Below are 54773 nucleotides of genomic sequence, written 5' to 3' on the forward strand. Positions count from 1 at the left end.
GCGCGCCGGGCCCCCCCCCCCCGACCACTCGACATTCCGTCCTCACTCGGCCGTCTCCGGAACGTAGCCGTGAAGAAACGGCAGTTTCGTCTTCGTGACCTGCTCGACGAAATCGACGACGACCCTGTCCTCGGGTTGGAGACACCCCATCGCGGAGACGGCGACGAGTGTACCCACGGCGGTGACGACAAGTGCGACGGGAAGCGTAATCATGGAGAGCGAGACCATCTGCGAGACGACTACTGCCGGAGGAAACAGGAGCAGCGGCACGCGCGTCATCGTTCGGACGGTCCATTTGGAGAACGGCGAGATTCCGAACTTCAGCCACAGCACGGCAAACATGAAGACATTGAGCGTAACGTTTGCGACGGCGGACGCGACCGCCGCGCCGACGATTCCGTATGCCGGAATCAGTACGAGGTTCAAAGCGAGGTTAAGACCGAACGCGAGCGCGTTGCCCGTGAGTATCATCCCGGTGTGGCCGAGGGCCGAAAGCGTCTCGCGGTTTCGACCACCGGCGGCGTTGGTGAAAAACCCGAGCGAAAGGATGACCAGCGCCAACGCGCCGCCCGCGTACCGCTCGCCGAAGAAGACGGTCAGGATGTCCGCCGGGAAGGTGAAGAACAGGAGAAACGCCGGAAAGGTCACGACGAAAATCCACTTCGTCGTGAGTTGGTAAATCGATGTTATCTCGTCCCGTTCGCCGTTCGCGTCGAGTCGAGAAGCGAGCGGCAGATACAGGAATCCGAACGACGAGAGCGCGATGAGCAAGCTGTTGGCGAGCGGGTAGGCCGCGGCGTACAGTCCGACTTGATGCGAGGTTTTGAAAAACCCGAGCATGACAGTGTCGGTGCGGGTGAGGAGGTCGGCGAGAACCGACGAAACTACGAGCGGTGCGGAAAACAGCGCCATCTCCCGCGTGTGGAGTCGAAACTCGCCGACGAGCGGTAACAGACGATTCAGCAAATAGTGGGCGGCGACGAACGCGACGGCGGCACTGATGAGATACGCGTATCCCGCCGCCACCGAACCGACCCCGAGGGATAGCAACCCGACTAGGAGGAGTATTCGTCCGAAGGGGTACAGCAGGTCGCCAACGTACGTCTTGTAAATGGTGTTCTCGAACCCGCGAATACCGCCGACGCCGACCTGATAGCCGACGACGAGTGGAATTGCGAGAACGAACACGGGGACGAGGTCGCTCGAATCACCCTTGTCGAAGAGGTTCGCGGTGATGAAGTCGGCTTCGAGATACAGAACACTCGCCACTGCGACTGCGACCACGCCGGCGAACAGCAGGCCGGTCAACCACGCACCTCGCACGTCTCGTTCGTCTTCGAACCGGGACATGTAGCGCGGGATTCCCTGCCCGAAGCCGACGAGTGCGAACGTAACCCCCAACGACATCGTCGTGAGCGCGATGTTCACTTCGCCGAACGCGGCCGTCGTGAGACTTCGCCCGAGGACGATTCGTTCGAGGAGCTTCGCCACGGAGGCGATGGCGGCACCGACGAACACGAGACTCGCACTCGAAAGGAGGTTCCGAAGTTCTCGTTGGTCACCCATGGATTTACAGATAGCCGAGGTCTTCGAGTCTCGATTCGACTGCTCCCTCGTCGCCGATGCGTCCGCCAGTTCCGAACTCCACGTCGGAGTATGCGTTCGTTTCCACCGGGTCGGGTAGCAACCCATCCGGAACGGTTCCGGTCATCCGTTCCGGGACGGGAAGACCTGCCGCCGCCATGGCGATAGGTGCCACATCCGAGAGTGAGAGTCCGGCGAGGGTTGCGGTTCCGTCGAAAGCGGGGCCCGCGCCGATGAACACGCCATCCGGCTTGTGGTTGTACTCTTCGACTGCGAGGAATCGTTCGCCGACAAGGCTTGGCAGGACGAGGTGGTTCATCTCGTTCGGCATGAACACGACATCCGGGCCGCTCTTCGGGTCGGTGCCGGAGGACACGTCTTCGGCTCGCTTTACGAACTCGAACGCCGGACGGCCGTCCGGCGTTCTGAGCGCCGAGAGGATATCGATGAGCTCCGACCGAACCGCCTCGTACTCCGATTCGGGAACGACGCCCTCGGGGTCGCGCCCCTCGAGATTGATGCGGACGCCGAGTTCGCCCAACGCACGACAGTAGGCTTTCGAGCGCCGCCAATCGACGGTCTGATCTGCGGCCGCGAGCACGTTCGCCGGAACTGCTCGCTTCAGCGCCGACCCTAGTCCGAACCATCGTGCGGTCGTGTACACCTTGCCCGGCGTGATGCCGACCGTGTTGAGTCCGGCCACACCTTTCGCCAGCGCGGATTGTGTGAGAGTTCGGTTCGATTCCGACTCATCACCTTCCGATGGTTCGACGAGTGAATTCTTCACCGTCGCCAACCCGGTTCCGTGATCGTCGCCGTTCGTGGCGGCCTCGACGAACCCGTGTCGCCGAAGCACCTCGTTGACGAAAATTTTGTAGCCATCCGTGGGCCCCATGCCGTGGTCCGAGCAGACGACGACGTTCGCGTCTTGGGTGACTTTCAGGATGGTTCCGACGAGTTCGTCGGCCGCTCGATAGACGCGCCGGAACGCCGTGCTGTCCTCGAAATTGTGGAAGACCGCGTCGGTTTTTTGTACTTGAATGATGGCCACACGCCACTCCCAGTTTTCGAGGAGATACTTCGCCGCACGCGCGCGTAACCCGATTGCGTGGACGTATCCATCGAGCTTTTCCCCTTTGTCGCTCGACATCTCCCCTTTGGAGTAGATGTTGTACTCCTCGCCGAGCGCCTCCGACAGTTCGTTTCTGATGGTTTTCGGATAGCCCTCAGCGTCCTCGGGCGCGAGATAGCCCGGAACGAGCGCTCCCGTGAGCGGTTCTGCGGGATGCGTCACGGGTACGTTGAGCACGATTGCGGGTTCGTTTATCGCCGTCAGATAGTTCCAGAGGGCAGGTGCGGCAACGTCGTTGCGGGTGATGATGCTCGCTTCGTCGGGATAGGAGTCAGTGTAATCGAAGAACCCGAACGCGTTGTGCTGGGTCGGATCGGTTCCCGTGTACATCGACGGCCACGCGCTTCCAGTCCACGGCGGATGGGTCGAGCGAAGCGGTGCGGCGACACCTTCGGAGCGAAGTCGGGAGAAGTTCGGTAACTCCGATTCGAACTCGTCCAAGTACTCGAAATCGAGTGCATCGAACCCGAGGACGACGGTACGTGATGCGTCTGAACTCATCGACCGTTCCCCGAACACGAATCGACGGTCGCTGATTTCCCCCCACTGCGCTCCGTGACACCGAGCGTCTGCGTTTCGACACCGAAATCTGTTCCGGGTCGACTGCCAGTTGTCCCGTCTTTCATTCCGATTGCAACGCCCTCTCGGAGATACTTTGTTATACTCCGTCGTTGGAACTCGGTAGGACTTCCTTACCGAGGGTCGTCTTCCCCTGATATGATCGAAATGACTCGCTAGTTCGTGGTTTCTATCCAGGGTGGCCGAGAGCTTCAGTGACGTGGTCTCCGTGGCCGGGTAACGACGGCTAACCTCGGAGTGATGGGCCGTTATTGTGACGTTATACCACGCCACAAACCGTCTTCTTCGTGAACTCTCAAAACTCCCGATTTCGCAACCCTCGCCGCTAATGCTGGACGTATTTATAAATTAGTAGCCGCCCATTGAATGGAGATCGCTACGCTTATAAGTTGCCAACCGTTCGTTGAACCTGCATGGCACGCGACTACGAGAACGACAAGACACACAACGAATCGTTACTCAACCGACGTTCGTATCTGAAGATGGCTGGCTCCGCGATTGCCGCGACCGGTGCCGCGGGCGTGAGCACTGTTGCAGGCGCGAAGGAGTACGAGACGATTACCGTCTCGGCTGGCGAGCACAAGGCGATCTCCGTCGGCGATGGGCAGACGTACGAGAACAAACTCATCGACGTAACTGCCGAGGGTGCCGGTGTTGCCTTCACGACGAGTGGAAGTGGCTGGACAATTCGAAACGTCGGTATCAAGGGACAGCACAGCGGTGAGAGCTTCATCATGATGCCCGGCGTCGAGTCCAAAGACGGTGAGGGGCTCATCGAGAACGTCTACATGGGCGACGGAATCAAGGCGAAAGAAAGCGGTGGCGGTGTCTGGGTTAACGCCAACCTGCCCCACCAGGGTGTCATCAACATCAAGGGAATGCACCTCGCCAACGCGGTCAACAATGGTCTGTACGCCTCCGGCCCCGGAAGTCAGGGTGCCTACGGTATCACGAACGTGGATGACTCGTACTTCCGTTCGAACAACATCGCAAACATCCGGACGAACGCGAAGGGCGACCGAACTCCGTACGTCAAGAACACCGTGGTGGAAGTCGACGACAGTACGCCACCATGCGGTGAGAACTGTTCGAGTCCCGGCGCCGTCAACAACCGCGGCGTCTGGTCGTGGTACGGTACGACGGAAGTCATCAACTCCGACATCCAGGGTGGATTCGCTACCACGAAGGGTGGCGAAGTCAAGACGAAGAACACCCGAACCGGAGACAAGGCGAAGATGAAGCCTCCGAAGGCCGTTCCGATGTCCGCCGAAGAGGCTGCGAAGGGCGGAAAGCGGTAACTGATTCGGTTTGTGTAGTCTGTTTCTGGCCTCCCTCTTTTCGTTTTCATCTCTTTTGACGACGCGACCGATTCCGCTGATTCGTGAGTGCACTGTATTATTGGTCTCACTCGAGACGTCGCTCGAACGACCGACGATATTTCGACAGTGACTCGTTTTGGATGTCCAGTTCGACGGCGGAAATCCCTCATTTCCCCACGGTAATCCGTCGTTGACCGGCTACATCGACGTAATCGATGAGTGACGCACTGATTTGAAACGTGGCAATCCCGCTGTTTTCAACCCGCTGTGACACATGCTATCGTATGTATCCGACTCTATTTCGATGTCGACTACCGCCCACATATATCATATTTCGCTATATCAATTCCCTCTGTGCAGTGCCAGTCATTATTCAGGAGACACGAAAATTCTACCCTGTCCATCGATGTCGAGTATCTACCGCGGTTCCTAACGCAGTCGACGTAGCAAATAAATTATTATCGTCGTACCTGTTTGTCGTTGGAAGGATTTCAGAATGTCTTCCCCGGATGTCTCAATCGTTACTGCCGCGTACAACTCGGCGGACTACATCAAGCAGGCCCTCGAAAGCTTGCGGCAACAGACGATCGATGATTCTCGTATCGAACATCTCGTCGTGGATGACTGTTCGACCGACGAGACGGCGGCAATTGTCGAATCGGTCGAGACATCATATCTGCGCCTCATCCAAAAACAGGAAAACAGCGGAAACGGGACGATTGCCTGGAACCACGGAATCGAACATGCACGCGGTGAGTACGTAGTCATCCTCGATTCGGACGACGAGTTTTTTCCATCCTTGGTCGAGCGGTCATCGGACGTTCTCGTGCAGAACGATGACGTCGATTTCGTCTATACCGACTACTACGAGCGATTTCCCGATGGAACTTGGGAAATCGTCGAAACTGACGCGGCCATTTTGAACACCGTAACAGTCGGCGTGATGCACCGAACCGACCACCTCCGGCAGTTTGGGCTGTTCGACCCGGAAATGATTTTCGCGGAGTACGACCTCTTGCTGCGGTATCTCGATGCTGGTTTCGATGGACAACACATCGCAGACCCACTTTTCGTGTATCATCGACGGAGGGATAGTCAGACGGCGGATAGCGACCGAGTCGATGCCGGAAAAGAGGAATTGCGAAACAAGTTCGGCGACGATGCCCGAATACGTGAGTATCGGGTCTGACGAACGAGCAAACGAGAGGTAGGTGCGGGCCGACTACAGAAGATTCGCTTGAATCGATTCTGCTACTTCGTCCATCGCTTCGTCAGCGGTGGAAACCGCGTCGGTGACACTCAAAAAGCCGTGTGCCATCTCGGGGTAGTGATTGTGCCAAACCGGCACATCAGCCTCGGCGAGTCGGTCGGCGTAGGCGATTCCTTCGTCACGAAGCGGGTCGTAGCCACAGGTGACGACGGTTGTTGGTGGAAGCCCCGAGAGGTCGCTTGCGCGAAGTGGCGACGCGAAGGGGTTCGCTCCATCGACCGGACTTCGGAGGTACTGATTCCAGAACCATTCCATGTCCGATCGACTGAGAAGCGGGCCGTCGCCGTTTTCGACGTAGGAGTCGGTGTCGAAATCGTGGTTCGTGACGGGATACAGCAGACACTGGTGTGAGAGCGTCGGACCGTCGAACTCGCGCGCTCGAAGTGCGGTGACTGCCGCGAGATTTCCACCCGCACTCGTGCCCGCGACGCCCAGTTTACTCGGGTCACCGCCGACCGAATCGGCGTGATTTTCGACCCACTCCAGCGCGGCAAACGCATCGTCCACGCCTGCGGGAAACGGTTGTTCCGGTGCGAGTCGGTAATCGACCGAGACGACGACACACTCCGCCCGTTTCGCCAACTCCCGGCAGACGCCGTCGATGGAATTGAGCGTTCCGAGCACCCACCCGCCACCGTGATAGAAAACGACGACGGGAGCGTCCTGCACGTCGGGTCGGTACACGCGAATCGGGATTTCGCCTCGCGGGCCCGGAATCGCAAGGTTGCGGACGAAATGAATCTCCTCCTGCTCGTCCGCGGTGAACACGTCGTCTTCGATTCTGCGGGCACTTTCGACGGACATCGCGTGCCACGGTGGAACGCCCATCGCTTCGATTTCCTCGATGACGGCAGCCATTTCGTCGTCCATACAAACCCCTTGATGGCCGGCGTGTTATACTTTCAGCAAGGCGTGGTGACGTGTGAAGGAGCAGACCGCCTTCGAGACATCGTCACCGCGAACGCTAGTCGTTTGGCACCGTGATGATGGGGTCACGTAGCCATAGCACGTATGACCCCTGATGGCTTCTTGGTTCATATGAGTACTATCGCAGAAATGGAACTCCCGGCACAGGAGTTCGCGCTGAGAACGACGTTGGAACACGTTCCGGACGCCGAGTTCGACGTAGTTCGTGTCGCCGCTCATGACTCGAAGCACGTATTACCATATATTTGGGCAACTGCGGACGATTTCGAAGAGTTGGACGATGCGCTTCGTGACGACCCGAGCGTCGATGACCTCAGCTTGCTCGAAGACCTCGGTGACGAGCGTCTCTATCGAATGAACTGGGTCGACCAGATTCGCGTCGTCATTCACATTCTCATCGAGGAGGAAGCGACGATACTGAACCTCCGCGGGAAAGAAAGCCGCTGGCGGCTTCGTATTCTCTTTCCGAACCGTGACGCACTGTCTACGACCTACGAGTTCTGCGAGGAGTCGGGACTCTCGCTCGACGTGCGTAACATCTACGAGATGAGTGACACGCGCCACGGACTGTTCGGACTGACAGAAGAACAACACGAAACGCTGATGATGGCGCTCGAATCGGGATACTACGACGTTCCACGGGATGCGACGGCGGACGACCTCGCCGACAGCTTGCATATTTCACACCAGGCGATTTCGGAGCGCCTCCGACGTGGGCATCGCAGTCTCGTCAAAAACGCGCTCGCAGTCGGCCCCGGTGATGGGCGGGACTAACGGTCGTTCATTCGGACGCTCGTTTGCGCACCGCAGATAGCACACGTGGTGACCCGATAGGGTTCCCGTGAAAACGCACTGTGCTCGGCCTGCTCGTTTTCGGTTCGAATTTCAATACCCACGGCGTGTGGCGTCTCGCTCCGACAGCTATCGCAGTGTTCCCGCTGTTCCGTGTTCTGTAGCTTCGATTTCATGATTGTACTCCCTGTGGAGGTGTTCCCTTCGCCCCAGCGATGCGGCCGCTCTGGGCGGTTTGTTTGGACTGACTGAATCGGCGGTAATCGAACGCGACGAAGTCGAGTCGGAACAGTTCGAAGTCATCCAGCGACGTGCTCGTTTCGTGCTGTGCCGTTCCGTACAGCGTCTCGTCGGGGTCTTCGTCGGCTGTGACGTCGTGCTGTGGTTCGCCGTACAGATGGCGGCCGTCGTCTGGGTCGCGTTCCGAATCGGACACCGAATGTGACGTCATAGCTTGATTCCTCGTATGGTACCAAGCGTATCCGGGGTCAGGTCGCTCGTGCCTGCCACCGCAAGCGAATAAAAAGGGGTTCGCTACCGTCGAAGCCGAGACGTCAGTTTCCGCCGAAAACGGAGCCGAGTTGGTCGCGCCATTCGCGGAACTCTTCCATTTCGCCTTCGATCTCCGAGATATCCGATTGCAGGGAATCGATTTCGTTCAAGTCGCTCTCGACATCGCTGATATCCGACCGGAGCGTGTTGATTTTCGTCTTCAGCTGCGACTCGGTTTCAGACACCGAATCGGAGAGTTCGGAGACGGTTTCCGAGAGCGCCTCGATTTCAGAAAGATTCTCCGAAAGGCTCTCGACTTCCTCTTCGAGATCTCTCACGCTATCGAAGTCGTCTCGGAGGTCCTCGATTTCGTCGTCCAGCGCGGACGCCTCCTGCGTGTTCGTGGCGACGAGGTCTTCCAGGTCGTTGAGTTGCGTTTCGAGCGTGTCGAGGTTGTCATCGAGGTCGTTCACGCCATCGAGCTTTTCGTCGAGGTTGCTTAGATCGGATTCGAGATCCGCCACGCGTGCGCGCGCCTGCGCGCTCTCCTCTTTTGCGTTCTCGATGTCGTCGTGCATCGTCCCGAGTTCGTCGCGAAGGGATTCCACTTCGCCCTCGAATCCGTCGATGATCGACTGGGCTGTTCCGTTTTCGTCGATGAACTCTTCGAGTGCTTCGGTGTATGCCGAGAGGTCGTCCACGCGGGATTGGAGGTGACGAATCCGGACGTTCGTGCTTTCGGGCGTGTCGAGGTCGAGTTCCTGCTGAATGAGTTTGAGGTCGGCGTCGTTCACTTCACCGGCGCGAATCTCGTCCGCGAGCGCGGCAGCGACGCTTCCGGGTCGCGGCGGTGATGGGGACTGTGTGACATCAACGATGTCGTCTTCTTCGGGGGGTTCGAGGATGCCGTCGTCCGATTCGTCGAGCACGTCGTCGGTCGATTCGGTGGCCTCCTCCTCATCCAGAATTTCGCCCGCCGAATCGGCGGGCGATTCGTCCGACGCTACATCCGTCTCGCTCGTTCCGGATTCCGAAAGTGGGTCGTTCGAGACTTCGGTAGTCGATTCGTCGGTCGCCTCTGCCATCGGGTCGTTCGCGTCCGCGAGCGGGTCGGCTGTTTCTCCATTGCCACCCAGTCCCGGCAGGCCGCTGTCACCAGCGATCACGTCGCGGACGACCTGACTGCTTTCCTCGGAGACGATGTCAGTGATGGTGTGTTCTTCCATCCGACCTTCTGCCTCGTCACCGGCACTGCTGGCGACCGGCGCAACCTCTTCGAGAGAGGGTTCAATAAGGAACGATTCCGCTTCCTGCCAGTCCGAGAGACGGATTCCGTAGACAGTCGTCAGCTCCTCGTCGGGTTCGAGCGTTCGCTCGAACTGGACACGGTGGTCTTTGTACGCCGTCCAGTTCTCGTTCTCGTATTCGGGATGGAAGCCGACGTTGTCCATCGGGAAATTCTCGGGAATTCGGTCGGTGACTCGCACGGTCACTGCTTCGTCACAGTTGGAATGGATTTCGAATCGAATCGCCGGAACGGCGAACTGCTCGCCATCGAACAATTTCTCGATCGTGATGCCGTGTTCGGAACTCGTTATTATTTCATTTCCGCTACTGAAATCACTCATACAGTTCACATCCGAGAAGGGATAAATAAAACATGCGCCGATGTCCTCGTCGAGAAGTTATTAATTTTTTGAACAATATGGGTGGAGAAATAGTTGCTGGACGCAGTATCGCCAGCGAATACGGATTGTGTTCACGAATTCACTCGGTACCCACACCGGTGGTTTCGAAAATTTATCATATGTCACTCATCACTACGAAAACGAACGGCGATTTCGTCCGGGTCGGTCACTTCGAACCCACGTTCAGTCGGAGTCACTGTGACTCCACGTTCGGCAAATCGCTCCCGAATCGCTTCGAGCGCGTCATGGTCTGGGACGACGAGTTCGAACCACTCCAAACCACGTCCGTTTCCTGATTCACTTCGGTTGTTCCAGACGTTTAGACCGATGTGATGGTGGTAGTCGTCGGACGCAAGGAATAGCGCCGCCGACCCGTACTGCTGTCGGACGGTCATCCCGAGCACGTCCGCGTAAAATTCTCGTGCGGTGGCTATCGACGAGACTTCGAGATGAACGTGACCGACGACCGTTTCCGCCGGAATCGTTTTGCTTGCCGTTCCCTGCCCGCGGAGTTCGTCGATATCGAGTGCCAACGTGTCCATTTGAACGTGTCCGTTCTCACCGACTGGCCACGTTTCGCGCGGCCGGTCACAGTACACTTCGATGCCGTTTCCTTCCGGGTCGGAGAGGTACAGTGCATCACTTACGAGGTGGTCGGACGCGCCGCTCAACTCCCACTTCTCCTCGATACGCACCAACGCATCCGTCAGTGCGCTCCGCGATGGAACGAGAAACGCCGTGTGGAAAAGGCCCGTCTCGTCTCGTTCGCGTTTCGAAGCGTCTCCATCGCCGATCAATTCGAGTAACCGCTCGTCTCCCGCGCCGAGGGTCGCTTCTTGCTCGTTTTTCGCTTGCAGTTCGAGGCCCACCACGCCCTCGTAGAACGCACTGACTCGGTCGATATCGTTCACACGAAGGGCGACACGATCGACAGTTGTCCCTGGCAGAAAAGTTGCGTTCGTCTCCGTCATTGTCCGTTCGAACAACCGCTTCGAGCAACCCTGTACTTTGTTCTACAGGGAGAATCGGCTTCTATCGTCTCCAGTTTCCAACTCGTTTGTCTCTGAACTATTCCGAGTCGTCTTCGTCATCTCCACCCGCGTCGTCTTGCTTCCCTCCTTCGTCACGCGCCTCGTCCACTCCCTCATCCCTTGCAACGTCGTCCGAAATATCCTCCACTTCGATGCTGACGGGTTCCGTCTCGGATTCTTCGTCGTTCAAGTGGCTGTCGAGGTTGAACACAGTGTTGAGTTCCCCCTGTACCTGGTCGACGATACTGCCGACGAGTTCGCTCGGCGCGATTGCGGTGTACTCGTAGGGGTTGTTTCCGGCCCCGGCACTCTCGCGTTTCTCGCGGATGACTTTCTCTTCCTCGTGAAGTTCGGCGAGGGATTCGCGCACCGTACTCGGGTACAGGCCGGTTCCTTCGGCGATTTCCTCGCTCGTACATCCCGGTTGCTTGCGGAGGTAGACGTAAATCCGCGCCCGTGTCTCGGTGTCGAGCACCCACGAAAGCAGATCGACGATTCCCTGGTCGAAGCCTTCGACTGCCTTGTCCGCCTCCTCTTCGAGGCGTTTTCGCCCGCGTGACAGTGGTTTTTCGTCGTCCGTTTCCCCTGCCGCACCCGTCTCGACGGGTACCTCCTCACCAGCGTCTTCGGCATCATTTCGGTCGTTGTCGATGTCATCCCCGGACATGTTGTTCCCAGAAGGACAAAAGCCGGTGTCGGGTAAAAAACTTGCTTACAGGAGCAGCGACTCGCAAAGCGCCTCGAATCCGTCTTCCTCTCGAACGCGTCGCTGATGTTCGGCACCGCTCTCGCCATCGAAAATATCGCCGATGCCGGAGACACCGAGTCGGTCACATTCGCGCTCGACGACTTCCCCGAGCGAGATTTCGCCGTCACGGTCGCGGCGAATGAACGATGCCTCGTGACCGTAGCGCATCGCGCGCCATTTGTTCTCGTCCAGCAGTTCCCGGCGATGGCGGTAGCCCGTTTCGCCATCCTCGTATCGCTCGACGAGGTCGGTGATAAGCGCGTGCGTGTATTCGACGAATGCCAGCACACGCTCCGGGTCAGCCTGTCCGTCCGGGCTTCTAACTTCGACAGTTCCGTGTCCGGAGTGCGGCCGCACGTCGTACCAGAGTTCGCCGCGGTCGTTAATCGACCCGCATTCGACCATCATGCGTTCGAACTCGGAAAACTCCTCGAACGAGTCGAAATCGGTCGGCATTCCGGTGTTCGGAAGCCCCTCGAAAATTTTGGCCCGTGCGGACTCCAAACCGGTGTCGTATCCGTCCCAGTACGGTGAGTTGGCAGAAAGCGCCAGCATGACCGGGAGATACCAGCGAATTTCGTTCGCCACCCACACCGCGGCGTCCGCGTCGTCGACGCCGACGTGAACGTGAAGTCCTGCCGTGGTGTTGCGGTGCTGTGGGTACTGAATACGTTCGAGTTGCGCGCGGTAGCGCTCCTTCTCGGCGTGTTTCAACTCCCGCCATTTCGCACCCGGGTGGAGACCTGCCGCCGCGATACCGAATCCCTGTGACCCCGCGTGTTCAACGAGCGCTTCGCGGACGGCGCGAACATCCTCTTCAACGTCGGAAACCGTCGTCTTCGGGGTTTGTGTTTCGATGACGCATTTGAACAACTCGTGGTCGAGACGGTCATCGAGGATTTTCGGGGGGGCGGTCTCGTAGACGAGTTCGTCAGTGCCCGCGGTTGGGACGCCTCGCTCATCGACGACGAAGAACTCCTCTTCGACGCCGAGGGTACCCATTTCCGTGAAATTCTCGGCCGAACCCAAATCCATTTTTCGGAAATTAGCAACCGGACACGTAAATACTTCCGGAGACGGCGACCACTACCGGGGAACTGCGACGACGCCGAGGTGGTCGGTGTGGAACGGTTCGAGTCGCCGAGTTTCCACGAGTTCGTACTCCTCCCGGAGGGATTCCCGTGCGTGGTCGAACACGGATTCCGGGTCGCTCGCCACGTCCTCGCTTCTGGCCTTGATGGCGAGGAGAAGTCGGCCATCATCCTTGAGGAACTGGCGATTCTCGCACGCCACCCGTGCCTGCCCACGAGTTGCCACGTCTTGGATGATGACATCGACGTTTGATTCGACGACCTGTGCGTAGGTCGCCGGTTTTCGGGCGTCCTTCAGGAGGGGAAAGAGGGTGTCACGGGACTCGGCCACATCGAGCAGGTCGCGGGTCGGTCGTGGTGCGAACTCGACCGCGTAGGTCGCGCCCGAAAAATCGGCGACGTGGCTCACGGTCGTCCCGCTGGCCGCGCCGAGGTAAAGCACCGTCTCGTCGCCCTGAAGGCCAGTATCCATTTCGTGCTCCAACATCGCTGCCAGCTTGGAGCGCCGGGCGTCCCAGCATCGCCAGTCTCCGTCGGTCGGTTCGCCGTAAACTGGCGATCCTTGCGTCGCCAGTCGGCTCTCACCACCGAATTGTCTGCGTTCGACACCTGCCGGAAGGCTTGAATCGCTCATTCGTCCGCACCTCGTGACCGGATCGTCGCCATCCGACGGTCGAGTTCCTCCTTTAGTTCGGAGTTGTGCTCGCCCGAGTAGTGGTCGATTCGCGCGGCGATGACGAGTTTGCCGGAGAGGGTACGGGCCGCCGACCCGCGTTGGTCGTGGGCAGTGCTCCGGACGTATTCGTGAGTGTAGATTATTCCGTGCTTCGGCGATGATGCGTGCCCGCGGAGATGTGCAAACAGGGCGTTTTCCGCACCGAGCACCTGTACTGTTCCGCCGGGCATCTTCGCCAGCGAATCCAGTCCACCCGCCAGCGCGATGAGTCGCGCGGCGAGCACCGGCCCTGCGAGGTTGGAAAGGTTCGGCGCAACTGCGGGAGCCTGTTGCTCGACGAACGTTCGCAACTCGTCACGTTCGTCTGCGAGGGCCGCGACGCGACGGGCAAGCGAGATTACCCGATTTTCGACCGGCGTTTCCGGGTCGATGTCCGCGAGTTTCGTCGCGTACTCGACGCCGGTTCCCGCGTCGGGATAGAGCGTCCCGGCCCACTCCGCGACTCGTTCGGCGAGTTCGTTCGCCTCGGATTCGCAGTCGTCCATCGCCCGAACCGCGTGAACGAGCTGCTGGTCGTCAGCGCGTTCACGCTCCGTAACGGCCTCGCGGGTTGCCTGGATGCTGGCCGCCCGGAGTTTCGCGTAGTAATCCGACTCGTCCTCGGCAAACCCGGATTCGACGGCTTCGACGGGCCAGTCCGTCGGGGCGTCCGCGCTCCCCTCTCGGATGGCTTGCGCGCCTGCGTCCACGTCATCCGGCGAGACGCCTGCGAACCACCCGTCGGCGTCTGATTCGGTCATGTCCGTGGGTTGTTCGGCTTCTCGTTTAAACCTACGTTTACTCGTCGAGGCGGGGAGTGTTGGGAAAATCAGCCTGTTTGTGGTCGATTTGGTCGTTCGAGCGGTTTTTTTTGATGACGTTTTCCGCTTGTTTTCTCGACCTGTGACGTGCGTCAGTATGCTGTCTGCAAATCACGACTCCAATTATACCGCCTCCGAAACCGCGTGCTCGAAGTCTCGCCAGCGCGCGCCACCTCTCTTGACTGACCAGCCGCATGGGTGAGCCCTTGACTGACAGCGCGTTCGCACGAATGCTGAACGCCAGTGAGGCATGGGTACAACTTCCGCGCTGGCGGGGAGGGGTGGAGGAGACTGCGCTGGCGGTGTGGCGGCGGTTTCCTACATAGCGACACTGTAACAAGCAAGTATTAGAACGAAAAGACACAGTCAGAGTCTGTTGAACTCTTCACGTCGTGCCGACCCCGTATCAAAATCCAATCTCCTCCGAGCCAAAACGAACACAACAAAATGTCTCATCCAACCGCCCCTACCGCGATGAAAGTTGTTAAGACCCGTCCCCAGAGTTGGCATCTATGGCCGGTGTCTACGCGCATCCTGACTACTACGAAATCGCCTTCGATTTTCGCGATGTGTCTGCCGAAGTAGATTTCTTCGAAACCTGTATCGACCGATTCGGCGATGGAGTGACCGACGCGGACTCGGTTCTCGAAATCGCTTGCGGTCCGTCGCCCTACCTCCTCGAATTCGACGCTCGCGGATACGATTTCACGGGGCTCGACAATTCGTCGGAGATGATTTCGCACTCCATCGAGAAGGCCCGCGAGCACAACATCGAGGCGACGTATCTCCGGCGAGATATGGCGGATTTCTATCTCCCCGAGCGAGTCGATTTCGCCTTCTGTGCGCTCGGCTCGCTCTATCTCGATTCGAACGACGCCCTCCGGTCGCATCTCGATTCGGTCGGGGATGCACTGACGCCCGGGTCACTCTACTGTATCGACGGTTCCATCGATTTCCCGGGCGGCACGTCGTCGAAACACGAGTGGGAGACGACACGCGGCGACACGACAGTCGAGTTCTGTATCGAACAGCAACCGACGAACGTGGCGGAGCAGTTGACTCACCAGACGATTACGACGACCGTAACCGACGAGGAGGGAACGCACACGTTCAGCGAGGAGTACGAAATTAAGACATTTGCACCCCAAGAGTTCCGCATGGTAGCCGAAGACAGCGATTTCGAACATGTCGGATGGTTCGACAGCTTCGACTTGGGAAAACCGGTCGCGGAGTGTGAACCGGGAGCACTTCACCGTCCGGTAACGGTTCTTCGGAGGCAGTGATGCACACCGAACTCTGGGGTTGGGATGTCGAAATCGACGAATCGCTCGTTGCAGCGTCGTCCGACGAAATCCATGAACAGATCGACGAATATGCAACGGGCGACCGCGACGAGTTCGACCTCGAGGTCGAATTTCCGGAGTCGTTTACCGGGCGGGTCATGTCCGCGATGGCGGACGTTCCGCGTGGTGAGACGCGAACCTACGGTGATATTGCCGAAACGCTCGATACCGCCGCAATCGCGGTGGGACAGGCCTGTGGACGAAATCCGGTGCCGGTCGTTATCCCCTGCCATCGCATCGTCGCGGCGGATGGACTCGGTGGCTACTCCGGTGGTACGGGTGACCGTCTGACGCTCAAAAAACGGCTACTCGACCTCGAATCACGGTAACTACTCCGCGATAGCAATCGCGGAAATTACTCCGCGACGACGCTCGATACTCGACCGGTGATGCCCGACTCTAGTTCGACTTTGACACCGCCGGGTTCGGTCTCCTCTTCGGAGAGGATTTTGGCGATATCTCCTCGAAGCGGTTCGGCTTCGTCCGCGTTTTCCGCGTTCGTCTGCTCGATTTCCACGGCCATTCCTCGACGCAGTTCGTCACGTGTTGGTCGCTCTGCGGACATACGTAGCGGTACATCCCTCCGGATAAAGAGAATAGTGACTTATTTCAAATACATCCAAAACAAAAATATCGATATCACTATTGGTTATCCGTGTGGTTTGTCCGATAGTATCATGCCCTCCGAACGCAGACGAACGATTCTCGCAGCGGTCGGTTCCATGTTTTTCACGGGTTGTCTCTCGGAAATCGCCTCGAAGACGAACGGACGGGAAGGACTTCTCGAAGCCGTTCCATACGGAGAAAAACCACTCAACGCGATAACGACGGCGTACGATAGGGTAGAAAATCCCTACTATCGAAAGGCGGTCGCTCGTGCCTGTGCGACCAACAGCAGTGCACACATCACTATCCCACCGGACGATATTGAAGAAGCTAAAAGTACGTGAAGGTGATGTTGCAACTCCTGAACTGAACCCCGTCCTGGAATAACTGACTTCTGTTCCGAATTGGGAATCCCATTTGGAGAGGCCGTAACTACACGGGCTGTCGTAACTCTTCTAGCCATGGCAAGTTATAGCTTGACAATAAATTTAATTCGTAGACAAAATAGATATAACAAAGTGGCTCATAGACAAAAATGCGGCGCCATCATCCCCCCTTCTCCCTGACACTGCCCACTGAGCGACGCTATTCGAACTTTTCAAACGGCTGTTCACAGCCATTACAGAAGTGCATCGAGCGACAGAGCGATGGCCCTTTCGGGTGTTCGCGGTGCGTGTCGGTCGAACCGCAGTAGGGACATTCTGCACCCTTGTCTTCGCCGCTCGTCGTCACGCTGGGGTCGAGTCGTCTCATATGCTCAATCCGAACTCCCGTAGGTCATCTTTACCCTGTTCGGTCACCATCTCGATGGACCACGGTGGACTCCAAACGAGTTCGAGGTCGGCACTCTCGACGCCCTCAACATCGGCGACGGCCTCTTCGATTTCCTCGGTCAGCATCTTCCGCGCCGGACACCCGGTGTAGGTGAGGGTCATGATGACCGTCACCGAATCGCCCTCCATTTGGACGCCGTAAATCAGTCCCAAATCAACGATGCTGATGGGCATCTCTGGATCTTCGATGTCGTAGAGGGCGTCCCAGACTCGCTCTTCGAGTCCGGTCGCTCCCTCTCCAGTGGCGGGCAGTTCGTCTGGGGAGTGCCCCCGCTCCGAGTAGTCGGTGTAGGCGCAGGCTGTGGGTTCCGACTCGATGTCGTACGCTTCCGAGTCGATTTCGTATTCTTGTGGTTCGTTGCTCATGGTGTTATTCGGTGGTCATTTTGACCCCTCACTGCTCATCGTCGGGGTCGGGCATGATGCGGTGCGCTTCGCTTCGACCGAGTTCTCGGTACGACCGCGTCATGTCGTCGTGCAGGACTTCCCAGTCGTCCGTGTGGCTCCCATCCCGTCCGAGATGTTCGGGGAGCAGTTCGTCCGGATTGCCGTCCTGAACCTCTTTCGGCACTTCGACGCCTAGCGATGCGAGGAACGGGACGACGGTGTCGAGCCACTGTTCGCGCATCGACGGAAGCGATTCGGTTCGGATGCCGAGGTCGTCGATTTCCGAACTCGCGTCGCCATCCTCGAAGAGCGTTAGTGCGTACGGGAACAGTCGGTCAACCGCCGACTGCACGCGCACCGTTCCCGCGTCGTCGCTCGCCAACCGTTCGAGCCAGTTCTGGGCGTGTTCGAGGTGGTAATTCTCTTCACTGAGGATTTTTGCGACTCTGTCCGCAATTCGGGGGTAGGACGTGTCTTCGAGGGCTTCGAGGCGCAGTTTCTCGGCCACGTCGTAGAGATATCCACGAACGATGGCGTCGGCCCAGTCACCCGATTCGAACGGCAACTCCACGAGTGTCGAATGCCGGAAGTCGCTCGGGTCGCGCTCGAAGATGAGTTCGGATTCCGTGTAGCCGAAGTCCTGTAGCAGGTCGTACCAGAGGCGAGCGTGCCCGAGTTCGTCCTGCGCGATGTTCGAGATGGCGAGGTCGGATTCGAGCGTCGGCGCGCGAACCTGCCACTCGGTGTATCGCTCCGCGAGGACGAGTTCGTCGTCCGCGAGGCGGTAGAGCAGGGATTCGACAGCGGCCTGTTCGTCGTCGCTCAGTTCGTCCGGCCCGGCGAGTTGCGCGGACATTATGCCTCACCTCGCTGGCGGTCGGCTTTCTCCTGTTCGGCCTCGGAATCTTCGATTTCTTCGGCGAAACTGGAGTCGATACGGTTGTACGCCATCACCCACCGGTAGGATTTGTCCGTCGTGCCGCCGAACGAGGTTTCGTCGGCATCGACTTCTGCGATTTCGTCCTTCGGGACGACCCAGATGCTGTTCGTCGGCTTGCGCCGCCCGTGCTGAATCTGAGCGAACATGAGCGCCATGTCGCGGTCCGGCGCATGGACGTTTCCGCAGTGGGTGTGGTACTTGCCTGCTTCGTCCTGTCGGAATACTTCCCAAATCATCTTAATCAGCCGCCACCGGCGTGTTCGAACTTCCCGTTTCCCAGTCGTCCAGCACGTCACGAACCCACTCGACTGCGTCCTGTGCGTTTTTGCGGCCGTTTATCTGACCGACGCCGGGTTCGTAGCTGTTCTTGGCGATCTGGAAGAACTCGTCCCAATCCAGGTCGTCCTCACGGACTTTGTAGGTGTTCGTCTCCTCGTCGTACTCGATACGAGGTTCTTCTGGAATCTCCAGCCCGTACTTCTTCGCCTTCGGGATGTAGGCGTTGAGGAAGGCGTTTCGAAGGTCGTCGTTCGACATCGTCTTCAACCCGACGTCGGCGGAGAAGTCGTGGTGGGTGCTCTTGTCATTGGTCGGCCCGAAGAACTGGATGATGCGCGGCCACCATTCCTCGAAGGCGTCCTGCATGAGTTCCTGCTCCTTTTTTGACCCCATCGAGAGTTCGCGCATGATGTCCTCGCCGTGCTTGACGTGGAACCCTTCCTCGAAGCACACCTTGTCCATCGCGTGGGCGTAGGGTTCCCAACTCGTGCGCTTCAGAGTCGCCTGTCGGCGCATCGCGGCACCGTCAACGAAGAACGCGATCATCGGCGTTTCCCACCATTTTTCCATCTTGTAGTGGAAACAGTTGAGGAACTTGCCCTCGCCGTTCGCCAACTCGTCGAGCATCTGCTCGCGGGTTTTGATGCCGAGCGATTCCGCGGCGCGGTAGAGCAACTGTCCGTGGCCGATTTCGTCCTGTACCTTCGCACTGCACGCCAGTTTTCTATCGAGGCTCGGTGCCTGCCGGATGAACGGTCGTTCGAGGTACGCGCCCATGATTTCGGAGTTCGCGTGGAACTGAATCATACGGGTCGCGGCTTTGCGGTACTCCTCCGGCATGTCGTCCTTCGGACTGAACTGCCGGGGGCCCGCCCGCTCTTTGACGGTATCCAAGTCCATGTTCATATCTTATATGCCCCGACCCATACCATTTCACCCGTTCATAGACTGGGTTTAAATACTCTGGAATCATACGACTCCGCAATGATAGACGAGTGTCTCGTCGTCGAATTTGCAGTCACTGGGGATGATTGCCCCCTCGCAGAGGCGTCGAAGACGACAGGCGTCCAAATCGACTGCCAACCCCCGCAACATCGCGACGATGGCTACGCACTTTTGCGATTTAGTACTCCTGAAGAGAGCGATGGCATCACCGAATTTCTCGATGCAGACGACCGAATTCGGTATCTTCACGTTTCGACGACTGATGGGAGGCAAAACTTCAGATGCCTCTCGAAACATCCCTGTGTCGTCCACGAACTGACCAATGGTGGCTTCATGGCCGAATCACTTCGCTACCGCGACGGAAGCGCGACGTTCACGGGTGCAGTCGTAGGCCACGACGTGTTACAAGGTGTGCTCGAAGCAGCAGGCGAAACGGTCGGAATGCAGCTGAAGCGCGTCCATCAACTCGGTTCCGAAGACGAGAACGTCGTTGCCCAACAGTGGGATGTGACACCGACACAGGAACGCGCACTGCGAACCGCCTCGGAGATGGGGTACTTCGGTGTTCCGCGTGAGACGACAGCGAGTGAGGTTGCCGAAGAACTCGGTATCAGTAAGTCCGCATTTTTGGAGCGAATCCATCGTGCCGAGCGGTCGCTGTTCTCACAGTTGTTCGACTAATTCATTGTCTCTGTCCACGCATGGACTATCCGAACAAGAAAAATGAAATTAATAGTCCAGCGGAAGATTATTGAGGATTGGCATCTTCGGATTTTTTACTGTGGTCTCTACAGACATCCCTCCATATCCCGAGATAACTCTTCTCGTTCTCGGCTATTTGGCTGTCGCACAGACACGACATCTTCCGGATGGATTGTCACTGGTCGGATACGTGCTTGGATTTTCCTTCTCGTGTTGATTCCGCTGCTCGCACTGGACGACCCCGATTCGATTTCGACAACCAGTAGGGCAAAATAGCTCACGCACGCTATTCGACAGTATGAATCTCGTGGCGGCACTCGCTGCCGAATCAAGCCTACTCTGTGTCGTCGGGGCGGGTGGCAAGAAATCGACGCTGTACGCACTGGCGTCGCGCATCGACCGAGCAGTCGTGACTGCGACAGTGCGAATCCCGATTTTCGACGACCACGTTGCGGACGTAGTCGTCACTGGTGCTCCCGCGGACGCGCTCGAATCTGCCGAGGAGTGGCCGCTCGGTCTCGTCCCGGAACGGGAACGACCCGACCGCTACCGCGGATACGAACCGGAAACGGTAGCGTCGGTAGCGGACTCCAACACCAATGCGAACTCGATTTTCGTGAAAGCGGACGGTGCTCGCACTCGACTGTTGAAGGCTCCGAACGAGCGTGAACCACAGCTCCCAGCGAACGCGAACGTCGTGGTTCCGATTGCGAGTGCCCGCGTGGTCGGAAAACCCCTGACCGAGGAGTTCGTCCACCGTCCGGAACGTGTGGCGGAGATAACCGACCGACAGGTGGGTGAACTGATCCACGCGTCTGACGTCGCTGGTGTGCTGGCGAGCGAGCGCGGCGGACTAAAGGACGTTCCCGACGATGTGACCGCGATTCCCGTCGTGAACATGGTGGACGACGACCAGCGAGAAGAAACTGGTCGAGAGATTGCAGAGATGGTTCTGGCGGAGGCGGACGTTCCCCGTGTCGTGCTCACGCAGATGACGGCGCAGAAGCCAGTCGTAGCCGTGGTCGAATAAGTGGCGAACAGACGACACGGACGACGGATCGCATGGCTGAACGTGAAGCGGTGTGCCGTGCTCCCGCGGGTCGCTTCACGGCGATAGTCAGTGCATAGAGCCGATGGCCCCGGTTTCGGTGATAAAATTCAGGGTCGAAATCGTTCGGCAGCGATCTCGAACTCTTCACGGGTGTTGATGTTCTCGAACGATTCGAGTGAACCGTGTTCACGCAAATCATCCGCTTCGACCACCACGTAGTCGAGTTCGAACAGCGCCTCGATAATTTTCCGCTTGTTTTCTTGGAGCGCAGTGTCGCAGGCTTCGACCATCAGATTCGACCGATATACTGCGTGAGTTGTCTGAAACCAGTTGTCTTCTAGCTGTGGCACCGCGGCTTCGTGACCGTCGGCCCTATCGAAAAGGTAACTCACGAGTTCGGGGCTGACGAAGGGCATGTCGCAGGCGACCACGAACGCGTATTCGGCATCACAGGTTGCAAGTCCGTTCCTGATCCCCGCCATCGGTCCTTGGTCGGGGTTGGGGTCGATGGCGAATTTCGCCGGGTGAGAGTAGTCTTGGACTGCCTCTGCGATACCATCGCGTTGACTCTCCCGGCAGTTGACGACGAGTTCGTCGATGACGCCGCCGATTCGGTCGGCGACGCGGCGGAGCATCGGAACGCCGGCGAGGGTGGCGACTGCTTTGTCCCGGTCTCCGAACCGTGTCGAACGCCCGCCCGCGAGAATGACTCCTGCTGGCATCGTTCGACCCTACGGAGCGTGTCGATAAGTGCCTGTGGCCGCGAGTGTTTTTGTCGTTCATTCCATCGATTCTAGGTGGATGGCTCTCGCCGACAGACTGCTCCGTATCGACCTTACGACCCGGGAAATCGTGAGCGAACGAATACCCAAGTCGTGGCTGCGGCGATTTATCGGGGGTAAAGGTCTCGCTGCACGATATCTCTACGACGAACTCGACCCCGGAACCGACCCGCTGGCTCCCGAAAACGCGCTGTTGTTCATGCTCGGCCCGCTGACCGGGAAAACACCCGGCGAATCGCGGTACGCCGTTGTCACCAAATCGCCACTGACCGGAACGTTCCTCGATTCGTACACCGGTGGTTCGTTCCCCGACTCGCTTGCGCGAGCGCTCTCCAACCATCTCGGGATTTTGGTCACGGGTGCTTCTTCCGACCCCGTCACGATTCGAATTGCGAATGGGGAGATGACGATAGAATCCGCGGAGAAACTGTGGGGCGCGACGGTTCCGAAAACGTGTGACGAACTCGACCGGGCGGCCGCTTGCATCGGCCCTGCTGGCGAACGTCTCGTTCGATACGCAACCATCGCCTCCGACGGGGGTGACCACCACGCTGCTCGCGGCGGCGCAGGTGCGGTGATGGGTTCGAAGGGACTCAAAGCGGTCGTCGCCGATGGTGGTGAATCGAGCGAAAACACGGCGGACGAAGGAGACGACGCTCGCTATCGTTCGACCGATATCGGGCGATGGCAGGCGGCCAGCGAGACGGTCGAAACGATAGATTTCGCGAACGAAGTCGGCGTCCTTCCGACGAGGGGGTGGCAGGAAAGTTCGTTTGAGGGTGCAAACGATCTTGGAATCGATTCGATTCGAGAGTCGGCAGTTGGCCGCGAGCGGCCGGAAGACGACGTTTCAGGTGGTTTCAGAGTCGATAGCGACGAAGGCGAAACGGTTCCGCGCGGCGCAACCAGCATTTCGCTCGGTGCTGGTCTTGGCATCGACGATTTCGATGCAGTTGCCGTCCTCGGTTCGGTTTGCGATAAACTTGGCCTTGACCTCATCAGCGCGGGGAACGCAGTTGCGTGGACGATTCGCGCCGTCGAAGAAGGATTGCTTGAACGGGACATCGAATTCGGCGACGACGAATCCGCACGCACCTTATTGGAGGAAATCGCCCGCCGCTCGTCGCCGCTGGGTAACGTTCTCGCGGAGGGAATCGACGCGACGGCGGCCCGCTACGGTGGCAAAGAACTCATCCCGACCGTGAAAGGAATGGATTTGCCGACCTACGACCCTCGGAGTTCGCCGTCGATGGCGCTTGCCTACACGACCAGCGACCGCGGTGCGTGCCATCGCCGGGCGCGTCCGGTGCTCGACGAGGTGTTCGCTACCGAAGAATGGAGCGATGACCGCCGCGCAAAGGCGGTCGTCGCGGAGCAGAACCTTCGGTCGTTTCTCTGGTGTCTCGTGGTGGACGATTTCGCAGGTGAGGCGTTGTGGAAAGACGGCGGCGAGGAGTGGTTACGGGAGGTCGGATTCGAGCGTTCCCGCGACGAGCTGCTTCGAATCGGCGAGCGAGTGTGGACGCTGACGCGGTTGTTCAACGTTCGAGAAGGGTTTTCGCGCGAGGATGACGTGATTCCACCGGCCCTCCAGCAGCCGGTTCGTGGCGGATTGCACGACGGCGAACGACTCGAAAACGAGTCGTTCGCCCGACTGCTGTCGGTGTACTACGAAACCCGCGAATGGGACGACAAGGGTCGTCCGACCGAGTTACTGCTCTCCAGACTCGGACTGGATGACGTGGTCGACTCCGAAACACCGGTCGGGGACGAAACAACGATTCGCAAAAAGTAGCCGCCAGTCCTCAGTCGTCGCTCGTTGTTTGTTCGTCCGGACGACCCTCCACCTCGCCAGTGGGCGGTTCGACCGGCAGTGGCTCCTCATCAGGATCCGGGCCGAGCGGTTGGATTCGGACGCTCGTCACCTTGTACTCGGGGATGTATGATGTCGGGTCGAGTTCGTGCTGGGTGAGTTCGTTGATCGCACCGTGTGCGAAGTGCATCGGGATGAAGACGACACCGGGGTCGGACGTTTCCTCGACGTTCGCCTTGGTCACGATATCGCCGCGACGGGAGGTAACGCGGACGTATTCGCCGTCTTTCACGCCGAGTTGGTCGGCCATCTCCGGGTGAACCGTGACGAAACTCTCGGGGACGTGATCCATCAGCACGTTCACCCGGCGGGTCATGGTTCCGGTGTGCCAGTGGTAGAGAACTCGACCGGATGTGAGCATCAGTGGGTACTCCTCGTCCGGAAGTTCCACTGGCCCGGCGTAATCCGCGGGGACGAACCGGGCTTTGCCGTCATCGAAGTTGAACACCTCGTCGTAGAGGTAGGGTGTTCCGGGGTCGGATTCGTCCTCGCACGGCCACTGGAGACCATCCGGTTTTGATTCGAGACGGTCGTACGTCACGCCGCCGTAAATCGGCACGAGGTCGTTGATTTCGTCCATCACGTCCGCTGGCCCGTCGTAATCCCAATCGAAACCGAACTCGTTGGCGAGGTCGGATAGGATTTCCAGGTCGGACTTTGCTTCTCCGGGTGGTGAAACGGCGGGTCGAACGCGCTGGATGCGGCGTTCCGTGTTCGTGAACGTTCCCTGCTTTTCCGCAGCGGAGGCGGCGGGGAGCACCACGTCGGCGAACTCCGCGGTTTCCGTGAGAAAGATGTCCTGTACGGCGAGGAAATCCAGCTTTTCGATGGCTTTCTCCGCCCCGCGAATGTCGGGTTCCGAGAGGACGGGATTCTCGCCCATGATGAACATACCCTTGATGTGACCCTCTTCCATGGCGTCGTACTGCTCGGGCAGTCGGAGGCCGGTTTCGTCCGGTGGGCGAACGCCCCACGACTCCTCGAATTTGTCCAAAATTGCGTCATCGGTCAGGTCTTGGTATCCCGGCAATGTGTGCGGTGCCGGGCCCATGTCGCCGCCTCCGCCCTGCACGTTGTTCTGACCGCGGAAGGGTGACAGCCCTGCTCGCGGCTTGCCGAGGTTGCCGGTTACGAGCGCGAGATTGGCGATTGCGAGGACGTTTCTGGTTCCGTGGGCGTGCTGGGTCATTCCCATTGCCCACCCGAAGATGCAGGTGTCGGCCTTCGCAATCGTCTCCGCCGCATGTGTTAACTCGTCTTCCGGGACTCCCGTGAGTTCCTCGACCTTCTCGGGCGTGAACGGTTCGACTTTCTCAACCAGTTGGTCGAAATGCTTCGTTCGCTCCTCGATGAATTCCTCGTCCTGGAGGTCGTTTTCGATGATGTGGCGAATCATCCCGTTCAGCCACGCGATATCCTCGCCGGGTTTCGTCCGCGTGTACTGGGTGGCGTGCCCGGCGAGTCCGATTTTCCGCGGGTCGAACACGAACAGGTCTGCGCCGTCGCGGACGTTCTGTTTGATTCGCGTTGCGAGCACGGGATGGCTCTCGGTCGTGTTCGACCCGGTGATGAGGTAGCAGTCGGTCTTTCCGATGTCCTCGTTGATTCGGTTCGTCATCGCGCCGTAGCCGACGGTCTGTTGCAATCCGACTACCGTCGAGGAGTGACAGAGTCGAGCGCAGTTATCGACATGTTTCGTGTGAAGCACCTGCCGGGCGAATTTTTGGGCGAGGTAGTTCTCCTCGTTCGTGCATTTCGACGAGGAAGTGACTGCAATCGCGTCATCGCCGTTCTCCTCACGGATTCGGGAAAGTTCCTCGTGTATCTTGTTCAGTGCCTCCTCCCACGTCGCCTCGCGGAACTCGCCTCCCTCACGGATGAGCGGCGTTTTCAGCCGATTCGGGCTGTCCACGAATTCGTAGCCGAATTTCCCTTTTACGCAGGTCGAGAAGTCGTTGGCTGGCGTGGCGTCCTCGTCTGCGGGTCGAACCCCGAGCACTTCGCCGTCCTTCCCGTACAGTTCGAACCGACACCCGACGGCGCAGTAGTTACAGGTGGTTTCGGCTTTCGTGATTCGAGAGAGACGCCCTTTGCTCACGACGCCCGCGATGTCGAACATCTGGCCGACGTTCATCGTGCTGGCGGCAGTCGCCTCCGTGACGTGTTCGAACTCGGCTAACGCCTCGTTCTTCACACGTCGGGTGGTGTCTCGGGCCTTCGCCCGTGCCTTCTCCATGAACCGGGCGACACCGGACTTCTCCTCGATTTCGCGCTCGCCGGGGACGTTCCGGTTCGGCGCATCGGAGGTGTCCGCAGTTTCGGCGTGTTCGCTCTCGATGGCCTTCCCGATGGAGTTCTTCTGTGTGAACCCCGGTATCGGCATCGTCGCGGACTCGGTCAATCCCTGTTCGACCAGCGACCCGGTCGGGCACACAGTTGCGCAGTGGCCACAGGAGACGCAGGTCGATTCGCGCATCGTTTCGGCGTCACTTTGGAAACCGATTCGGGTGTCGGCACCCTGCCCCTCGATTCGGAGGACACCCTCCACCTGTACGTCGTTACAGGCTTCCACACAGCGATTACAGAGGATGCATTTGTTCCGGTCGATTTGGATGGCCGAGGAGGTGTCGTCTATCGGTTCGTACTCGTCGCGGTCTTCCAGCACGCCGTATCGCGGCTCCTCCACGTCGTTGTCGATGGATGCGTCTTGCAGTTCACAGCGACCGTTCTGTCCGCAGGTCGTACACCGCAGATTGTGGTTGGAGAGCACCAAATCGAGGTTGACGTCCCGTGCTTCCGTCGCTGCTTCGGCGTCGGTTCGTACCGATAACCCGTCCTCGGCGGGGAAGCTACAGGCCGGAACCAGTCCGTGCTCGTCGGTTTCGACCATGCAGGTTCGACACTCCGACCGCGGGCCGATGTTTTCGCCCTGTTCGGTATCACGGTCGTAGTAACAGAGCGCCGGGACGTATTCGTCCGTTTCCACCGCCTCGATGGCGTCGATGAGGGTCGTTCCCGGCGGGACGGCAATGGGATGGCCATCGACCGTGACGTGTTGCATTCCGTCACCATCCGCTCCAACTTCGGGGTCGTTTGCCGTCCCGGTGACGAAATCCTCGGTCAGGGGCGTGCTCGGTCGCGGGTCGTCGATTTCCGGGACGCCGGGTTGTGGCGATGCTGGGGCTGTGTCTTCGATTCCTGATTGCTCGTCTGAACTCATGATTTCACCTCCTCACACGCACCGCTCGGGCAACGACCCTCGGCGTGTGCGTGAAACTCCGGTTCGAACTCGTTCATCGCGGTCGTTACGGGGCGGGATGCGGACCGCCCGAAATAACAGATGCTCGTCTCACGCATCGTCCGGGCGAGTTCGCGGAGCGCGTCGTCCGCGAACTCGCCAGAATACACGTCACGTAGCATCGTCGTCAACTGCTTCGACCCTTCCCGACAGGGCACACACCGCCCGCAGTTTTCCTCCTCCGCGAACCGTGCTCGCGTCCCTGCGGTTGCGACCGCACACCGAGACTGGTTCAACAGTTCGACCACGCCATCGGTTCCGAGGCGTGCGCCGGAGAGGGCGGGCGCACTCGACGAATGGTCGAGTGTACGGGTGAGACCACCGAACTGCCCGCCGACGCAGGCCATTTTGAACTCCCCGTCTCTCGAAACGGCGTCCTGAACGGTGGCCAACGACCCGCCGGTCGGCAGTTCGACCGTCGCGGGGTGAGCCACATCGCCAGTGACGGTGACGAGTCGGGTTCCCGGGTCGGCGTCTTCCGCGTCGAACTCCGCCGGGGACGATAGCAATCGGCGAACCTGTGCAAACGTTCTGGGTGTGTGGACGACGGTCGGTCGTCCATACAGTCCGTGCCGGGCCGGTGTCGGTGGCCTGAGTCGCGCTTCCAGTCGGTCGTTGCCTTCCAACGCTTCGAGCGCCATCGTCGGTTCGGACGCGATGTACTGGCTTGGCGACGCGAAGATCTGTATTGTCACCGAGTCGGCGACGTTCGTTTCCCGAAATGCGCGAACCGCCTCCCGGATGCGTTGCCGGGTCTCCGCTGCCGGTTCCGGACAGTAGACAACAACGTCTTCCGCTCCGACGACGTGCGCGACTGCTGTCGCGCCGTCGAGCACCGAAATCGGGTCGCCTTCCAACAGGAGCCGATCCGTCTCGTTCCGCTCGTCGGTTTCGCCCGCATTGACGACGATCATGGGGTCGCCCTCAGTTTCGCGGGCGACGTTCCATTCCGGTGCAATCGGTTCGTCCATCCGAGCATCGCCTCGCCCCCGCCCGAGCAATCCGGTGGTCTCGACTTCCGAAACGACCTCCTCGGGGTCGTTTCGGGCACCCTCGGCGACGAAGCGTTCGTCGTCCGAAACCCGGCCCGGGTCAGTCCAGCCACAGCGTGCCAGAACGTTTCTGCGACCGACGGAAAGCGGCCCGGAATTCGGCACCGGTAACACGCCTTGGTCTGAGTCGTGCGAGACGACCGCGTATGCGCCGTCTTCGGAAACGGTTCCGGATTCGAGTTCCGTCACGAGGGTGCGGACTCGTTCCGGCGTGCAGTTCGCATGAAAGACGGTCGTTTCGTCCGCCGTCACGGAAACGAATGGCGCGAGTGCAGCGATTCCAGTCGGCCCGACATCCACGACCGATGTCGTATCGGCTTCGTCACGCGCGCTGTCGAGTACGACGTTCGCGCTCTCCCATCCAACTCCACCAGAGACGCGAAGAACGGGGCCGTCATCGACGGCTTCCTCGGAAGATTCCATCTGCTAGGAACTGGCACAGCTGAGCGATAAAAGGTTATGACCAAATCCCTGACAGTCGCTCAAAACGGCGGTTCGAGATCCGTCGTTTGCCGCTTTCGCTTGACGAACACGAACGCCAGCAGTGCCACCATGAGAACAAAGAGCAACTGGCGTTTCACGGTTTTTCACCCGGTTTTGTAGACGCCACGAGCGTCCGCGATATGTTCGTTGTTCTCGTCGAAGACGCTCACATCGACGGTTCCGACATCGCTTCCATTTCGTACCACGTCGGCTTCCGCGTAGAGATCGCCCGTCCCAGCACTGAGATAGTCGATTCGCATGTCGATAGTGGGGACTGGCTGGTCGTTGAGTGAAACGAGCGCCGCGCCGCCGACGGTGTCCGCGAGGGTGAACGTGACGCCGCCGTGAGCCATGAGTTGGTCTTGATTCCACGACAGTTCCTTGCGCATCTCGATTTTCCCCTCGGCGTGCCCGTCTTCGGCTTCGGTCACTTCGACGCCGATTAGGTCGGCGAAGGGCATCCCCTCGAAGAACGCTTCGATGTCCATACCTCGACTGTACGTGCGGAGTAATTAAATGTGCATGCAGTGACCTTCCCGTATGCACGTCTCTGACGACGACGGAATCCGAACGGTGACGTTTGACCGACCCGACGTACGAAACGCGTTCACTCCGGAAGCTGCGGGCGAACTCGCCGAAATTTTGACAGAGAGCGACCCCAAATCTATCGATGCCGTCGTGTTGACGGGGGAAGGCAAGGCGTTCAGTGCGGGCGGCGACATTCAGTCGATGGCGGAACGCGAGGAGAACGTCAGAGAAGCCTACGAACGAGTTCGCGATACCCTCTCGCGGGTCGTCCACGAGGTTCTCTCCGCGCCCGTGCCGGTCGTGGCAAAAGTCAACGGCGATGCGGTCGGTGCGGGGATGGCGCTGGTCACGGCGGCGGATTTCGCCTACGCTGGTGAATCAGCCCGATTCGCGGCCTCGTTCATCAACGTCGGTCTCATCCCGGATATGGGAGGTACCTTCCTCCTCCCGCGACTCGTCGGCCTGCGGAAAGCCAAGGAACTCGCGTTCACCGGCGAGTTGATTTCGGCAGACGAAGCCGCCGAACTGGACGTGGTGAACGAAGTCGTTCCCGACGAACAACTCGGCGTACGAGTGGATGAACTGACCGAGACGCTGGCGAAGCAGCCGACTCACACCATCGCGCTCGGTAAACAAGCCCTTCAAGAGAATCTCGGCAAGGATTGGCGCGAGGCGCTGGATTACGAGACGATGATTCAATCACAAGCTTACGATATGCCCGCCCACAAAGAGGGTGTCTCGGCGTTTCTGGAAGGCAGAAAGCCGGAATTCGAGTAATAATACGCCGGACTGCTTCAGTTCGAAAAACCGAACTTCACCGCGTTCTCCGACGGTTGTTTTTCATCTTCGCGCTCCGATACTGCCGATGCCGAACTCGTACACTGTCTCTCGCTCAATAAAATTCCTCAGTCTGACATTGTGCAGAGTTCCGGAGGATCAGTGAGTCACCAGATGTTATCTGTTTAACCGTGTTGAGGGCCGTTTCGCCCCACGAGAACAAGCCGTGAACCGCAAACCGTAATCTCCCAACTCGTGGGAATTCTCGCGCTTTAGCGCCGGGAGGATGTCAAGAGAGGTGACGGAGCAGCGCTTCAGTTACTTCCTCACGCTCATGATGTACCCATTGAGATGTATCAGGAAACATCCGTAGCTGTCCATTTTCACAGTAGTCGACGCTCTTTTTGGCCATCGAGGGGACGAGTGCTATGTCATCTTCTCCCCAACAAATCAGCGTCGGCTGGGTAACCGTGTCCCGTGGCGGGCGTTCCGAACGACGGAACCCACGATGCCAGTTTATTCTCGAACCAACACCGGTGTGCCGCCAGGCCGCCTGGTAGCGATGGATGGTTTCTTCGTCGAACGTTCCAGTATTTGAAGTGATTTCAAGAGAAGCAACCATATTGTCCATATCGTTCCGACTCAACATCCATTCGGGTAGCTTCGGTAACTGATAGAACCAAACGTACCAGCTCCGGACAATCTGTTGGGGACTAGATCGTAGGACGTTTCGATATACCGTTGGATGTGGGACGTTTAAGATCGCGAGATGATCGATGATCGATGGCTCACGGAGTGCTACGTTCCAGGCGACGAACCCACCGAAGTCGTGCCCAACTACGTGGGCTGATTCCCGGCCCTCGCTGTGAATTAATTCGCAAACGTCGGCTGATAGTTCTGATTGCCGATAGGCATCGATTCCGTCGGGAGCCTCACTCAGATTGGAGCCCCGCTGGTCCGGTACGACCACACGGAAGCCGGCTTCAACGAGCGAAATGATCTGGTCGCGCCAGCCGTACCAGAAATCGGGATGCCCGTGCAGTAGGACGACCAGTGGGGCGTCGGGTTCGCCCGCGGCCACGACATGTAATTGAACGCCATTTACGTCGCGATAGGTAGATTCGACACGGTGATCAGCAAGTAACGATGCGTCAGTATTCGGGTGTGCTTTTGTGTCAATCATCAGTATTGGCTTGGAATTACGATCGGATTCGGTATTTGTGCCACAGACATTGAATTCTAACCTAGAGTAAGTGAGAAGACACTACGTAGCAAAATATGATGACTGCCGTAGTCGTGGGGCTATTTTTAACCCCATAATTCGATTGAATCACTCCCTACCCGAAGAGGGTCGAGAAAACGTGAGATTCGATCTTTCGCAGGTGTTCGCTGGCGGTTGATGGGGTGATACCGACGACGTCGGCGACATCCTCGAGGCTCGCTTTTCGGGGTGAGCTGTAGTAACCAGTCTCGACAGCTATCTCTATCACCTTCCGCTGGCGCGTCGTCAGCGAGCTTACCAGCGACGTCCTCTCTGGTTCGTAGTCGCCGGTCTCGACGACCTCGAACTGGAGCGGCACGTCCCTCATCTCGTTCGCCGCCTCGAACAGCCGCCGGAACCCGGCATCGCTCCCTAAGTAGGTAATCCGCATCGACCCGTCAGCGGTGAATCGGATGGGCATATCTACGATGACGCCGGCATCGTGCTGGTACTCCAGGGCTCGAATATGGCGTTTGTCGGTTCGAATCGGCTCACCGCCACCCACCGCTCTTCACCGGCAACTAGGAAGTCATCAACGTACGATGAGGCGGTCATTATTTCCTCGTACCGTTTGCGGTTGCCGCTCGCCTCGGCTAGAAGCACGACGGTGCCGTCGTCAAGGTGTTCCGCGTGGTGAATGGCTTCGCGGTGTATCAACGATTCTTCCCTGAGTTCGCTGCCCAAGGGGTGGAAGACACCACCGTCCCTCGGCATGAGGTGAACCGTAAGATAGCGCATACTCACAGTCGGCTTTACTCGACAGTTAATCATACGATACTAAGTTCAATCCAAATTCGAATGCCTGATGACCAGTGCAATGGCTCTATTGCTATGCGGCGGTCAATTTCTGTGCGACGGATCATCATCTTTTCACGGTAGATCACTATTTCCGTCTCGGCAGATCGACATACCTCCCGCGTCGCATCCGAATGGGATCGGCCACAGCAGATAGCTCTAAGTAGACAAGCTCTATCTCTAAAGCTGAGTCATCGCAAATGACACTGAAAGAAAGACATGTAAAACTTCCATCCCCCGAGGTTGTGACGTTGTACAGAGTTGACGGGGTCACACCACACCTTCGTCGGGTGACGATGTGTCCACCGATTTCCAATTTGAACGAAGTGTCGATGAGAATTCTTACGCTCCCGAGAGGTGGATGTGAATCACTCGATTACAGTTTTCTTCGCCACAGATTGCACATTCATCGGTTCGCTCGCCGTCATGTGTCTCGGCAAGCGCGGCGGCACCCTCCGCATCCAAATTCGCAGTCGCGAGTACCACGCGTTCGCCAGCGTGGCCGAGTTCGTATCCCTCGTCGATTTCCCGGACGAATCGGCTCCGAAGTTTCGTGAGGTGGTAGTTGAAACGACCGGTATCCCGAATTCCGACCCGTTCGCGAAGTTCCGAGAACGCAAGTGGCTTTTCCGCCGTCGCGAGTTCACGGAGGATTGCGATACGATGTTCACTTGCGAGCGTTCCGAGCGCATCGACTGCCGCGTCAGCGATCTCATCGTCCATTCCGGTCGATTCCGTCGGATACATGCGTAGCCATCCAGCAGTCTCCGTGACATACTTTTTGGAACATTCAAAACATTCTACAGAAAGATGTTTCACGGAAACGATATTTTAGTCCTCCCCGAAACCCGAGATATGGCAGGTGCAGATATCGAATTTCGGTTCGAATCGTGCGAAGACGAAGAACAGTTCGTTCGGGAGTATCTCACCGACGCGTGGCCTCGCTTCGAAGCAAGCGAGTTCTGGGACGCCGGTTGGTTCTGGGCGTATCGACAGTTCGCCGACTACGATTCGGGACCGGACATTGGTCTCGTTCGAGTTGTTTTGGAAGGTGATGGGGACGCGCTTGTCGAAAGCGAGAAAACGCATTGGAATCGGTTCGACGGGCTCGAATCGTGGCGGCTCCGTCGATACGATGAAACCGAAGAAGGGTACGAGAGCTTGCTCGAACAACAGCGGGACGTGAAGGGGAACATCGGTGGTGAGTGGGAGTATCGGCTGAAACCGCTCGCGGCACGCTTCGCACTTTCGTACTTCGAGGGGTTCGACGAGGAACTTCCGATCGTCGCCGAACGAACCGACGACAATCGCGGCGGTGCCGCTTTCTGGGCGATGTACCACTACGTGATGATCCAGTGTGGCTACGACTGGTACGACGAAACCGAGGCGTGTCTGAAAGGAATGAAAAATCGGTTGAAATCGCTCGCCAGTTACGAGGGTGCTGACGCCGCCCGCGAGGAGTACGACCGACTGCTCACCGAGTGGGAGGCTTATGAGGATGAGTTGGAGACGTGGCTCGAAGAAAACCCGACGGGCAAAGCCTCGGAACCGTAGCGACCACCGACCACGTTTCGTTTCGAGGGCACCGAGTCATTTAACGGACTGGAATACTTGTGTATGATTCGAATCCGATGGTCACAGATTTCCTCGCGACGACACTCGTCGTTCTGGCGACGGGGTTCGGTGTGGCATTCACGTATTTCGGGTACTCCTTCGTGACGCGACTCACGTCATTGGTCGGCGGACTCGGTGGGGCTCTGATAGGAAGTTTCGTTGCGCGGATGCTCGTCGCACCCGCGGTCGGCGTCGCCTCGCCCGACTTGCTGCTCGTTTCGCTGGTCGGCGCCATCGTCGGGAGTCTCATTGGTGGTCAGGTCGCTCGCGCCACACAACGGTTCGCTATCGTCGCACTCTGCTTTGCAGTCTCGTCCATGGTCACGTACTCAATGCTAGGCCACCCCGAAATCCTACACTCGATATTCCTCCCGTCGTTCGGTTCCGGGGCAGTTGACCCTCTCGTCGGGTCGGTCGTCGTCGGCGGAATCGTCAGCGTTCTCGTCTGGCAGTTCTATCTCCCGTTTGTAACCGTCATGACGAGTCTCTTGGGTGCGAGCATACTGCAGCAACTCGCGCGAGACTGGAGTGGGTGGCTTCCGGTCTTTCACTCTGATGTGTGGACGACGCTTGGAACGAACCACGTTTTCTGGCTTTTCCTCGTCGGAACGGGTATCGTTTATCAGTATCGTCGCTACCGCGGACGGAAATCGCGCCTCCGAATCGTGCGACCCATCCGACGGCGACTGAGTTGATTTCCCGCGCCCGTTCGAACGTGCCACCCCGTCACACGCCTTCGAACGCTTTCAGAATTACCTTACTCAGCGCCGGGTGAATGTGAATCGTGTCGGTTACGTCGCCGATGGTTCCCGACCCGCTTGCCAGCGCGAGCAGGACTTCGTGAATCAGCGTGGAGGCGTCGGCGCCGATGATGTGACAGCCCAAAATTTCCCCGTCGTCGGGGTCGGCAAGCACTTTCACGAATCCATCCCGTTCTTTGAACGCCTTGCCCATCACCGTCTCCTCGTAAGCACACTTCCCGACCACGTACTCTCGATTCGATTCGTCGAGTTCTTCTTCGGTTTTTCCCGTCCCTGCCACCTGCGGCGAAGTGAAAACAGCGTGGCCCATGCTCGTATAGTCGATGGCCCGTCGCTCGCCGTCGAGTGCATTTTTCTCGACGTACTTCGCTTCATGGTCTGCGGCGTGTTTGAACTGATAGTTTCCGGTGATATCACCCTGCGCCCAGACGTTTTCCGCAGTCGTCTCCAGATACTCGTTCGTCTCGACGAACCCTCGGTCGTCGATGTCGATTCCCGCCACATCCGGGTCGAGTAGGTCAGTGTTCGGTCGTCGCCCCGCAGCAACGAGGAGGGCGTCACCAGTGACCGATATTTCCCCGTCCTTCCCCTCCGCCGTGACCGAAATTTCTTCGCCGTCCTGTGAAACCCCCGTCGCTTCGTGGCCGGTGTGGACTGTGTGGCGTCTTCGTGCTATCTCGGTGAATGCCTCCGCGACCTCGCGATCTTCGTTCGAGAGGAGCACATCGCTTCGACCGATGATGGTTACGGACGTACCGAGCGATTCGTAGAAGTAACCCAGTTCTGCGGCGATATACCCACCCCCGATAATGACGAGCTGTTCGGGTTGCGAATCCAATCTGAGTGCGTCCGTGCTCGTGAGATATTCCACGGTTTCCAATCCATCGATAGGCGGAACCGCGGGTCGCGCACCAGCCGCGACGACGATTTTCTCACCCGTGACGCGCTCATCGTCATCGGTTTCGAGGGTTCGTTCGTCCACGAACCGTGCTTCTTCTCGAATGAGCGTGATGTTGTCGTGGTTGCGGTCGGTTCGTTCCATTCGTTCCGACTTTCCATCGACCGTTTTCGTTACTTCGCGCACGATACTCCGAAAATCGATTTCCGCGACTGCGGCGTCGATACCGAATTCGTCGGCTCGCGCTATCGTCTGTACGATATCGGCACGGTGAATCAGCGTCTTCGACGGGTTACAACCGCGATTCACACACGTTCCGCCGATTGGCCCCCGCTCGATGAGCGCAACGTCCAATCCCCGATTCGCACCGGCGAGCGCGACCTTGTTTCCAGTTCCGCCGCCGATGACGATGATGTCGAAGTCCCCCATGTTCCCTCACCATCCGCGGTACGGCAGGCATCGGCAAGAATCTCGTGTCCCTCGAAAAATTTCGTCTCACAAATATTCAGACAATTTTGGTTCCTCGAACCGTCACATCGACGCTATCGACCGTCTTGCCGTCGAAATCGACCGCGGTGAGCGTCGATTTCCCGACGGGGAAGAAGACGGACTTTTTCAACTGCCCGCTTTGAACCGCCGCCGTATCGAATTCCGTTCCGCTGGAACCGATGACGGTCACACCTCTCACGCCGAGTTCCGTCGTCGCGGTTGGTGCAAACTTGATGCTTACGACCACGCGACCGCTCGCCCACGGTTCCCTGACCGAAACCGTCTCGAACACATCCGAGTCGGCGAGTCCGGAGACGCTCACTTTCGGACTGAGGGTCAGGCAGCCACTCAGTCCGGCGATTCCGGCTCCGGCGGCTCCGAGAAACGTCCGCCGCGAGAGGCGAGATGATTCTTCGTTGGTTTTCCTGTTTCCTGTCATCGTTGTGAGTTTCGGAGGATGAGCGGCCCGATGGCCAGCGTTCGCTTTGCGACGGTGGCGATACGAAGAATGTAGGAGACAAGGAGGAGGAACGGAACCAGCGTAATCGTAAACGCTCCGGCGACGACCAAGAGGATGTCCGTGAGCCCGAACGTTGTCCCGGTGAACGTCCCGCTTCCGACGAAGGTAAGCATCGCTCCCGCGACGAACAGCGACGGAATCGCCGCGTAGAGAATCAACTGGGAGAGGTCGATGAGCGCCCACTGGAAGTAGAGCGTCTTGATGTGCTCACGCGCCGGGCCGAACATCGACAGCGACGTTTTCAGCCGCTCGAACAGACGTTTTTGCTCATCGCTCAGATGATCCGCATACTCCTCCCGCATTCGTTCGACGTGGAAAATTTTCCACGAGTAGTTGAAATCGAGGGCCGCGAACAGCACGTCGAAGCTTCCGAACTTCGCGCCGTCGAGTTCCTCTTTGACGGTATCCGAGTTTCCAGTGAGACTTTCGTTGAACTCGTCGAGTTCGCCGCGAAGTTGGCTCAACTCGTCCTCATCGCCGTCGCTGATGGATGTGTGAAGTTCATTCGCCCGCTGTTCGGTCACGTCGATAATGTTCTTGAGGAATTTCGACGGGTCGGACGGCGTCGTGTGGCCGACCATCTCCCGAACGAACTCACGGAAATCCATCGCGTCACTCATCCGTTGGCGCTGGTCTCCGAGCGGGCCATTCTCCTGTGAAATGACCAACTGGCTAATCGTGACGACCAAGGTGACGCCGGTGATGGTCGTTCCCAACATCGTGGAAAACATCGTCTCGATGGTGTCACTCGACGCAATCGTGGATTTCAGCGGCGGATAGAGGACGGATCCTGCGACGACGAACGAGACGAAAAAGAAAAGCGCGAGCGCTCCGGTTACGACGAGTCGGTTCGCGCCGAGGAGAATCCAGAGTTTGATACGACTCTCCCCGGCTCGCTCGCGCATCGTGTTCGCGGTGCTGATTTCGCCGTCACCAGTGGAGTCTTCGCCGTTACTCATTCGACCCACCGTCGTCCGCCCGTGCCGGCCGCTTGAAAACGAGGAATTTCGTCCCGCCGCCGACGTAGTCGATGGTGTCCGTGAGTTCCCATCCGTCTTCTCCGTACTCGTTCAGTTCGTTCGACGGGTCGATTGCTTCCTTTTTCTCGCTTCCGCGCGGCGGCCTCAGCGTTCGATACTCCCACGTCTCATCGGTACCACGAGCCATGTGTTGGCTGAAATGGGTTGCCACCGAATGAGGATTGCGGCCACCCGTCGGGTTCTGTTCGAATGACCCGGCCGAACTGGTGTCGGTCAGTCCTGTTGTTTGCGGACGACTTCGACGCAGTTCTCCCCTTCTCCGTCCTCGGCGACCAGCTCGAACACCGACGACTGTGGATCTTTTACGATGTAGCCGAGCAGGCTTCCAAACCCGTTGTGCTCCGGATGCAGACCCAAGCCGCTTCCGGCACCGACCAGCCCAGGCGGTTCCCTGTCGAGCGTACCGTGCCACCAGTCCGCGTCGAAAAACAGGGTGGATATTTCCATGTGTTTCACGTCGTGCGTGAAGCAGTAGCCGCCCGATTGGAGGAGGGGCCAGAGATGTTCGAGACAGGTTTCGGCCGATTCACGAAGTCCCACGTCCAAAAAGAGGAGAACACAGGGTTCTTCGAAACCCGGCATCGACTGGTCGAAATAGCCCTTGTGGAACGTGCAGACGGTGATGTCACCGTATCGGGCGATGTTCTCCTGTACCTCCTCTATTGGTGCACCCCAGGCGTCCTCGTCGTACGTGTGAACTTGCTCGGACTTGACGAGGACGTGTTCTCGGTCGTTTTCGTTCGGTTCGGGCATTCCCTCGAAGGAATCGAACACCTCTAGCGGTCGATTACAGAGTCCGGCAACGAGTGAGAGGTTCGCTGTGCTACCACCTTTGTAACAACCGCATTCGATCAAACTCCCCTGTTCGTCGCGGGGAATCGTCAGCACCTTCGTGGCGATGACGAGGTGTTCCAGAAACGTCGAACCCGTCTGTATTTTTACGTTGTTCCGCGCCATCTTCGCGGCCAAGACGACCTTATCGAGGAATCCGACGCCATACTCCGCGCCCGTTTCCGGTCGGAAATATTCGGCAAGGACGACCGGCATACTCGCCACCAGCAACACGAACCGATATAGCCGAGCAACCGACGCAACCACATTTCGATTGTTGTCTCCCATCTGTCGCCCTGAACTTATCGGCTCGGGATTTTGTTATGGGCTGCTGGAGAAACGAGTATGCACTCCCTATGCGGTGTCCCGCTCGGCAAATCCGACGTACCAGTTCGACCGCTGACTGAGCCGTTTGCCACCGACCGACCAATCGTCGCAGTTGAGCGGGAGTGCGACGAGACGACAGTCGAAATTCGAAACCCACGACAGCGGTGGCGTCGTGTCGCTGATGAAGCCAAACGCGATCAGGAACTCGTGCGGAATCGCTCCTTTCGCGACCGAGAGCAGATCCGAATCGGCGTGGTCTTCGATGATGCACTCGAAGAGCCGTGACAGAGCGCGATTTCTCGCATTGCTCCGAACCAGCGGAACGATGTCCGCGAGTTGTGTCACGGTCACACCGTTCGATGTCGTCCGCGTTCGGACGACGATGCCAACGACGGGTTCGTCGTTCCGAGCGGCGACGTAGGTGGTTTGCTCCCATGCCGGACTCGCAAACCGCCACCGATAGAACGTCTCGTCGCGGAGGGCGTGAACCGCATCCGGCGGGTTGGTACGGTACAACTCGGCGAGAATTGACTCGTTGACGCCTGGCTGTCGAATAATCGAGTACGACCCGGAGCCGTACGCTCGGGAGCGATACATCCCTTGGAGTCCGGTCGTGAGCGGCGCTGTGAGGTCAAGGAGGCGTGACCGAACTCCCTGTTCGCTCTCGAACATCGCCGACGGGTTGTGAATTCGATAGTACGTCTCCCGCTCGCCAACGATCTGCCAGCCGAGTTTGAGATAGCCAGGTCTCGACCGCTGGTTCGGGAAGTTGAAAAAGAACGCCGGGTCACCGTTTCTGTAGTGGTCGATTGCATGCTGTGTCATCCGGGTGAATAACCCTCGGCGACGGTGTTCCGGATGAACCATGGTGTCGGCGGGTTGGAGTGCGAGGACCGTCTCCGACCCGGCCCGCATTCGGAAGGCGAGGAACGGTCGCGCACCGACGATTTCCTCGTCCTTTTCCACCACGAACACAGGGACGTGGTCAACGTAGGGATTGTCCACGAATTTCCACCGAAACCAACGGTCGTTCCGATGTCGCTGGAAGACGGCGTTGTCGAGCGAGAGAAACCCCGACAAATCGCTCTCTTCGAACCATCGTACAGCGTACCCGTCTCCGGCAGTTCGATTTAGTGCGGACATCGCGTCACGAACACTGGATTCCGTGGTTTCGTACATAGTTATGTGGGGGAGAAACGAGCTGTTGGCCCACACTACTGCACCTGTGAAAATCCATCGCCGATGGAACTGAGTCCGTGGTCGCTGGAACTGCAACAGCGATAGATGCTCTGTTCGTTCCGGACGATGTCGCGTTCTCGTAGGACACGAAGGGCGCTGTAGAGTTCCAGATACTGAATCCCTAAGGCCTCGTGTAACTCCTCAACTGTCGCTCCATTGGCGACGTGTAAATAGAGATACACCAGCTTCGTTCGCGGCGAGGGGAGTTCCACGATGGGAGCAAAACCTCGGCCGAATCCAGCGTCGTGTCCAATCATCAGTCGGCGTATCTTGCTAATCGTTCCTTGTTATACGTCTCCTGAAAATCGGGGATAGCGGTGCTTATTTCACGGTTCCGTTTCGTCTTGCGGCCACAACGAACGGGAACGAAGTGGAACAGTGCGAACGGTGATGCTCCGAACGAGTGTCACGATGCTACAGTCCGAGGAACTCCTCCGCGTTCTCCCAGAGGATTTTTCGCTGGACTTCCTCGGGGAAGTCGAGTTCTTCGAACTGGTTCAGCCACTTCTTGGGGCGAATCATCGGATAGTCGGTGCCGAACATCACTTTATCCTGCAGGAGCGTTTTCGCGTAGTGCAGGACTTGGTCGTCGATGTATTTCGGCAACCACCCCGAGAGGTCCATGTAGACGTTACCCTTCTGTTGGCAGATGGCGAGTTGTTCCTGTTCCCACGGGAAGGCGGGATGTGCGAGGAGTATCTGAAGGTCAGGGTGCTCCGCGGCCACGTCGTCGATGAGCATCGGATTTCCGTACTTGATTTTCAGGCCACGTCCACCGGGTGCACCAGCGCCGAGCGTCGAGTTGCCCCCGTGGAAGACCACCGGAACGCCGAGGTCTTCGATGGTCGAAAACAGTTCTTCGTGTTCGGGGTCGCTCGGGTCGAAGCCCTGTGCGATTTGCTGGAACTTGAATCCCGAGAGATCGAGGTCGTTGACGACGCGTTCTGCCTCTTCGACACAGTCGTCTTTCAGCGGGTCAACGCTCCCGAATCCGATGAAGAAATCCGGATACTCGTCGCGGATTTCGGCGACGTAGTCGTTCGGAACCGGCGGGTTGCCGGTGTTGGTTTCGGCGTCCCACCCGAGCAGAATCGTCCGTCCGATTCCCGCCTCGCGGTACTCCTCGACAAAGGAGTCGTAGGTGTCCGTCTCCATCTTCGCACCGAACTTGTTCGCGGCGTCCTCCATCATTTGTCCGCCCGCATCCTCCAAGAACTCCTTCGTCGGTTGGTGTGCGTGGGTGTCGATGATTCGCGGTTCGTCCTCGTCTTCGAGGATGTCGATTGGCATATGTGACCGTTCTCTCATCGACACTAAAAAGATAGGCGACCCGGCCTCGTGTCGTTCGAATCAATTTTCATTTGTGAAATCTGATTTTAGTAAATAATTCATGGATTTATTTTATATATAAAATCGTATATGGTGGGTATTATGAATGGTGCTGGCGATCATGGGAACCCGAAACCCTCCACATTCGACCGACGGTCGTATCTGAAACTGACGAGCGGGTCGCTGATAGCCGGTGCGGCATTCGGTGGTGTCGCGTCGACGGCGACCGGCGCGCAGAACGGAACTGCTGACGATTCGACCCAATCCGTGACTACCGACGATTTCCAGTTCGATACGGTGTACAACGTCGTCGACGATCTCGAAATGGATCCCACAGGTGACGAACCTATCGACGATATTCTGGATGAAAACATCCGGAGCAACACCAAGCTGGAGTTTCCACAGGGGGAGTTTCGCGTCACTGACTTCACGTTCGACTTCGGCAACGGCCTCCACGATTTCGGGATGGTCGGCGTCGAACCGGGTGCGACAATCGTTCTCGACACGGCGGACGACGTTACACCGAGCTCCGGTGCGGCGTGGCTGTCGCTCGGCGGAAAGGATTCGTACAACCTCCGCTACGAGAGCCTTCGACACGATGTCGGCGGCGCATCGGAAGCGCCGAGAATGCAACTTATCGTCGCCGATGGACTCCTCGTCCGGGATGTTGTCCATCGCGGCAGTCACGACGGGTCACAGGGGCCGTTTCTGTTCGGCGTTCGAACACCGTCCGGCAGTGGCCTGGTGGAGAACCTTCGCGCGCCGGACGGTGCCCCGGACGGAAGCGGGGCTGTCGGCACGTTCGTCGAGATGAACACGACCGGCGAGTTGGAGTTCCGGAACTGCCAACTCGCGGGCTTCCCGAACAACGGTCTCTATCAGTCGAAAAAGAGTACCGGAACCGTCCGCGTCGTCGGCGGACAGTACCGAAATAACAACATCGCAAACGTCCGTCTCGTCGGCGCAGAAAGCGAGGTTCGGGACTGCTGCGTAACCGTAGACACTCCACACTCTGACGACTCGTTCCCGACGAACATGCGTGGCATCTGGCTGTTTGCGCCCGACGCCACAGTCGAGAACTGCGACGTGAGCTTCACCGCGGAGACGGCCAGCGACGGCGCGATTGTCGTCGCCGGAAGCGGAACGCACGAGATACGCGACACCCGAATCCGGGTCGATACCGACGACACGGCGGCGATGTACGCCACCCCACCGGAGACGACGCCCGCACCCGTCACGTGTACGAACGTTCGAGTGACCGGAAGCGCAGACCACACCGGAAGGGGATACCCCGGGAGCGCCGCCCTCCGCGCGTACGGTCGTCCGGGGTCCGTCTTCAAATCCTGTTGCATCGAACAGACCGGAACTGACCGCGACGGCATCCTGTTGCAGTACTGTGACGGGAGTCGCGTTTCGAAGTGTTCGTTCGACGTGACCGGCGACCGTATCGTGCTCGACAACTCCAGCAACGTCGTTCGTCGGCGGAACAAATCCGGCGGGTCGTGTTCGTCTCCCTCGTGTTCGTACTCCTCGATGACGACAGTCGATGGCTTCGAGGACGGTGTCCTCTCGGAGTACAACTTCGACCGTGGGAAGTCGGGCGCACGCGTCGTTTCGTCGCCGACGAAACGGGGGACGAACGCGCTCGAAATCGGTGGCACGAACACGGAGCTCATCAGCACGTCGGGACTCCCGACTTACCCAATGGCAGGTGACACGTTCAGCTACTGGATTCGTGGGGACGGCGGCGCGGCGGACAGCAACCTCACGTACGGCGTCCAAGGACACGACGACCGGTACTTCGTTCGTGTCGATATCGCCAACAACGACCTCATCCTGTTCAGGTACGAGAACGAGACGGCACACAGACTTGACTCGGATTCGACGGGCTACAGCCTCTCGCAAGGGTCGTGGTACGAACTCGTCGTGGATTGGAGCGCGAACGGCGACCACATGGTGACGCTCCGAGACAATGGTGGAAATCGTATCGCTTGCGTCTCCGCGACCGATACCACGTGGTCGGACGGTGGAATCGGCTATGACGCGTATTTGAGCTGTGGCGAGCGTTTCTACGTGGACGGCGTCGGAATCAAGTAATCAAAACGCCGTATCGCTTCGACGCTCGTTATTGTCCGCCGTCGTTGTCAACATCGGACATCGTGAATCTTCTATTGAGGCGTTTCAGAATCCCGCAGTCAGCAATGTGGCGGCGACGACACTTGTGACGACAGCGACGGGAATACCGACCATCAGCAGGCGCACGATGGAGATGTCAACCCCTCGCCTGCTGGCCTGCTGAAGCGCGATGAGCGTGGCCGCATTGGCGATTGGCGTCGCGTTTCCGGCGAGGGTGCTTACCGCGGAGAGAGTCAGCCATCCCAATTGCGATTCGATGCCAGACGAGAGGAGGATGACCGCCGGGACGTTGCTGATGACGTTCGACAGGAGGAAGGTCGCGCCCGCAAGTCGCCATCCGGAATCGAAGTGACCGACGAGGGTCATCAGTGCCGTCTCCTCCAAACTTCCGACGAGGACGAAGATACCGACGAACAGGACGATGATGCTCCAATCCATTCCCTGTAGTACGTCCTCGCCGGGAACCCGTCGGAACAGTTGGAGCCACATTAGATGCAAAATCCCAATCGACGCGGCGATTATGCCGGGATTGCGCGACGGAAACAGGACGAGAAGCAGAAACGTTCCGAGCAAAAACCCGACGCTGGAGAACGCCCATCGACCATCGATGTTCGGAACTGGCACGTCCGAGAGCGTGACCTCGTCGGTCGTAATCGGAACGAGGGCGAGCGCCGAGAGCAGGAGACAGACGAATGCGATTGGCATGAGATGCGCGACGAACTCGACCGCGCTCATCCCGCTTTGAGTGAGGATGTACGCGTTCTGTGGATTGCCGATTGGTGTCGCAACGCTTCCGATATTCGCCCCGAGAATTACGACGACGACGAGGGGCGGTATCGGGTCGATGTCGGCGGTGCGAATCACCGACATCAAAACGGGCGTCAACAGCAGTACCGTTGCATCGTTGAGCGCGACTGCGCTGAAAACCGCGGCAACGCCGAGCGACCCCAGCGTGAGTCGCCGAGCAGTGCCGGTATAATCCACCAATCGAGCGCCTGCCCACCCGTAAAATCCGCTCCGTGAGAGGGCTTCGACGTGTGTGAGCATTCCGAACAGCAGGAGGAGGGTACTTACGTCAATACTCGCAAACGCCTGTTGTGTGTTGATTGCGCCGAGTGCGAGGACGACGACTGCACCCGTCGCGCTCGTTAGCGACCGACTGAAGGGATAGACTCGTATCTGATTGAAAACAGCAGGCCGAAGGTGAGAAAGACGACGCCGACCACGAACGCGTCGGAGACCATGTCATCTCATTTATTCGAAGAAATATAGGCTGTTCGAAGGATTCAGAAAGTCGTGGCACGATTTTCCGAACAGAATTCAATTCTTCGACTGTTTATCGCGGCTCTTGATGAGGAACTTCATGTCGCCCTCGAACACGACCGTATCTTCCTGATTGGCCATCGTGGTGTCGATGACGACGAGGCCGGAGTCCTCGCGGTTGGAGAGTTCCTTCGTCTCGATGACTTCCATGTCGAGCGAGATGGAGTCGTCCATCTTGACGGGAGCGGGGATGTCCATGTAGTTCATGCCGAGGAACGCGAGGACAGTGCGCTCCAAGAAACCACAGCGGTAGACGAAACCGGTTGCCAGCGAGAACGTCATCGGGCCGTGGGCCACGCGCTCGCCAAAGTATTCGTCCTCGGCGTAATGTTTGTTCGTGTGGAGTTCCGTCCAGTCGCCCGTGAACGCCGAGTGCATGACGAAGTCATATTCGGTGACGGTTCGACCGACGCTTTCGAACGTCTGGCCTTCCTCGAAGTCCTCGAAGTAGTGGGGTTCGTAGCTGTATGCCATGTCGTCACCGACTCGGCTAGAATATAAGTAACTACTGCACCGATGCGATTCATGGCCGAAATCCCGACCGACCGCCGCGAAAAAATCGAAAACGACCCGTTCTGTGCCACCCTCGGAATCGAACTCACGAATCTCGAACCCGGCAGTGCCCGAACCGAACTCACGGTTTCCGATGAGCTCCTCAACTTTCATGGGACACCACACGGCGGCGTCGTCTACTCGCTCGCGGACGCCGCCTTCGCGGCGGCATCCAACTCGGACGGAGACACGGCGCTGGCATTGGAGACGAACATGTCGTACCTCGACGCGGCGGATGTCGGTGAAACCTTGGTCGCAGTTGCCGACCGGGAAGATGAAACGCGGCGCACGGCCTCGTATCGAGTTGACGTGCGCGTTGACGGCGAGAACAGTTCCGATGGGGAACCCATCGCTATTTTCCGCGGCCGAGTGTACAAGCCTTAAAACAAACGAATGTGAGAAAATCCCTCGGAACAGGGATTCAACCGCGGGTTTTATAGTTTCTCACAAGGTTCGTCGGCTATGAACGCGAGTCCCACACCGTGGACTCCTTCGCTCCTCCATGCGGAGAGTGGTACCCGACCGACTCGGCGCAACGTCGTCGTTCCACTGTTTGATGGGACGAACACCGACCTGACTATCAAACTCGCTGCGTCTCTGGCGGAGGAGTGGGACGGCGACCTCGTTCTCGTCAATCCGATTATTCGACCGTCGGAGATGCCGCTCGACGCCCCTCACGACTTGCTCGACGACCATCGAGAATCCGCACAGCAGGAGCTTCGAGCCTCGCTTGACCCGAAAATGGATGTACAGACACGGGGAACTGCTCGAACCGGCCGCTCGTTTTCGGCAATCATCCGCGACGCAAGCCGGGACTTCTCCGCGGGTGCGGTCGTAGTGGACGATTCGGAACCGACCACTTCGACGATGCCGTTCGGTCGAACCGTTTCCGCACGTCTCGCGGGTCGTCTCGACTGCGATGTGCTCACAGTCGGCGGAACCCACGCTTCACAGACCATCTCGTCCGTTCTGGTTCCGGTCGCTGGCGGCCCGCATTCGGGGTTAGCAGTGGATATGGCTAGTCACATGGCGGAAACTCACGATGCGTGGGTGGAACTTCTCCATGTTATCGAAGACAGTCCGAGCGACCGAGCGCACGCCGACGCGGAGGAATACGTTTCCGCGCCCCGCGACCGTCTCGGCGAGTTCGACGATGTGGATACGTGGGTGCTCGAAGCCGACGACCCCACCGACGCCATCATCGAACAGTCGAATTATTACGACGTGACCGTGATGGGTGCGCCGCAGAAAAGCAGACTCCGGGAGTTCGTGTTCGGTTCGACCGCCGAAGACGTTCGTTCTTCGGCGCATAACACGGTCATCACCGCCGAACGACCGCACGAGCGCGATTCGCTCCTCGGTCGGTGGCTATAAACGGACGTCGCCAATTTGGGGGAATCGGCGACGTCCGTATCGGACTTCGGTACCGGTGTCGCTTATCGGTGATCGTACACGCGCTTTACTTTCCCAACCTCGGTTCGTTCGATGGCACCTGGTTCAACCACTTCGAGTTCGTCGGGTTTCACGTCCAGCACCTCGCCGAGTCGGGCCTGAATTTCCTCGCGGAGTTCGTCGGGCGAGGCCTCGAACTGCTCGTGGTATTCGACCGTGATTTTCATGCGGTCTAAATTCCCATCGCGCGTCAGGTCGATTCGGTAATGTGGCGCGACGGCGTCCAAATCCACCATCACTTCCTCGATTTGGCTCGGATAGACGTTGACGCCGCGAACGATGAGCAGGTCGTCGGCTCGGCCGGTGACGTTGCCCATTCGAACCATGGTTCGGCCACAACCACACGTCTCGTAGTTCAGGCTGGTCATATCGCCGGTTCGATACCGAAGCACCGGCAGGGCTTCCTTCGTCAGACTCGTGATGACGAGTTCGCCTTCTTCGCCCTCGGGGAGCGGCTCGCCAGTGTTCGGGTTCACGATTTCCGGATAGAAATGGTCCTCCCAGATGTGGAGACCGTCCTGTACGTCAGCACATTCGATGGAAACGCCCGGACCGATGATTTCCGAGAGTCCGTACACGTCCACCGCGGTCACGTCGAGCGCGTCCTCGATCTCCTCGCGCATCGGGTCGGTGAACGGTTCTGCTCCGATGACGACCGTCGAGAGCGGGAGGTCACGCGGGTCGATGCCGCGTTCCTCGACGGCCTCTGCGAGGTAGAGGCAGTACGACGGTGTGCAGGAAAGCACGTCGCTCTCCAAATCTTGGAGCATATCGATCTGTCGGGCGGTGTTCCCGCCACCGACCGGGATAACACAGGCACCCAGTTCTTCGACGCCGTCGTGGAAGCCGAGACCTCCGGTGAACAGGCCGTAGCCGTAGGCGTTCTGCACAACGTGCTCTGGTTCGACACCTGCCGCAGCGAGCGAGCGGGCCATCACTTCGCGCCAGACACCGAGGTCGTCGTCCGTGTACGAGACGATTTTCGGTTTGCCGGTCGTTCCCGACGACGCGTGAATTCGGCAGATTTCCTCGCGTGGGACTGCAAACATCCCGTCCGGATAGTTGTCGCGGAAATCCTCTTTCGTCGTGAACGGTAGCTTCGAAACGTCCTCGACGCTTTCGATATCCTCGGGCGAGACCCCCGCCTCGTCCAGCGCGTTTCGGTAGAAGGAGACGTTTTCGTAGGCGTGTGCGACCGTTTCGGCGAGTCGCTCGTCCTGGAGTTCCCGTAGCTCGTCGCGTGACGCCGATTCGGTGTCACTGTATACCATGCTTGTCGGTGCTTCGAAGAGCGACGGGAAAACTGTTTCTCGATTTTCGGCTGAACATTTATTTTGGTTGACGTTGCATGCCGATGCGATGATAACTGTCTCGGAGCGACTTTTATGGGGTCGGCAAGAAGGGAGGGTGCGCCACTGGTCGGTCTTCGTCGGTGGCTTCGCAGGTGTCGTTTTGCTTCTCCTCCTCGTGATACTGCTCGGAAGTGGTTCGGGGTCACGTCTCGCCTATGACCTGTTGCTCCCCGTGGCGATTTTTTATGCGTCGCCGATAATTTCCGCACTGAGTGCGCTTCGCGGCGGTGGCCTGTTCGTTAGCCTCGCTGTCGGCGGGGTTCCGGCCGTTTCGTTCGGCGTCGTGGCATTGGGCCGACTGTTGATGACCGGTGTTTCAGGGGGCGATTCGCCACTTTGGGCCCTCGTGTTGGCGTTCGGACTGTTTGGAATACTCGGCTCCATGGTGGGATTTCTGGTCGCACGGGGCGTTTTGCGGTTCGTTGAAGCGTGATATCGGTTTCGAGGCCGACCGTACCCTCCAGTGACAACCCGAATCGAAACAATGATTCGGCACTCCCCCACCCGATTCCCGGCAAAGTGGACTGAGTGACGGCAGGTATTTTTCCTCTGCCCCACGAGTGCGAGTCATGCGAGACGCCTATCTCGTCGGCGCGGCTCAGACGGATTTCGGGTCGTTCCCCGACGAAAGTTATCGGTCGCTGTTCCGAACCGCCTTCGAGGCGGCGTGCGACAGCGTTCCGGCGGGAATCGACCCGGATGACGTGGACGAGGCGTTCGTCGGCACTCTGGGTGTCGGCGGACGGCAACTCGGCCTATCTGGCCCCGCCGTGACCGAACACGTCGGACTCGACGGAATCCCCTGTACCCGCGTCGAAAACGCCTGTGCCGCGAGCGGATTCGCCGGGAGACACGCCGTCCAAGCCGTGAAAAGCGGAATGGCGGATGTCGCCCTTGCGGGCGGCGTCGAAATCATGACCGACACGTCGAGCGACGCGACGAAATACTGGCTCGGCGTCTCGGGCGAAACCGAATGGGAACGCCTCTCCGGAACCACCTTTGCGGGCGTCTACGCCCAGATGGCTGATGCGCACATGGCCGAGCACGGGACCACCAGCGAACACCTCTCGCGCGTGGCGGTGAAAAATCACTCCAACGGGGCGAAAAATCCGCACGCACACCTTGGCTTCGAGTGTTCGCTGGAGGATGCCCAGAACGCGCCGGTCGTCGCCGACCCTCTCACCCTCTACCACTGCTGTCCGACGACCGACGGGGCGGCCTGTGCCCTCGTCGTCAGCGAAGACGTAGTTGACCAGTACACCGACGACCCCATCCGAATTGCAGGCGTCGGCGCGGCCAGCGACCGAGTAGGTCTGTTCCAGCGCGAGTCGTACACGTCGGTTCCGGCTTCCCGGAAGGCCGGAAAGCAGGCCTACGAGATGGCCGGAATCACGCCCGAAGACATCGACTTCGCGGAGGTTCACGACTGTTTCGCTATCGCGGAACTTCTGGCTTACGAAGACCTCGGTTTCTGCGAACCGGGGGAAGCAGGGAGCCTCATCGAATCCGGGGAAACCGAACTCGGAGGTACACGCCCCGTCAACACCTCCGGCGGCCTCAAGTCGAAGGGTCATCCAATCGGCGCGACTGGTGCGGGACAGCTGGTCGAAGCCTACAAACAACTTTCAGGAAATGCGGGCGACAGACAGGTCGAGGATGCAACTTGCGGCCTCACCCATAACGTCGGCGGAAGCGGCGGTGCGGCGGTCGTCCACGTGCTCGAACGAGAGTCGGAGGTGGATGCATGACGAACTCGAACACAGGCATTTACATCGCTGCGGTGGGTGCCTACGCGCCACGATTCCGCATCTCGGCGGACGAGTTCCGTGCGGCATGGGGACAGTTCCATGCTGCCGGGGTCAACGAAAAGGCGGTTCCGGAAGCCGACGAGGACGCCTTGACGATGGCGTACGAGGCTGGAAAGCGAGCGCTCGACGCCGCTGGTAACCCGGAAGTTGCCTTCCTCGCGTTCGCTTCGACCACGCCCCCGATGGCCGAAGAAGACCTGACGGCCCGACTCGGCGGGATGCTCGGTGTCCCGGAAACGGCGACTCGACACGTCTTCACGGGGAGTACTCGCGCGGGAACTCGCGCGCTCATGGCCGGACTGTCCGCTGGCCCGTGGGACGAGGGTGTTGGTTTGGTCGTCGCCGCGGACTGCCCCCGCGGGAATCCGGATTCGGCGGAAGAACACGGCGCAGGTGCGGGTTCGGCGGCGTTCGTCCTCGATGCCGATGGCCCCGCCAGCATCGTTCAGCAGGCCGAATACGCCAGCGAGTTCCCCGGAACTCGCTTCCGTGGAACCGGCGAGGGAACCGTCGAAGGCCTCGGTGTGACGGGCTACGACCGACAAGCGTTCTCCGAGACCCTCGCCGGGGCGGTCGGTCAGCTCGATTTCGACGCCGAGGCGGTGGAGGCTGCCTGCGTCCAAGCCCCGAACGGAAAACGTCCGTACCGCGCGGCAGGTGCGCTGGGTGTGGGTACCGAGGAAATTCAGGCGGGCGCGCTCGTTCACGAACTCGGAGATACGGGTGCGGCAAGCGTTCCACTGAGTCTGGCGAAAGCTTTCGCTGACGGCCACGAACGAATCCTTGTGGCCTCATTCGGAAGCGGCGCGGGTGCGGACGCCCTGCTGGTCGAAGCGGGGGACGTACCGACTTCGGCGGCGCTCGATGGCGACGACCCGATTAGCTACGCCGAATACCTCCGCAAGCGCGGCGACCTCACCTCCGGGCCGCCGAGTGGCGGCGGTGCCTACGTCAGCGTTCCGTCCTGGCGACGCACGCTCGACCAGCGACACCGACTGCTCGCCGGGAAGTGCCCCGACTGCGGGACGCTGAACTTCCCGCCGGAAGGCGCGTGTAGCGGCTGTAAAACGCTGGTCGAGTACGACGAAGTGCAACTGACTGGCACGGGAACTATCGAAGCCGTAACGACGATTTCGCAAGGCGGTGCCCCACCGGAGTTCGCGGAGCAGCAGTCAAAATCAGGCGACTTCGACGTTGCTATCGTCGCGCTTGATGGACCGGATGGGGGCACCGCAAGTGCCCCTGCACAGGTGACTGGTACTGCGACCGGAACGCTCGAAATCGGAGATTCGGTGGAGACGACGATGCGAAAAATCTACACGCAGGAAGGCGTGACGAGGTACGGGTTCAAAATTCGACCGCAGTAGTCGAATGGTACATCGGGCCAGCACACTGCGCTGGCGGCGATTCAAGCGTCGGCCGGTCAGCTGAAGCCCGAAGGAAAGAACTGTCTTCCCGAAATCCTCACTGGTCGGTGTACGTGCGTTCGAGTTTCCGTTCGAGGTCACGTTTTACTTCGACCCATTCGTCCTCCAGAATGCTGAAATAGACCGTATCACGGGGACCTTGATGGGTTTGCAGATGATGTCGAAGCGTCCCTTCTTCAGTTGCACCGATACGTTCGATGGCGTCTCTGGAGCGCTGGTTCCGTGAATCGGTTTTTAGCTCGACCCGGACGCAGTCCCACTCTTCGAAGGCGTGGGTGAGCATGAGGTATTTTGCCTCGGTGTTCGCCGGGGTACTCTGTTGACTGGGCGTGAGCCACGTCCATCCGATTTCGACGCGTCGATGCTCCGGGACGATATTCCCGAATCGTGTCGAACCAATCGCTTCACCCGTCTCCTGCAAGACCGTCGCAAACGGGAGTGCGGTTTGCCTCTCTTTGGCATCGAGCGCCGCGTCGACGAATTCTCGTATCGCCTCCGGAGACGATCGGTCTTCGGGGAACCAGCGGAAAGTCTCCGAGTGAGCACCCGCCGTTTGGAGGTCTTCGAGATGATCGTCGATTGACAGTGGCTCCAATCGAATGTAATCGCCGTTGAGCTGAATCGGTTCGATAATCATGAATGCTGAATCGGGAATCTATCCCTACGGAATTAGTTTTATCGAATAGTCATAAAAAAGTCAGGAAGTTGTTCGAGATACATCAAGTAACTACTATTTCGATATCGCCTGCTGGTTTCGGTATGGACGTCGCTCCCATTATAGTCTCGAGAGAATTTTTTGTCTCGTGTACCTCGACCTGAGACAATTAACCGATTTGTCGGTTACGGTAAAAGATTTCTGTAAACAGTTGTGGCATCGATATGTTGGCACGATTTGCCAAATTTCCCCCCACAATGAGACTTCAGAATGTAGAATTCGGCAATCTTCCGGGCCGGAGCAGGTCGTTTGACATGTCTCTCAGACCGAAAATTATTCGCATCGACGGCCAGGGGTTGTCGCGTAATAGGTTATTCAACTGATGTAACGGCTGCCAGGAAAGAACTTCCCCCCGTCGGACTCGGCACGTGGAAAAACGACGACCCGGAAAACTGTGCGGAGACGGTTCGAACCGCGCTCGAACTCGGTCACCGACACATCGACACGGCGGCCATCTACGGCAACGAATCGGCTGTCGGTGACGGAATCGCTCACGCCGACGTTCCGCGCGAAGATATCGTCGTCGCGACGAAAGTGTGGCACGACAGCCTCGGCTACGAGGACGCTATCGAAAGCGCACACGAAAGCTGTGACCGTCTCGGAATCGACACCATCGACCACCTGTACGTCCACTGGCCCTGTTTCAGTTACGACCCCGAAGAAACGCTCCCCGCGTTCGACCACCTCCGCGACGAGGGCGTGGTTCGACACGTCGGCGTGAGCAACTTCGAACCCGAACACATCGATGAGGCGCGCGCCGTTATCGATGCGCCACTCGTCGCGAATCAAGTCGAAATACATCCACTCCTCCAGCAGAGCGAACTGCGAGAGTACTGTACAAGTCACAGTATTCGCTTCGTTGCGTACTCGCCGCTGATCCACGGCGAAGTGTTCGACGTACCTGCGATTCGGGCGGTGGCGGAGAGGCACGGCGTGAGCGAATCACAGATTTCGCTCGCGTGGCTTCAGGAGAAGGGTGTCACTGCGATACCGAAAGCGAGCGGTGAGGCAACACCTCGCGGACAACCTCGCCAGTTGGACTCTCGACCTGTCCGACGAAGACATCGCGCGAATCGACGCCATCGAAGAACGAAAACGAATCAGCAAAATGGACTGGACGCCGTGGTAACGAGTCGTCTCACGAACCTCCGCAATCCAGTCGCGTAGAAAAACGTTTTTCGTGCGCCCCCACGCCTCTTCTGACGATGAAAGTTGGCGTACTCGGAGCAGGGACGATGGGGCACGGAATCGCACAGGTTACGGCCATGGCGGGTCACGAGGTAACCTTGCGTGATATCGAACAGGAGTTCGTGGACAATGGCATCAAGAGCATCGCAGCGAACCTGCAAGGCGGCGTCGAACGCGACAAGGTAACCGCGGCCGAAAAGGAAGCGACCCTCGACCGAATCTCGGGAACGACCGACCTCGAAACCGCAGTCGGTGACGCTGACATGGTCGTCGAAGCCGTTCCCGAGGAGATGGATATCAAGCGAAAGACGTTCGCCGACGTGGAGGCGCTCGTCGGCGACGACACCATCATCGCGTCGAACACCTCCTCGCTATCGCTGACTGAAATCGCCAGCGCCCTTTCCGACCCAACCCGGGCAATCGGACTTCACTTTTTCAACCCGGTTCACATCATGAAGCTCGTGGAAATCGTCGTCCCCGAGCAAACAGACCGCGAAACGATCGAATTCGCTGATGAGTTCGTCGATGGCATCGATAAGGTCGGCGTCGAAGTCCGGGACTCACCAGGTTTCGCCTCTTCGCGTCTCGGCGTCGCGTTGGGCGTCGAAGCCGTTCGAATGCTGCAAGAAGGCGTCGCCAGCCCTCGCGACATCGACGCCGCGATGGAACTCGGCTACAACAACCCGATGGGGCCCATCGAACTCGGCGACGTGGTCGGGTTGGACGTTCGACTGGACATCCTCGAACACCTCCGCGAGGAACTCGGCGAACGGTTCCGTCCGCCACAGATTCTTCGTCAGAAAGTCCGGGCCGGAAAGCTCGGCAAGAAGACCGGTGAAGGCTTCTACGTTTGGGAGGACGGCGAGATAGTGGGTGTTTCAGGCGAGTATGATGGAAACGAGGGTGACGACGAATGAGCGACGAAAGCAATGCAAACGGCGACGCGCCCGGCAGTCCCGAACAGGTCGCGAACGAGTGTGAAACCGTCGATGCGACGGTCGAGGAGTACGTCGCCACCGTCACGCTCAATCGACCAGACGCACGAAATGCGCTGAACGCGCAACTGCGTGCCGAACTGAAGGACGTTCTCGATGCCGTCGAAGCATCCCCGGACGTTCGCGTCGTCGTCCTCACCGGCTCGAACGAAGCGAAAGCCTTCGTCGCCGGGGCGGACGTGAAGGAACTGCGCCAGCGCGATGCGATGGAACAGCGCGAAGCCAGCAAACGTCCCCGGGTGTACGAGTACGTGGATGATTTGGAAAAACCGGTTATCGGGGCGCTCAACGGCCACGCGCTCGGTGGCGGATGCGAACTCGCCCAAGCGTGCGACGTGCGCATCGCGCACGAGCGAGCGAAACTAGGGCAACCCGAAATCAATCTCGGCATCATGCCGGGTGGCGGCGGCACGCAGCGACTCGCCCGGTTGGTCGGCGAGGGGCAGGCCATGCGACTCGTTCTTTCCGGCGAAATCATCGATGCGGAGGAGGCCCACGATATCGGACTCGTGGACGAGGTGTGTTCGGACGAGAAGTTCGAAGATCGCGTGTACGAACTCGCAGACCGGATGGCGGACAAGAGTCCGAAGGCGCTCGAATTGGCAAAGAAAGCGGTCAAGGCGAGCAGTCGAATGGATTTAGAAGCGGGAATC

58 protein-coding genes and 1 pseudogene (1 of these 59 running past the window's edge) are annotated in these 54773 nt (G+C 58.8%); 21 read left to right on the plus strand and 38 right to left on the minus strand.

Annotated elements, in window-relative coordinates; translation table 11 throughout:
* Nucleotides 1-42: 42 nt before the first annotated feature.
* From ACN2TU_RS05510 to ACN2TU_RS05520, 3 genes are read right to left on the minus strand one after another with little or no spacing between them, the layout of a single operon-like run.
* On the minus strand, nt 43-1566 hold the full coding sequence (locus ACN2TU_RS05510; RefSeq protein ID WP_435153663.1) for an oligosaccharide flippase family protein: 1524 nt from the start codon (nt 1564-1566) through the stop codon (nt 43-45).
* A 4-nt stretch (nt 1567-1570) separates the two neighbouring features.
* Entirely contained in the window at nt 1571-3217 is a 1647-nt protein-coding gene (locus ACN2TU_RS05515) for an alkaline phosphatase family protein (protein ID WP_435153664.1), read from the minus strand.
* Nucleotides 3214-3342 (minus strand): hypothetical protein, encoded by a 129-nt coding sequence (locus tag ACN2TU_RS05520; RefSeq protein WP_435153666.1) that lies wholly within the window; start codon nt 3340-3342, stop codon nt 3214-3216. The genes ACN2TU_RS05515 and ACN2TU_RS05520 overlap by 4 nt, the downstream gene beginning before the upstream one ends.
* A gap of 366 nt (nt 3343-3708) precedes the next feature.
* Here ACN2TU_RS05520 and ACN2TU_RS05525 point away from each other — a divergent pair, with 366 nt between their 5' ends.
* A complete protein-coding gene (locus tag ACN2TU_RS05525; protein ID WP_435153668.1) occupies nt 3709-4593 on the plus strand; it encodes a hypothetical protein in 885 nt (294 codons plus the stop codon).
* Nucleotides 4594-5110: 517 nt separating this feature from the next.
* Entirely contained in the window at nt 5111-5803 is a 693-nt protein-coding gene (locus tag ACN2TU_RS05530) for a glycosyltransferase family 2 protein (protein WP_435153670.1), read from the plus strand.
* Between the two features lie 33 nt (nt 5804-5836).
* Here the strand turns inward: ACN2TU_RS05530 and ACN2TU_RS05535 are convergent, their stop codons facing one another.
* Nucleotides 5837-6754: an alpha/beta hydrolase gene (locus ACN2TU_RS05535; RefSeq protein WP_435153672.1), complete on the minus strand. Its 918-nt coding sequence runs from the start codon at nt 6752-6754 to the stop codon at nt 5837-5839.
* A gap of 168 nt (nt 6755-6922) precedes the next feature.
* Between ACN2TU_RS05535 and ACN2TU_RS05540 the strand changes: the two genes are divergently transcribed.
* Nucleotides 6923-7585 (plus strand): helix-turn-helix domain-containing protein, encoded by a 663-nt coding sequence (locus tag ACN2TU_RS05540; protein WP_435153674.1) that lies wholly within the window; start codon nt 6923-6925, stop codon nt 7583-7585.
* Here ACN2TU_RS05540 and ACN2TU_RS05545 read toward each other — a convergent pair.
* The 8 genes from ACN2TU_RS05545 to ACN2TU_RS05580 all read right to left on the minus strand — a co-directional run bounded on the left by ACN2TU_RS05545 (nt 7582) and on the right by ACN2TU_RS05580 (nt 14129).
* Nucleotides 7582-7779, minus strand: a complete 198-nt coding sequence (locus ACN2TU_RS05545) for a DUF7835 family putative zinc beta-ribbon protein (protein WP_435153676.1) — start codon at nt 7777-7779, stop codon at nt 7582-7584. The two genes, ACN2TU_RS05540 and ACN2TU_RS05545, sit on opposite strands and share 4 nt — an antisense overlap.
* Entirely contained in the window at nt 7776-8054 is a 279-nt protein-coding gene (locus tag ACN2TU_RS05550; RefSeq protein ID WP_435153678.1) for a hypothetical protein, read from the minus strand. The genes ACN2TU_RS05545 and ACN2TU_RS05550 overlap by 4 nt, the downstream gene beginning before the upstream one ends.
* A gap of 103 nt (nt 8055-8157) precedes the next feature.
* A complete protein-coding gene (locus ACN2TU_RS05555; RefSeq protein WP_435153680.1) occupies nt 8158-9723 on the minus strand; it encodes an AAA family ATPase in 1566 nt (521 codons plus the stop codon).
* A 182-nt stretch (nt 9724-9905) separates the two neighbouring features.
* Nucleotides 9906-10754, minus strand: coding sequence for a VOC family protein (locus ACN2TU_RS05560; protein ID WP_435153681.1), 849 nt, complete (start codon nt 10752-10754; stop codon nt 9906-9908).
* A 97-nt stretch (nt 10755-10851) separates the two neighbouring features.
* Entirely contained in the window at nt 10852-11481 is a 630-nt protein-coding gene (locus ACN2TU_RS05565) for a winged helix-turn-helix transcriptional regulator (RefSeq protein WP_435153683.1), read from the minus strand.
* 45 nt (nt 11482-11526) lie between these two features.
* Nucleotides 11527-12597 (minus strand): glutamate--cysteine ligase, encoded by a 1071-nt coding sequence (locus tag ACN2TU_RS05570; RefSeq protein ID WP_435153685.1) that lies wholly within the window; start codon nt 12595-12597, stop codon nt 11527-11529.
* A 51-nt stretch (nt 12598-12648) separates the two neighbouring features.
* Nucleotides 12649-13287, minus strand: a complete 639-nt coding sequence (locus tag ACN2TU_RS05575; RefSeq protein WP_435153687.1) for a fibrillarin-like rRNA/tRNA 2'-O-methyltransferase — start codon at nt 13285-13287, stop codon at nt 12649-12651.
* Entirely contained in the window at nt 13284-14129 is an 846-nt protein-coding gene (locus tag ACN2TU_RS05580) for an NOP5/NOP56 family protein (protein WP_435153688.1), read from the minus strand. The genes ACN2TU_RS05575 and ACN2TU_RS05580 overlap by 4 nt, the downstream gene beginning before the upstream one ends.
* A 572-nt stretch (nt 14130-14701) precedes the next feature.
* Here ACN2TU_RS05580 and ACN2TU_RS05585 point away from each other — a divergent pair.
* Together ACN2TU_RS05585 and ACN2TU_RS05590 are read left to right on the plus strand one after the other, a co-directional pair.
* Nucleotides 14702-15472 carry a methyltransferase domain-containing protein gene (locus tag ACN2TU_RS05585; protein ID WP_435153689.1) on the plus strand — a complete coding sequence of 257 codons (771 nt, stop codon included), beginning with the start codon at nt 14702-14704 and terminating at the stop codon, nt 15470-15472.
* On the plus strand, nt 15472-15861 hold the full coding sequence (locus tag ACN2TU_RS05590) for a methylated-DNA--[protein]-cysteine S-methyltransferase (protein WP_435153691.1): 390 nt from the start codon (nt 15472-15474) through the stop codon (nt 15859-15861). The genes ACN2TU_RS05585 and ACN2TU_RS05590 overlap by 1 nt, the downstream gene beginning before the upstream one ends.
* Before the next feature lie 26 nt (nt 15862-15887).
* Here the strand turns inward: ACN2TU_RS05590 and ACN2TU_RS05595 are convergent, their stop codons facing one another.
* Nucleotides 15888-16097 (minus strand): DUF2196 domain-containing protein, encoded by a 210-nt coding sequence (locus tag ACN2TU_RS05595; RefSeq protein ID WP_435153693.1) that lies wholly within the window; start codon nt 16095-16097, stop codon nt 15888-15890.
* 112 nt (nt 16098-16209) lie between these two features.
* Between ACN2TU_RS05595 and ACN2TU_RS05600 the strand changes: the two genes are divergently transcribed.
* Nucleotides 16210-16482: a hypothetical protein gene (locus ACN2TU_RS05600; protein ID WP_435153695.1), complete on the plus strand. Its 273-nt coding sequence runs from the start codon at nt 16210-16212 to the stop codon at nt 16480-16482.
* A 241-nt stretch (nt 16483-16723) separates the two neighbouring features.
* On the opposite strand, the gene paaE is transcribed toward ACN2TU_RS05600, so the two are convergent.
* The 5 genes from paaE to paaA are packed head-to-tail and all read right to left on the minus strand — an operon-like array spanning nt 16724 to nt 19477.
* Nucleotides 16724-16891 (minus strand): 1,2-phenylacetyl-CoA epoxidase subunit PaaE, encoded by a 168-nt coding sequence (paaE, locus tag ACN2TU_RS05605; RefSeq protein ID WP_266077074.1) that lies wholly within the window; start codon nt 16889-16891, stop codon nt 16724-16726.
* Nucleotides 16888-17337, minus strand: coding sequence for a 1,2-phenylacetyl-CoA epoxidase subunit PaaD (paaD, locus tag ACN2TU_RS05610; protein ID WP_435153697.1), 450 nt, complete (start codon nt 17335-17337; stop codon nt 16888-16890). The genes paaE and paaD overlap by 4 nt, the downstream gene beginning before the upstream one ends.
* 28 nt (nt 17338-17365) lie before the next feature.
* A complete protein-coding gene (paaC, locus tag ACN2TU_RS05615) occupies nt 17366-18214 on the minus strand; it encodes a 1,2-phenylacetyl-CoA epoxidase subunit PaaC (RefSeq protein WP_435153699.1) in 849 nt (282 codons plus the stop codon).
* On the minus strand, nt 18214-18534 hold the full coding sequence (gene paaB, locus ACN2TU_RS05620) for a 1,2-phenylacetyl-CoA epoxidase subunit PaaB (RefSeq protein WP_435153701.1): 321 nt from the start codon (nt 18532-18534) through the stop codon (nt 18214-18216). Before paaB ends, paaC begins: the two co-directional genes overlap by 1 nt.
* 1 nt (nt 18535) lies before the next feature.
* Nucleotides 18536-19477 (minus strand): 1,2-phenylacetyl-CoA epoxidase subunit PaaA, encoded by a 942-nt coding sequence (paaA, locus tag ACN2TU_RS05625; RefSeq protein ID WP_435153702.1) that lies wholly within the window; start codon nt 19475-19477, stop codon nt 18536-18538.
* Nucleotides 19478-19561: 84 nt separating this feature from the next.
* Between paaA and ACN2TU_RS05630 the strand changes: the two genes are divergently transcribed.
* Together ACN2TU_RS05630 and yqeC are read left to right on the plus strand one after the other, a co-directional pair.
* Nucleotides 19562-20203 carry a helix-turn-helix domain-containing protein gene (locus ACN2TU_RS05630; protein WP_435153704.1) on the plus strand — a complete coding sequence of 214 codons (642 nt, stop codon included), beginning with the start codon at nt 19562-19564 and terminating at the stop codon, nt 20201-20203.
* Nucleotides 20204-20522: 319 nt separating this feature from the next.
* Nucleotides 20523-21254 (plus strand): selenium cofactor biosynthesis protein YqeC, encoded by a 732-nt coding sequence (yqeC, locus tag ACN2TU_RS05635; RefSeq protein ID WP_435153705.1) that lies wholly within the window; start codon nt 20523-20525, stop codon nt 21252-21254.
* Between the two features lie 128 nt (nt 21255-21382).
* Here the strand turns inward: yqeC and ACN2TU_RS05640 are convergent, their stop codons facing one another.
* Nucleotides 21383-21997 carry a molybdenum cofactor guanylyltransferase gene (locus ACN2TU_RS05640; RefSeq protein WP_435153707.1) on the minus strand — a complete coding sequence of 205 codons (615 nt, stop codon included), beginning with the start codon at nt 21995-21997 and terminating at the stop codon, nt 21383-21385.
* Nucleotides 21998-22076: 79 nt separating this feature from the next.
* Here ACN2TU_RS05640 and ACN2TU_RS05645 point away from each other — a divergent pair, with 79 nt between their 5' ends.
* Nucleotides 22077-23852, plus strand: a complete 1776-nt coding sequence (locus tag ACN2TU_RS05645) for an aldehyde ferredoxin oxidoreductase family protein (RefSeq protein WP_435153709.1) — start codon at nt 22077-22079, stop codon at nt 23850-23852.
* 10 nt (nt 23853-23862) lie between these two features.
* On the opposite strand, the gene fdhF is transcribed toward ACN2TU_RS05645, so the two are convergent.
* From fdhF to ACN2TU_RS05660, 3 genes are all read right to left on the minus strand, one after another.
* A complete protein-coding gene (gene fdhF / locus ACN2TU_RS05650) occupies nt 23863-27150 on the minus strand; it encodes a formate dehydrogenase subunit alpha (protein ID WP_435153710.1) in 3288 nt (1095 codons plus the stop codon).
* On the minus strand, nt 27147-28703 hold the full coding sequence (locus ACN2TU_RS05655; protein ID WP_435153712.1) for an NADH-ubiquinone oxidoreductase-F iron-sulfur binding region domain-containing protein: 1557 nt from the start codon (nt 28701-28703) through the stop codon (nt 27147-27149). The genes fdhF and ACN2TU_RS05655 overlap by 4 nt, the downstream gene beginning before the upstream one ends.
* A 164-nt stretch (nt 28704-28867) precedes the next feature.
* On the minus strand, nt 28868-29251 hold the full coding sequence (locus ACN2TU_RS05660; RefSeq protein ID WP_435153714.1) for a PaaI family thioesterase: 384 nt from the start codon (nt 29249-29251) through the stop codon (nt 28868-28870).
* A gap of 52 nt (nt 29252-29303) precedes the next feature.
* Between ACN2TU_RS05660 and ACN2TU_RS05665 the strand changes: the two genes are divergently transcribed.
* Nucleotides 29304-30068 carry an enoyl-CoA hydratase/isomerase family protein gene (locus tag ACN2TU_RS05665; RefSeq protein ID WP_435153716.1) on the plus strand — a complete coding sequence of 255 codons (765 nt, stop codon included), beginning with the start codon at nt 29304-29306 and terminating at the stop codon, nt 30066-30068.
* A gap of 289 nt (nt 30069-30357) precedes the next feature.
* Here the strand turns inward: ACN2TU_RS05665 and ACN2TU_RS05670 are convergent, their stop codons facing one another.
* From ACN2TU_RS05670 to ACN2TU_RS05685, 4 genes are all read right to left on the minus strand, one after another.
* Complete coding sequence (locus ACN2TU_RS05670; protein WP_435153718.1) at nt 30358-31251, minus strand: alpha/beta fold hydrolase; 894 nt, start codon at nt 31249-31251, stop codon at nt 30358-30360.
* A gap of 154 nt (nt 31252-31405) precedes the next feature.
* Complete coding sequence (locus ACN2TU_RS05675) at nt 31406-31750, minus strand: helix-turn-helix domain-containing protein (RefSeq protein ID WP_435153720.1); 345 nt, start codon at nt 31748-31750, stop codon at nt 31406-31408.
* 2 nt (nt 31751-31752) lie between these two features.
* The gene (locus ACN2TU_RS05680) at nt 31753-32067 is read right to left on the minus strand and encodes a hypothetical protein (protein WP_435153722.1); all 315 of its coding nucleotides are present in this window, start codon (nt 32065-32067) and stop codon (nt 31753-31755) included.
* Nucleotides 32068-32466: 399 nt separating this feature from the next.
* On the minus strand, nt 32467-32871 hold the full coding sequence (locus ACN2TU_RS05685) for a DUF7347 domain-containing protein (protein ID WP_435153723.1): 405 nt from the start codon (nt 32869-32871) through the stop codon (nt 32467-32469).
* 108 nt (nt 32872-32979) lie between these two features.
* Here ACN2TU_RS05685 and ACN2TU_RS05690 point away from each other — a divergent pair, with 108 nt between their 5' ends.
* Nucleotides 32980-33678 carry a hypothetical protein gene (locus tag ACN2TU_RS05690; protein WP_435153724.1) on the plus strand — a complete coding sequence of 233 codons (699 nt, stop codon included), beginning with the start codon at nt 32980-32982 and terminating at the stop codon, nt 33676-33678.
* Between the two features lie 77 nt (nt 33679-33755).
* The gene (locus ACN2TU_RS05695) at nt 33756-34433 is read left to right on the plus strand and encodes a hypothetical protein (protein WP_435153725.1); all 678 of its coding nucleotides are present in this window, start codon (nt 33756-33758) and stop codon (nt 34431-34433) included.
* Nucleotides 34434-34464: 31 nt separating this feature from the next.
* Here the strand turns inward: ACN2TU_RS05695 and ACN2TU_RS05700 are convergent, their stop codons facing one another.
* The 8 genes from ACN2TU_RS05700 to ACN2TU_RS05735 all read right to left on the minus strand — a co-directional run bounded on the left by ACN2TU_RS05700 (nt 34465) and on the right by ACN2TU_RS05735 (nt 41133).
* The gene (locus ACN2TU_RS05700) at nt 34465-35826 is read right to left on the minus strand and encodes a dihydrolipoyl dehydrogenase family protein (RefSeq protein ID WP_435153726.1); all 1362 of its coding nucleotides are present in this window, start codon (nt 35824-35826) and stop codon (nt 34465-34467) included.
* Between the two features lie 76 nt (nt 35827-35902).
* Nucleotides 35903-36325, minus strand: a complete 423-nt coding sequence (locus ACN2TU_RS05705; protein WP_435153727.1) for a twin-arginine translocation signal domain-containing protein — start codon at nt 36323-36325, stop codon at nt 35903-35905.
* The gene (locus tag ACN2TU_RS05710; RefSeq protein ID WP_435153728.1) at nt 36322-37365 is read right to left on the minus strand and encodes a DUF7972 family membrane protein; all 1044 of its coding nucleotides are present in this window, start codon (nt 37363-37365) and stop codon (nt 36322-36324) included. Before ACN2TU_RS05710 ends, ACN2TU_RS05705 begins: the two co-directional genes overlap by 4 nt.
* Nucleotides 37358-37573, minus strand: a complete 216-nt coding sequence (locus ACN2TU_RS05715) for a DUF4177 domain-containing protein (RefSeq protein WP_435153729.1) — start codon at nt 37571-37573, stop codon at nt 37358-37360. Before ACN2TU_RS05715 ends, ACN2TU_RS05710 begins: the two co-directional genes overlap by 8 nt.
* Before the next feature lie 86 nt (nt 37574-37659).
* Nucleotides 37660-38565 (minus strand): TylF/MycF/NovP-related O-methyltransferase, encoded by a 906-nt coding sequence (locus ACN2TU_RS05720; protein ID WP_435153731.1) that lies wholly within the window; start codon nt 38563-38565, stop codon nt 37660-37662.
* 66 nt (nt 38566-38631) lie between these two features.
* Nucleotides 38632-39783, minus strand: coding sequence for a GNAT family N-acetyltransferase (locus ACN2TU_RS05725; RefSeq protein ID WP_435153733.1), 1152 nt, complete (start codon nt 39781-39783; stop codon nt 38632-38634).
* Nucleotides 39784-39818: 35 nt separating this feature from the next.
* Entirely contained in the window at nt 39819-40100 is a 282-nt protein-coding gene (locus ACN2TU_RS05730) for a helix-turn-helix domain-containing protein (RefSeq protein ID WP_435153734.1), read from the minus strand.
* Between the two features lie 157 nt (nt 40101-40257).
* The gene (locus ACN2TU_RS05735; protein WP_435153736.1) at nt 40258-41133 is read right to left on the minus strand and encodes an amidohydrolase family protein; all 876 of its coding nucleotides are present in this window, start codon (nt 41131-41133) and stop codon (nt 40258-40260) included.
* Nucleotides 41134-41274: 141 nt separating this feature from the next.
* Here ACN2TU_RS05735 and ACN2TU_RS05740 point away from each other — a divergent pair, with 141 nt between their 5' ends.
* Nucleotides 41275-43269, plus strand: a complete 1995-nt coding sequence (locus tag ACN2TU_RS05740) for a right-handed parallel beta-helix repeat-containing protein (RefSeq protein ID WP_435153737.1) — start codon at nt 41275-41277, stop codon at nt 43267-43269.
* A gap of 84 nt (nt 43270-43353) precedes the next feature.
* On the opposite strand, the gene ACN2TU_RS05745 is transcribed toward ACN2TU_RS05740, so the two are convergent.
* Together ACN2TU_RS05745 and ACN2TU_RS05750 are read right to left on the minus strand one after the other, a co-directional pair.
* Entirely contained in the window at nt 43354-44487 is a 1134-nt protein-coding gene (locus ACN2TU_RS05745; protein WP_435156126.1) for an ArsB/NhaD family transporter, read from the minus strand.
* Between the two features lie 141 nt (nt 44488-44628).
* Complete coding sequence (locus ACN2TU_RS05750; RefSeq protein ID WP_435153739.1) at nt 44629-45105, minus strand: MaoC/PaaZ C-terminal domain-containing protein; 477 nt, start codon at nt 45103-45105, stop codon at nt 44629-44631.
* A gap of 51 nt (nt 45106-45156) precedes the next feature.
* On the opposite strand from ACN2TU_RS05750, the gene ACN2TU_RS05755 reads away from it, so the two are divergent.
* Together ACN2TU_RS05755 and ACN2TU_RS05760 are read left to right on the plus strand one after the other, a co-directional pair.
* Nucleotides 45157-45567 carry a hotdog fold thioesterase gene (locus tag ACN2TU_RS05755; protein WP_435153740.1) on the plus strand — a complete coding sequence of 137 codons (411 nt, stop codon included), beginning with the start codon at nt 45157-45159 and terminating at the stop codon, nt 45565-45567.
* A gap of 78 nt (nt 45568-45645) precedes the next feature.
* Nucleotides 45646-46557 (plus strand): universal stress protein, encoded by a 912-nt coding sequence (locus tag ACN2TU_RS05760; protein ID WP_435153742.1) that lies wholly within the window; start codon nt 45646-45648, stop codon nt 46555-46557.
* A gap of 62 nt (nt 46558-46619) precedes the next feature.
* Here ACN2TU_RS05760 and paaK read toward each other — a convergent pair whose 3' ends face one another.
* Entirely contained in the window at nt 46620-47906 is a 1287-nt protein-coding gene (gene paaK / locus ACN2TU_RS05765) for a phenylacetate--CoA ligase PaaK (protein ID WP_435153744.1), read from the minus strand.
* Nucleotides 47907-47994: 88 nt separating this feature from the next.
* Here paaK and ACN2TU_RS05770 point away from each other — a divergent pair, with 88 nt between their 5' ends.
* From ACN2TU_RS05770 to ACN2TU_RS05780, 3 genes are all read left to right on the plus strand, one after another.
* Nucleotides 47995-48420: a hypothetical protein gene (locus ACN2TU_RS05770; RefSeq protein ID WP_435153746.1), complete on the plus strand. Its 426-nt coding sequence runs from the start codon at nt 47995-47997 to the stop codon at nt 48418-48420.
* A gap of 136 nt (nt 48421-48556) precedes the next feature.
* Nucleotides 48557-49735: a thiolase domain-containing protein gene (locus ACN2TU_RS05775; protein ID WP_435153747.1), complete on the plus strand. Its 1179-nt coding sequence runs from the start codon at nt 48557-48559 to the stop codon at nt 49733-49735.
* Nucleotides 49732-51162, plus strand: a complete 1431-nt coding sequence (locus ACN2TU_RS05780; RefSeq protein ID WP_435153749.1) for a zinc ribbon domain-containing protein — start codon at nt 49732-49734, stop codon at nt 51160-51162. Before ACN2TU_RS05775 ends, ACN2TU_RS05780 begins: the two co-directional genes overlap by 4 nt.
* A gap of 97 nt (nt 51163-51259) precedes the next feature.
* Here the strand turns inward: ACN2TU_RS05780 and ACN2TU_RS05785 are convergent, their stop codons facing one another.
* Nucleotides 51260-51859: a GNAT family N-acetyltransferase gene (locus ACN2TU_RS05785; protein ID WP_435153750.1), complete on the minus strand. Its 600-nt coding sequence runs from the start codon at nt 51857-51859 to the stop codon at nt 51260-51262.
* Between the two features lie 384 nt (nt 51860-52243).
* On the opposite strand from ACN2TU_RS05785, the pseudogene ACN2TU_RS05790 reads away from it, so the two are divergent.
* The 3 genes and pseudogenes from ACN2TU_RS05790 to ACN2TU_RS05800 all read left to right on the plus strand — a co-directional run.
* A pseudogene (locus ACN2TU_RS05790) lies at nt 52244-53066 on the plus strand (aldo/keto reductase).
* Nucleotides 53067-53142: 76 nt separating this feature from the next.
* Nucleotides 53143-54042, plus strand: a complete 900-nt coding sequence (locus ACN2TU_RS05795) for a 3-hydroxyacyl-CoA dehydrogenase family protein (protein ID WP_435153752.1) — start codon at nt 53143-53145, stop codon at nt 54040-54042.
* Nucleotides 54039-54773 carry the 5' portion of an enoyl-CoA hydratase/isomerase family protein gene (locus ACN2TU_RS05800; RefSeq protein WP_435153754.1) on the plus strand. The gene runs 105 nt beyond the window's last position, so 735 of the gene's 840 nt are visible here — the first part of the coding sequence; it begins with the start codon at nt 54039-54041; its stop codon lies off the right edge, out of view. The genes ACN2TU_RS05795 and ACN2TU_RS05800 overlap by 4 nt, the downstream gene beginning before the upstream one ends.

The sequence above is a fragment of the Haladaptatus marinus genome (genome assembly GCF_051194195.1).

Excerpts from the sequence above, each read along its gene's own strand:
- ACN2TU_RS05510 (WP_435153663.1), bottom strand. The coding sequence starts at position 1,566 with ATGGGTGACCAACGAGAACTTCGGAACCTCCTTTCGAGTGCGAGTCTC.
- ACN2TU_RS05515 (WP_435153664.1), bottom strand. The coding sequence starts at position 3,217 with ATGAGTTCAGACGCATCACGTACCGTCGTCCTCGGGTTCGATGCACTC.
- ACN2TU_RS05520 (WP_435153666.1), bottom strand. The coding sequence starts at position 3,342 with ATGAAAGACGGGACAACTGGCAGTCGACCCGGAACAGATTTCGGTGTC.
- ACN2TU_RS05525 (WP_435153668.1), top strand. The coding sequence starts at position 3,709 with ATGGCACGCGACTACGAGAACGACAAGACACACAACGAATCGTTACTC.
- ACN2TU_RS05530 (WP_435153670.1), top strand. The coding sequence starts at position 5,111 with ATGTCTTCCCCGGATGTCTCAATCGTTACTGCCGCGTACAACTCGGCG.
- ACN2TU_RS05535 (WP_435153672.1), bottom strand. The coding sequence starts at position 6,754 with ATGGACGACGAAATGGCTGCCGTCATCGAGGAAATCGAAGCGATGGGC.
- ACN2TU_RS05540 (WP_435153674.1), top strand. The coding sequence starts at position 6,923 with ATGAGTACTATCGCAGAAATGGAACTCCCGGCACAGGAGTTCGCGCTG.
- ACN2TU_RS05545 (WP_435153676.1), bottom strand. The coding sequence starts at position 7,779 with ATGAAATCGAAGCTACAGAACACGGAACAGCGGGAACACTGCGATAGC.
- ACN2TU_RS05550 (WP_435153678.1), bottom strand. The coding sequence starts at position 8,054 with ATGACGTCACATTCGGTGTCCGATTCGGAACGCGACCCAGACGACGGC.
- ACN2TU_RS05555 (WP_435153680.1), bottom strand. The coding sequence starts at position 9,723 with ATGAGTGATTTCAGTAGCGGAAATGAAATAATAACGAGTTCCGAACAC.
- ACN2TU_RS05560 (WP_435153681.1), bottom strand. The coding sequence starts at position 10,754 with ATGACGGAGACGAACGCAACTTTTCTGCCAGGGACAACTGTCGATCGT.
- ACN2TU_RS05565 (WP_435153683.1), bottom strand. The coding sequence starts at position 11,481 with ATGTCCGGGGATGACATCGACAACGACCGAAATGATGCCGAAGACGCT.
- ACN2TU_RS05570 (WP_435153685.1), bottom strand. The coding sequence starts at position 12,597 with ATGGATTTGGGTTCGGCCGAGAATTTCACGGAAATGGGTACCCTCGGC.
- ACN2TU_RS05575 (WP_435153687.1), bottom strand. The coding sequence starts at position 13,287 with ATGAGCGATTCAAGCCTTCCGGCAGGTGTCGAACGCAGACAATTCGGT.
- ACN2TU_RS05580 (WP_435153688.1), bottom strand. The coding sequence starts at position 14,129 with ATGACCGAATCAGACGCCGACGGGTGGTTCGCAGGCGTCTCGCCGGAT.
- ACN2TU_RS05585 (WP_435153689.1), top strand. The coding sequence starts at position 14,702 with ATGGCCGGTGTCTACGCGCATCCTGACTACTACGAAATCGCCTTCGAT.
- ACN2TU_RS05590 (WP_435153691.1), top strand. The coding sequence starts at position 15,472 with ATGCACACCGAACTCTGGGGTTGGGATGTCGAAATCGACGAATCGCTC.
- ACN2TU_RS05595 (WP_435153693.1), bottom strand. The coding sequence starts at position 16,097 with ATGTCCGCAGAGCGACCAACACGTGACGAACTGCGTCGAGGAATGGCC.
- ACN2TU_RS05600 (WP_435153695.1), top strand. The coding sequence starts at position 16,210 with ATGCCCTCCGAACGCAGACGAACGATTCTCGCAGCGGTCGGTTCCATG.
- paaE (WP_266077074.1), bottom strand. The coding sequence starts at position 16,891 with ATGAGACGACTCGACCCCAGCGTGACGACGAGCGGCGAAGACAAGGGT.
- paaD (WP_435153697.1), bottom strand. The coding sequence starts at position 17,337 with ATGAGCAACGAACCACAAGAATACGAAATCGACTCGGAAGCGTACGAC.
- paaC (WP_435153699.1), bottom strand. The coding sequence starts at position 18,214 with ATGTCCGCGCAACTCGCCGGGCCGGACGAACTGAGCGACGACGAACAG.
- paaB (WP_435153701.1), bottom strand. The coding sequence starts at position 18,534 with ATGATTTGGGAAGTATTCCGACAGGACGAAGCAGGCAAGTACCACACC.
- paaA (WP_435153702.1), bottom strand. The coding sequence starts at position 19,477 with ATGGACTTGGATACCGTCAAAGAGCGGGCGGGCCCCCGGCAGTTCAGT.
- ACN2TU_RS05630 (WP_435153704.1), top strand. The coding sequence starts at position 19,562 with ATGATAGACGAGTGTCTCGTCGTCGAATTTGCAGTCACTGGGGATGAT.
- yqeC (WP_435153705.1), top strand. The coding sequence starts at position 20,523 with ATGAATCTCGTGGCGGCACTCGCTGCCGAATCAAGCCTACTCTGTGTC.
- ACN2TU_RS05640 (WP_435153707.1), bottom strand. The coding sequence starts at position 21,997 with ATGCCAGCAGGAGTCATTCTCGCGGGCGGGCGTTCGACACGGTTCGGA.
- ACN2TU_RS05645 (WP_435153709.1), top strand. The coding sequence starts at position 22,077 with ATGGCTCTCGCCGACAGACTGCTCCGTATCGACCTTACGACCCGGGAA.
- fdhF (WP_435153710.1), bottom strand. The coding sequence starts at position 27,150 with ATGAGTTCAGACGAGCAATCAGGAATCGAAGACACAGCCCCAGCATCG.
- ACN2TU_RS05655 (WP_435153712.1), bottom strand. The coding sequence starts at position 28,703 with ATGGAATCTTCCGAGGAAGCCGTCGATGACGGCCCCGTTCTTCGCGTC.
- ACN2TU_RS05660 (WP_435153714.1), bottom strand. The coding sequence starts at position 29,251 with ATGGACATCGAAGCGTTCTTCGAGGGGATGCCCTTCGCCGACCTAATC.
- ACN2TU_RS05665 (WP_435153716.1), top strand. The coding sequence starts at position 29,304 with ATGCACGTCTCTGACGACGACGGAATCCGAACGGTGACGTTTGACCGA.
- ACN2TU_RS05670 (WP_435153718.1), bottom strand. The coding sequence starts at position 31,251 with ATGATTGACACAAAAGCACACCCGAATACTGACGCATCGTTACTTGCT.
- ACN2TU_RS05675 (WP_435153720.1), bottom strand. The coding sequence starts at position 31,750 with ATGCCCATCCGATTCACCGCTGACGGGTCGATGCGGATTACCTACTTA.
- ACN2TU_RS05680 (WP_435153722.1), bottom strand. The coding sequence starts at position 32,067 with ATGCGCTATCTTACGGTTCACCTCATGCCGAGGGACGGTGGTGTCTTC.
- ACN2TU_RS05685 (WP_435153723.1), bottom strand. The coding sequence starts at position 32,871 with ATGTATCCGACGGAATCGACCGGAATGGACGATGAGATCGCTGACGCG.
- ACN2TU_RS05690 (WP_435153724.1), top strand. The coding sequence starts at position 32,980 with ATGGCAGGTGCAGATATCGAATTTCGGTTCGAATCGTGCGAAGACGAA.
- ACN2TU_RS05695 (WP_435153725.1), top strand. The coding sequence starts at position 33,756 with ATGGTCACAGATTTCCTCGCGACGACACTCGTCGTTCTGGCGACGGGG.
- ACN2TU_RS05700 (WP_435153726.1), bottom strand. The coding sequence starts at position 35,826 with ATGGGGGACTTCGACATCATCGTCATCGGCGGCGGAACTGGAAACAAG.
- ACN2TU_RS05705 (WP_435153727.1), bottom strand. The coding sequence starts at position 36,325 with ATGACAGGAAACAGGAAAACCAACGAAGAATCATCTCGCCTCTCGCGG.
- ACN2TU_RS05710 (WP_435153728.1), bottom strand. The coding sequence starts at position 37,365 with ATGAGTAACGGCGAAGACTCCACTGGTGACGGCGAAATCAGCACCGCG.
- ACN2TU_RS05715 (WP_435153729.1), bottom strand. The coding sequence starts at position 37,573 with ATGGCTCGTGGTACCGATGAGACGTGGGAGTATCGAACGCTGAGGCCG.
- ACN2TU_RS05720 (WP_435153731.1), bottom strand. The coding sequence starts at position 38,565 with ATGGGAGACAACAATCGAAATGTGGTTGCGTCGGTTGCTCGGCTATAT.
- ACN2TU_RS05725 (WP_435153733.1), bottom strand. The coding sequence starts at position 39,783 with ATGTACGAAACCACGGAATCCAGTGTTCGTGACGCGATGTCCGCACTA.
- ACN2TU_RS05730 (WP_435153734.1), bottom strand. The coding sequence starts at position 40,100 with ATGATTGGACACGACGCTGGATTCGGCCGAGGTTTTGCTCCCATCGTG.
- ACN2TU_RS05735 (WP_435153736.1), bottom strand. The coding sequence starts at position 41,133 with ATGCCAATCGACATCCTCGAAGACGAGGACGAACCGCGAATCATCGAC.
- ACN2TU_RS05740 (WP_435153737.1), top strand. The coding sequence starts at position 41,275 with ATGAATGGTGCTGGCGATCATGGGAACCCGAAACCCTCCACATTCGAC.
- ACN2TU_RS05750 (WP_435153739.1), bottom strand. The coding sequence starts at position 45,105 with ATGGCATACAGCTACGAACCCCACTACTTCGAGGACTTCGAGGAAGGC.
- ACN2TU_RS05755 (WP_435153740.1), top strand. The coding sequence starts at position 45,157 with ATGGCCGAAATCCCGACCGACCGCCGCGAAAAAATCGAAAACGACCCG.
- ACN2TU_RS05760 (WP_435153742.1), top strand. The coding sequence starts at position 45,646 with ATGAACGCGAGTCCCACACCGTGGACTCCTTCGCTCCTCCATGCGGAG.
- paaK (WP_435153744.1), bottom strand. The coding sequence starts at position 47,906 with ATGGTATACAGTGACACCGAATCGGCGTCACGCGACGAGCTACGGGAA.
- ACN2TU_RS05770 (WP_435153746.1), top strand. The coding sequence starts at position 47,995 with ATGATAACTGTCTCGGAGCGACTTTTATGGGGTCGGCAAGAAGGGAGG.
- ACN2TU_RS05775 (WP_435153747.1), top strand. The coding sequence starts at position 48,557 with ATGCGAGACGCCTATCTCGTCGGCGCGGCTCAGACGGATTTCGGGTCG.
- ACN2TU_RS05780 (WP_435153749.1), top strand. The coding sequence starts at position 49,732 with ATGACGAACTCGAACACAGGCATTTACATCGCTGCGGTGGGTGCCTAC.
- ACN2TU_RS05785 (WP_435153750.1), bottom strand. The coding sequence starts at position 51,859 with ATGATTATCGAACCGATTCAGCTCAACGGCGATTACATTCGATTGGAG.
- ACN2TU_RS05795 (WP_435153752.1), top strand. The coding sequence starts at position 53,143 with ATGAAAGTTGGCGTACTCGGAGCAGGGACGATGGGGCACGGAATCGCA.